Raw genomic sequence first — 57,029 nt, 5'->3', positions numbered from 1 at the left:
CGGACATGCCCCCGGTGGCGGGCGGCAAGCTCTGACGGGTGGCGGAAGCCGTCGAATGCGGTGAAATGACTCCTCGACCGAACCGCCGGTGATCCGGTTGGCCGTTGTCAGCTCACTTCCCGCGTATTAAGCTGACTCCCCGCTGCAAATGTTATCGCTAACAACAGCAGCGAAAGTTTCGCGGGTTCGACGATTTTCGGAACCGATGGCGAAAGTTTCGGCCGCCACCGGTCCGCTTCCGCCTGCCCCAAGGAGGTTCCGTGAAATTCCGGTCCCTGCTGGTTCTCGCGTCGGTGCTGCTGGCCGCGCTGGTGACCACGCCCGCCGCGGGTGCCGCACTGCCGGGCAGTTTCCGGTGGAGTTCCAGCGGGGTGCTGATCAGCCCGAAGTCCGATGCCACGCACGCCATCGCGGGCATCAAGGACCCGACGGTCGTCTACTCGGGCGGCCGGTACCACGTGTTCGCCAGCACCGCGAACGCCGCCGGCTACAACCTCGTCCACCTCAGTTTCACCGAGTGGTCGCAGGCTGGTTCGGCCACCCAGCACTACCTGGACAAAACCGCGATCGGCACCGGTTACCGGGCGGCGCCGCAGGTCTTCTACTTCGCGCCGCAGGGAAAGTGGTACCTCGTCTACCAGAACGGCAACGCCGCCTACTCCACGAACAGCGACATCTCGAACCCGAACGGCTGGAGCGCGCCGAAGAACTTCTACGGCGCCATGCCGGACATCATCAAGCAGAACATCGGCACCGGCTACTGGGTCGACATGTGGGTCATCTGCGACGCCGCCAACTGCTACCTGTTCTCCTCGGACGACAACGGCCACCTCTACCGGTCGCAGACCACCGTGGCGAACTTCCCCAACGGCTTCGGCAACACCGTGATCGCGATGCGGGACTCGAACAAGAACAACCTGTTCGAGGCCAGCAACGTCTACAAGATCGCCGGCCAGAACCAGTACCTGCTGCTGGTGGAGGCGATCGGCACCGGCGGGCGCCGCTACTTCCGCTCCTGGACGTCGTCGAGCATCGCCGGCACCTGGACTCCGCTGGCCGCCAATGAAAGCAGTCCGTTCGCCGGGGCGGCCAACGTGACCTTCCCCGCCGGACAGTGGTCGAAGGACATCAGCCACGGCGAGATGATCCGCGCCGGCAACGACCAGACGCTGCCGGTGAACCCGTGCCGGCTGCAGTACCTCTACCAGGGCAAGGACCCGAACGCCGGCGGCGACTACAACAGCCTGCCCTGGCGGCTCGGCCTGCTCACCCAGACCAACTCGAACTGCTGAGGAGAACGCGATGAAAACCCGGCTCCTGGCCGTCGCGGCGGCCCTGGCCCTGGCGTTCACCGGCCTGCCCGGTGCCGCCCACGCGGAGTCGAACGGCGGCGTGCGGATCATGCCGCTGGGCGACTCGATCACCTACGGCACCGGCGTGCCCGGCGGGTACCGGATCGGCCTGTGGCAGCGCCTGGCCGCCGGCCGCTACACCAACGACTTCGTCGGCTCGCAGTTCAACGGGCCGGCCAGTCTCTGGGACCACGACCACGAAGGCCACCCCGGCTGGCGCATCGACCAGATCGACGCGAACATCACCGGCTGGCTGCGCACCTACAACCCGCGCTCGGTGCTGCTGCACATCGGCACCAACGACATCCTGCAGAACTACAACGTCGCCGGCGCGCCCGGCCGGCTGTCGGCGCTGCTCGACCACATCACCGCCACCGCACCCAACGCCGACGTGTTCGTCGCGCAGCTCATCCCGATCGGCTGGGCGAGCGGGGACGCCGCCGTGCGGACGTTCAACAACGCGCTGCCGGGGATCGTGCAGGGCAAGGTGAACGCGGGCAAGCACGTGCACCTGGTGAACCTGCACAGCGCGGTGTCCACCGCCGAGCTGCCCGACGGCGTCCACCCGAACGCCACCGGCTACGACAAGATGGCCGCCGTCTGGTACACCGCCCTGCGGTCGGTCCCGGGCAGCATCGGCAACCCGCGGGCCGCCGTGACGCTCGCCGCGGCACCGGGAGAACCGTCGTGAAACGGCTGCTCACCGCGGTCCTGGCGGTGCTGATCACGCTCACCGGCCTGGCCGCGCCCGCCCACGCGGCCGCGCTCACCCGGGTGACCGGCTTCGGCACCAACCCGACCAACCTCGACATGTACGTCTACGTCCCGGACCGGGTGGCGGCCAACCCCGCGCTGCTGGTGCTGGTGCACTACTGCGGTGGCTCGGCGAGCTCGGTCTTCGGCTGGAACGGCAAGGACTACGTCACCGCGGCCGACCGGTACGGCTTCGTCATGGTGCTGCCGGAAGCGACCCGCAGCGGGAAGTGCTTCGACGTCTCGACGCCGAACGCGTTGCGGCGCAACGGCGGTGGCGACTCGACCGGCATCATGTCGATGGTCGCCTACGCCAAGTCGCGCTACCACGTCGATCCGGCGCGGGTCGTCGTCAGCGGGTTCTCGTCCGGGGCGATGATGACGAACGTGCTGGCCGCCCAGTACCCCGACGTGTTCGCCGCCGGCTCGGCGTTCTCCGGCGTGCCCGCCGGGTGTTTCGCGACCACGAACGGTTCGCTGTGGAACAGCACCTGCTCGGGCGGGCAGTCGATCAGGACCGCGCAGCAGTGGGGCGACCTGGCCCGGGCGATGTACCCGGGCTACACCGGCCGCTACCCGCGGATGCAGCTGTGGCACGGCACCACGGACACGACGCTGGCGTACCCGAACTTCGGGGAAGAGCTCAAGCAGTGGACCAACCTGAACCGGCTGGGCCAGACGCCGGGGTTCACCGACCACCCGCAGCCGTCGTGGACGCGGACCCGGTACGGCAGCACCGGTACCCAGGCCACGGTGGAGGGCGTCAGCGTCGCCGGTGTCGGGCACCAGCTGCCGATGACCGGCCAGCTGGCGTACGCGATCGCGTTCCTCGGCCTCGACCACTGACCCTGCCGCGGCCGTCGTGAGTGGTAAGGCGCGTTCTAACGCGCCTTACCACTCACGACCAGCCGCGGCAGCGCACCCCTCAGTGGCAGAACGTGAGTTCCGGGTAGGCCGGCTGATCGAGCACCGGCCGCGCCTCGCCCCGCAGGTGCCGGTCGAAGAACGCGTTCACATAGGTTCGCGTGATCTCCTGGGTCCGCAGCGCGGACGTCGTGGCGCCGTAGTCGACGCCGAACTCGTCACCCACCAGGCCCACGTCGGTGAACGACGCGTGCTGGGCGCCGTGCACGTCGGCCCAGCGCCGCCAGCCGGTGAGCTGCGGCCAGTCCCGCTCCCACGTCGGGTCGCCCGGCACGCAGGCGGTGGCCCCGAGCTGGTGGCCCAGGAACATGAACGGCCGGGACAGCCCGGGCGGGGCCAGCGGGACGTGGGTCGTGCCGTCGATGTCCATCCCGGCCTTCAGCCTGCGGTCGGCGAGCATCGCCGGGATGGTGCTCGCGCCGCCGATGGAGTGCCCGGCCATGCCGATCCGGGAACTGTCGATCAGCGGCGCCCACTTCGAGTGCGCCAGCGAGTCCAGGACGAACGAGACGTCGGCGGCCCGGCCCTGTTCCAGCTTCTCCCAGAACGCGTCGTCGTGCGGGACTTCGCAGGACGCGCACCCGGCGAAGTGCCCGTCCGGGAAGCTCTGGCCGGCGTTTTCGTAGGTGTGGCCGACCACCGCGACGACGTACCCGTGGCTCGCCAGGTCCTCGGCCAGCGCGCTGAGCGTGGCGCGGGGCTTGGTGTACCCGGGCGACAGCACGACCAGCGGCAGTCCGTGCCCGGCGGGCCGGGCGTCGGCGACGGAGTTCGTCACCAGCTCGGCGAGCGTGTCCGGAGGCACGTCCAGGCCGCTGCCGGCCAGCAGCGCCGCCGACTCCGCCGGGGTCAGGTAGTGCGTCTTCGGGCCGTTCGCCGAGGCGGCCGGGTAGAAGAGCGAGACCATCAGCTCCCGGTAGGGCACCGACGGCACCCACGGGTCGGGCCGCGAAGTGTCCTTCAGGTACACCGCCGTGCTGCCCACCGGCCGGTCCCCGGCCGGGGCGGGCAGGTACGGCGTCGACGTCCGGGCGAAGGCCACCTCCGGGTACCGCGCCGACGGCTGGTCCAGCAGCGGCTGCGGCCGGCCGCGCAGGTGCTGGTCGAAGAACGCCCGGACGTACGCCGCGGTGATCGCCTGGCCGCGCACGGCCGGGGTGGTCGCCCCGAAGGCGAGGCCGAGCTGCTCGCCCACCAGGCCGAGGTCGGTGAAGGACGGGTGCACCACGCCCGCCACGGTGAGCCAGCGCTTCCAGCCCTTTAGCTGCTTCCACTCGTCGTCCCAGGTGCGGGATTCGACGCCGGTGCCCGGGGCGTAGAGGCTCTGGCGGCCGAGGAACAGGAACGGCCGGTCGAGGCCGGGGGCGAGCAGCGGGTCGTTCTGCGTGCCGTCGATGTCGATCCCGGCCCTGATCCGCGGGTCGGTCACCATCGCGTTCACCGTGCTGGTGCCGCCGACGGAGTGCCCGGCCATGCCGATCCGGGAACCGTCCAGCAGCGGCGCCCACTTCGAGCGCGCCAGCGAGTCCAGCACGAACGAGACGTCCTTCGCCCGGCCGCGCTGCAGCTTCTGCCAGAACTCGGGGGTGTGGGTCCCGCAGGCCGCGCAGCCGGTGACCCGGCCGTCCGGGAAGGTGGTGGCCACGTTCTCGTAGGTGTGGTCGACCAGCACGACCAGGTAGCCGTGACTGGCCAGGTCTTCCGACAGCGACGTCAGCTCGGCGCGGGGCCGTTTGAACCCGGGGGACAGGACGACCGCCGGCAGCTCGCGCCCGGCCGGGCGGGCGTCGGCGACGGCGTCGGTGTGCACCTTCGTCAGCACCGACGGCGGGATGCCGGTGATGCCGGCTTCGGCGAAAACGGCCGCCGCCTCGGCTTCCGACATGAACTGCTTCTTCGGCCCGTCCGGCGAGGCCGCCGGGTAGAAGAGGGACACCATCAGCTCCCGGTAGGGGACCGAGGGCACCCACGGGTCGGGGCGCGAGGTGTCCTTGAGGTACAGGGCGGTCGTGCCCACCGGCCGGTCGCCGGTCGGTTTCGCCAGCGTCGGTGCCGGGGCCGCCGACGCGGCGGGGGCGGACAGCGTGAGCGCGAGTGCGGTCATGACCACGAGTGTCCCGGTTTTCATCCGACGAAGGTCACTTCCGGGTAGGCGGGCGACGGGGCGGCCAGCAGCGGCTGCGGGCGGCAGCGCAGGTGCTGGTCGAAGAAAGCGCTTACGTAGGTCCGCGTGACGGCGAGCGCCCGGTAGGGGTCGATGACGTCGCCGATGTCGACGCCCAGCTGCGCGGCGAGCACGCCGAGGTCGGTGAACGACGAATGCACCGTGCCCGACACCATGATCCAGCGCTTCCAGCCGGTCAGGTGCGTCCAGTCGGTCTCCCAGTCGTCGTAGGGCCCCGGCGCGCCCGGCGTGTAGTCCTCGGTGCGGCCCACGAACATGAACGGCCGGGACAGCCCGGACGCCGGGATCGGGACGTGCACGCTGCCGTCGAGGTCGGCCCCCGCGCGGATGCGCCGGTCGGCCAGCATCGCCTGGGTGGTGACCGCGCCGCCCGCGGAGTGGCCGGTCATCCCGATGCGCTGCGGGTCGATCAGCGCGCCCCACTTCGAAGCCAGCACGGAATCGAGCACGAACGACGTGTCGCGCGTGTGGACCTGCGCGTACTTCTCCCAGAAGCCGGGCTGGTCGTCGACTTCGCAGGCGGCGCAGCCGGTGACGTGGCCGTCCGGGAAGGTCGTGGCGCGGTTTTCGTAGGTGTGGTCGATCGCCGCCACCGCGTACCCGCGGCTGGCGAGGTCCTCGGCCAGCGCGGTGAGCGTGGCCCGCGGCTGCGTCCAGCCCGGGGACAGCACGACCAGCGGCAGGCTGTGCCACCGCCCGGCCGGTTTCGCGTCGACGACGGCGTTCGTCCGGACCGTGCTGAAGACCTCCGGGGGCAGGCCCGGGATGTTCTGCCGTTCGAGGTTGAGCTTCGACTCGAGCGGGGTCATGTACTGCTTCGTGGGCCCGTTCGCCGAGGTCGCCGGGTAGAAGACGGAAACCATCAGCTCCCGGTAGGGCACCGACGGCACCCACGGATCAGAGCGTGAAGTGTCCTTAAGGGACAGTGAGGTGACACCGACGGGCGAGTGGCCGGTCGGGGCGGGCAGGTACGGCGTCGTGGCCGCGGAAACGGGCGATGCGGACAAGGTCAGGGTGAGTGCGGTGGCCACCGCGAGAGTGCGCATGATTCCCCCAGTCGGAATTCGTCAGGACAGGTGGCGGAGACGGCGGAAGCAGAAACCGGTGAGCAGTGCGGAAAGCACGAGGTAGAGGCCGAGTTCGAGCCACTGCAGCGGCCAGAACCGGGAGCCGGGCTGGAAGGTCACGCGCTGGTGGTAGCCGTGGGCGCCCAGCTGGGCCACGCAGGCCTGGATGTCGCCGCGCGGGGGCGGCGCCGTCGCCCCCGCCCTCGGCCCGCAGGCCTGGACGAAGTCCGGCAGCGCGGCGGCGACGTTCCCGTCCGGGTCGAGGGTTTCGTTCGCCAGCTCCCACGCCCCGGCCGGCTTCCGCACGCCGATCTCGGTGATCCCCTGCTTGTCGTTGCCGGTGATGTTCGTGATGGTCTCGGGCGTGATCGCGACCGTCTCGGTCTGCGGCGGCAGCAGGTACGGGCGCACGAACACCGGGACCAGCACCAGCACGGCGGCGAGCGCGACGAGCGTGACGGCCATCGCGGCCACCGTCCGCCGCAGCAGCATCCCGGCCGCGATGCCGAGGACGAAGGCGAAAGCCGCGTAGCCGACCGGGACGATCCCCCGCGCGCCGAACACCACCGGCGCGATGCGCGAGAGCATCCCGCGGTCGGTCTGGACCGCGGAGAGCGCGTCGATCGGGCTCGCCCACCACGTCACCGCCAGGCTCAGCACGCCGGCGGCGAGCATCGCCGCGAGGAGGCCGAACCCGAGCTTGGTGGTGAGCCACCGCTTCCGCGTGACGGTCTGGTTCCACACGAGACTGTGCGTCCCGCTCTCCAGCTCGCGCGTGATCATCGGGACGCCCCAGAAGACGCCGAGCACCGCGGGCAGCAGGTACAGCACCAGGATGGTCCCGCCGAAGAGGGCGTCCTGGTCGGAGTAGTCGGTGCGGCCCACCAGTTCCGGCCCGGTGATCGCGAGCACGACGGCGATCGCGGCCAGGGCGGCGAGCACCGAGAACGCGGGCGTGCGGAACTGGCGCCAGGTCAGCCAGGTCATCGGAGGACCTCCAGGGCGGGGCGGGCGGCGGCGGGGTTGCTCATGTACTCGAGGACGAGGTCTTCGAGGCCGAGCTGCCCGACCGTCCACGCGGGATCGAGGATCGGCGCTTCGGTGCGGACGAGGACGGTCGTCTGGCGGTCGGTGTGCTTGGCCGAGACGACGTGCTGGTCCGCCGGCAGCGTGTCGAGGTCGCGGCGCGCCCCGGTCAGCCGGTGGTGCGTGGCGAGCAGCGTCTCCACCTCGCCGATCACCCGGACCTGCGAGGCCACCAGCACGACGAGGTGGTCGCAGACCCGCTCGAGGTCGTTGACCAGGTGTGAGGACATCACGACCGACAGCCCGTGCTCGGCGACGGCCTCCATCAGGTCCTGCAGGAACTCCCGGCGCGCCAACGGGTCCAGCGCGGCGACCGGCTCGTCGAGCAGCAGCAGCTCGGGGCGTTTGGCGATGCCGAGCGTGAGCGCCAGCTGGGCGCGCTGGCCGCCGGAGAGCTTGCCGGCGTGCTGCTTCGGGTCCAGCCCGAGCCGTTTGATGCGCTTCTCGGCCAGCGAGGCGTCCCAGCCCGGGTTGAGGTGGGCGCCGAGCCGCAGGTGCTCCTCGATGGACAGTCCACTGTAGACCGGCGTGTTCTGGGCGACGTAACCCACCTTGGCCAGCTGTTCCGGGCCGCTGCCGGGCACCCCGCCGCACACCTCGATGGTGCCGGTCGTCGGCTCGAGCATGCCGGCCGCGATGTTCAGCAGCGTCGACTTGCCGGCGCCGTTGGGGCCGACGAGCCCGGTGACGTGCCCGGCTTCGATCTCCAGCGTGCAGCCGGTAAGCGCTTCCTTGCGCTTGTACCTCTTGCCCAGTCCTCGGGCGTTCAGGACGGTCACGCTATGTCCTCTCTGGCGGAGTCGCGAAACGTGGACATCAACAGGGCCTCGATGCTCTCCTCGTCGAGGCCGGCCTTGCGCGCCCGGTCCAGCCAGCGGCGCAGGTCCTGCCGCAACGGCCCGAGCACGGCGAACGACGCGCCGTTCAGGGTCGCCGTCACGAAGGTGCCGACGCCGGGGCGGGCCGAGACCAGGCCGTCGTGCTCCAGCGCGCGGTAGGCCTTCAGCACGGTGTTCGGGTTGATCGCGAGGCTCGCGACCACGTCCTTGACCTTGGGGAGCTGGTCCCCCTCGGAGAGCAGGCCGAGGCGCAGCGCGTGCCGCACCTGCTGGACCAGCTGCTGGTACGGCGACAGGCCGGACCTCGTGTCCAGGTGGAACTCGATCATCGGCAACTCCATTTATCTAGTTACCTAGTACTATAGCTATGCGGGAGTGTTCGGCGCCAGTGACATCCGGGGCTTCGCCCCGGGCCGGGGGCTTCGCCACCCGGAACCCCCGAAAAGCCGCTGTGATCTTTTTTCGAGCAGGAGATCAACCTCGCCGCCCCCTCGTCCGTCTGGAGGGGTGATCGTTTCCCTTCTCGAGAGGATTTTCCGTGCGTCGTTTCCCTGGGGGAGGCATCGTGCGCGGCGTGGTCGTCGCGCTCGGTGTCTCGATGGCCGTCACGGCGGGGCCGGCGGTCGCGTCCGCGGCACCGGTGTCCGTCGACAAAGTGCCGACGCCACAACTGAGCTGGACCGGCTGTGAAGACGGGTTCCAGTGCGCCACCGCCTCGGTGCCGCTGGACTACGACCGGCCCTCCGGCGCGAAGGTCGACCTCGCGCTGATCAAGCTGCCCGCCACCGATCCCGCGCACCGGATCGGCTCGCTGTTCGTCAACTTCGGCGGCCCCGGCGCGTCCGGCCTGCAGCGCCTGCGGGAGCGCGGGAAGTGGCCGTGGCTGTTCTCCGACGAACTGCGCGCGCGGTTCGACCTGGTCTCGTGGGACCCGCGCGGGATCGGCCACAGCACCGCGGTCCGGTGCTTCGACTCCCTGGCCGAGCAGGAGTCCTTCTTCGGCTCGTTCCCGGAGATGCCGGGCGACCCGAGCGGCAACGCCGCCTTCTACGCCAAGTCGAAGGAGCTGGCCGACCGCTGTTCGGCCAAGGCCGGCCCGATCCTGGAGCACGTCTCGACGGCCGACACGGCCCGCGACCTCGAGCTGCTGCGCCGCGCGGTCGGCGACCCGAAGCTGAACTACCACGGCATTTCCTACGGCACCCAGCTCGGGGCGACGTACGCGAACCTGTTCCCGAACCGGATCCGCGCGATGGTCTTCGACGGCACCATGGACTTCGCCGGCAACGCCACCGGTCAGCACGGCAACGGCAAGAGCGTCCCGCTGGACACCCGCCAGGACGTCGCGACCGGCATCGCGCAGACCTTCGAGCAGTTCCTGCGGCTGTGCACGGAAGCCGGGCCGAAGTGCGCGTTCTCTTCGGGGGACCCGAAGGCCAAGTGGACGGCGCTGACGGCCCGTGCGAAGCAGGCCCCGATCGTCAGCAACGGCGAGACGTGGACCTACTCCGGCATCATCAACGCGGCCGCCGACCTGTCCGACTCGCGGGGCTGGCCGGACATCGCCGCGCTGCTGCAACGCCTTTACGACGCCCCGGCCGCGCCGGCCTTGCGTACGGCCGCGGTCAAGGGCGAGCAGTACACCTCGAACCGCACCGAGGCGTTCAACGCCATCCAGTGCTCCGACAGCGATGTGCCGACCGACCCGGCCGTCTACAGCCGGTACGCCGAGTCGGAAGACCAGCGCGTGCCGTACTTCGGGCGGATCGCGGTGCTGGACATGATGAGCTGCGCGTACTGGCAGGCGAAGGACACCGACCGCTACACCGGCCCGTGGAACCGCCCGACGTCGGCGGAGATCCTGGTGCTGAACAACCACTACGACCCGTCCACCCCGCTGCCCGGCGCCCGTGACGGTGCGGCGGAACTGGCGCGGGCCCGGGTGTTCGTCACCGAGGGCTACGGCCACTCGTCGATGTACGTCCCGAGCACGTGCACCGAGAAGGTCAAGCGGGACTACCTGATCTCGGGCACCTTCCCGGCGGCGGGGCAGACCTGCGGGATCGACGCCAGTCCGTTCGCGTGACCGGGGCGGGCCGCACCGGCGACGGTGCGGCCCGCCGCGACGAAGGCGTCGCGTGGGTGCTGGACGGAGGCGAGGCTGAGGATGTCGCGGCCGAACAGCGCCTGCGTCAGCCACACCGCGAGGACGCGGACCTTGCGTTCCCAGGTCGGCACGGCCAGCACGTGGTAGCCGCGGTGCAGGAGCCACGCCGGGAGGCCGGTGACGACGAGTCTCCGGTACTGGAAGATGCCGCGCCCCAGGCCGAGTGTCGCGATCGCACCCAGGCTGTGGTGGACGTACGGCTTCGGCTCGCGGCCGCGCAGCGTCGCGATGATGTTGCGGGCCAGCAGTTTCCCCTGCCGGTAGGCGTGCTGGGCGTTGGGCACGGTCCGCGCGCCCGGTACCGGCGAGGCGAGGTCGGGCACCGCGGCGGCGTCGCCGGCGGCCCAGGCGCCGGGCACGCCCTCGACCCGCAGATCCGGGCGCACGACGACGTAACCGCGGTCGTCGACCGGGAGGTCGGTGTGCCGGCCGATGACCGGGTTGGCGCCGTTGCCCGCGGTCCAGACGATCAGCCCGGCGTCGAACGCCTCGCCGGTCGAAAGCGTCACGTGGCCGTCCACCGCCGACGTCACCGAGGTGTTCAGGTGGACGTGGGCGCCTCGCCGTTCCAGCTCCCGCACCACCCACCGACCGGGCCGCTCGGTGACCTCGGGCAGGATGCGGCCCGACGCCTCGACGAGGTGGAACCGCAGTTCGTCGCGGCGCAGCTCCGGGTAGCGCCCGAGCAGCGCGGTCGCCAGCGACAGCAGCTCGCCGAAGCCCTCGACGCCCGAGAAGCCACCGCCGACGAAGGCGACGGTGAGCAGCTTCCGCCGCTGCGGTCCGCCGGGCAGCGCGGCGGCGCGGTCGAAGGCGGTGAGCAGCCGGTCCCGGATCGCGACGGCCTCTTCGACGTGCTTGAGGCCGATGGCCTGCTCGGCGACGCCGGGCACGGGCAGCGTCCGGGTGACCGCCCCGGCGGTGACGGCGATCAGGTCGTAGCGCTGCTCGAAGGCGGCCCCGTCGGCCGGCCGCACGGTGACGACGCGGTGGGCGTGGTCGATGGCGGTCACCTTCCCGGCGACGATCCGGGTGCGGCGCAGGTGCCGCCGCAGCGACACGGCGGCGTGCCGCGCCTCGACCGAACCGGCCACGACCTCGGGCAGGAACGGCTGGTAGGTCAGGTACGGGCGGGGATCGACGAGGGTGACCTCGGCCTCGCCGCGCCGCAGGTGCTTTTCGAGCTTCCAGGCGGTGTAGAAACCGGCGTAGCCCCCGCCGACGATCAGGATCCGGCGCATTGCGTCCTCTTTTCTCGCTTCACCCCCTGGACGAGGCCGCGGACGAGGGTGTGACCGCGACCCGCGTCACAGCGAGGACGCGTTCGCGGTGGTGCTCCTCGTGGAGGTCGCGGCGCCGGGCGTGCAGCAGCTGGGCGACGCTGATCACCCCGCGCACCCGGTGCGGGCCGGCGCGGTCGACGACCACGGCCTGGGTGACGTGGCCGGCCGCGAGCTTGTTGGCGATCTCGCGCAGCGTGTCGTCGGGGTGGCACGTCGCGAGGGCGGGATTCGTGGCGTCGGCGACGATCCGGCCCTCCGTCGTGAGCAGGGCCTGCCGGGTCGTGACGCCGGTCAGGCGCTCCTCGCCGTCCACCACGGGGTAGAGCGTGGCGTGGCGGGTGCGCGGGAGGGTCCCGGCCACCGGCTCGTCGTGGCGGAGCACGACCGGGTCGGCCGTCATCACCTCGTGCGCGAAGAACGTCTCGAGCGGATCGGTCGTGTACTCGCGGGTCAGGTGCAGCCGGCGGCGGGCGATCTTCTCGGTGAGCACCGACCGCTTGAGCAGCAGCACGGACACCGCGTAGGCCGACACCGACGCCACCACGAGCGCGAGCAGGTCGTTCCAGGCGTGGGTGAGCTCGAGGGTGAACACGATGCCGGTCAGCGGCGACCGCATCACGCCGCCGACCACCGCGGCCAGGCCGCACACCGCCCAGAACCCGGCGGTGACGTGGGGGAGCAGGCCGCCCTCCGCGGCGCCGAGGGCCGCGCCGATCATGAACACCGGCGCCAGCACGCCGCCCGAGGTGCCGGAGCCGAGCGACAGCGCCCAGATGAGCGTCTTCACCACGAGGATCCCGATGATCAGCGACGTCGTCGCGCGCCCGGTGAGCAGCTGGTCGATGACGTCGTAGCCGACGCCGAGCGCGCGCGGCTCGACCAGGCCACCGGCGCCGATGACGAGCCCGCCGATGGCCGGCCACCACATCCAGTGGATCGGCAGCCGCGAGAAGCCGTCCTCGGCGAGGTAGACCAGCGCGGTCGCGGCGATGGCGAGCAGCCCGCCGGTGACGCCGGGCACGAGGGCGAGCACGTCGGCGGCCGGGCCGGGCGCGGGGGCGGCGGGCAGCCCGAACACCGGGTCGGTGCCGAGGAGGAAGCCGCGGCAGAGGGTGCTGGTGAGGACGGCGGCGGCGACCGGGACGAAGCTGCGCGGCCGCCATTCGAACAGCAGCAGCTCCACGGCCAGCAGAATGGACGCCAGCGGCGCGTTGAACGTCGCCGCCATGCCGCCCGCGGCGCCCGCCACCAGCAGCGTCTTGCGTTCGTCGGCGGACAGGTGCAGCAGCTGGGCGAGGATCGACCCGACGGCCCCGCCGGTCATGATGATCGGGCCTTCGGCGCCGAACGGCCCGCCGGTGCCGATGCTGACCGCCGCGGACACCGGCTTCAGGACGGCCACGCGCGGCGCGACCTTGCTCTCGCCGATCAGGATCGCCTCGATGGCCTCGGGCATGCCGTGGCCGCGGATCTTCTCCGAGCCGAAGCGCGCCAGCACGCCGATGACCAGCGCCCCGGCGACCGGCGCGGTCAGCACCAGCCACCACGGGTGCGTGCCGCCGCCGGGCGCCACGAGCGCGGTGTCGAAGCGCTGGTAGAAGACCAGGTTGGTGATCAGCCCGATGAGCTTGAGCAGCGCGAACGCGGCCAGCGCCGAGGCGGCGCCGACCGGCACGGCGAGCAGGGCGATCACCAGCATGCGCGGCCGGACGTGGAAGTCGCCCAGGTGGGTGGCGCGGTGCGGGTACGCGCTCATCGGGTTCCTTTCGATGTGACGAAGCTTTGCGTAGTGCAATACTTGTAACAGTGAACGATCGAGGTCAAGCCGAGGTCCGCTGGAGTGGCCCGGTTCACCCCCGGATGCGGCAGAATCCCGGGGGTGGTGCACACCGTCCGAGCCCTCGACGCCGCGACGTGGGCGGCGTTCGCGGAACTCGTGGAGCGCAACAACGGCATCTTCGGCGGCTGCTGGTGCCTCGGGTTCCACCCGGAACGCGCTCAGCGCGGTCCGGTCCGCCGCACGACCAAGGAGGACCGCGTCCGCACCGGTGGCGCGCACGCGGCGCTGGTGCTGGACGACGACGGCGTCGCGCAGGGCTGGTGCCAGTACGGCAGCCCCGCCGAACTGCCCGGGATCAAGCACCGGCGTGCGTACGACAAGGCCGCCCCGCCCCGGCCGGACTGGCGGATCACGTGCGTCTTCGTCGACCGGAAGCACCGCGGCCGCGGCATCGCCCGTGCGGCGCTGGGTGGCGCGCTGGCGCAGATCGCGCGGGCGGGCGGCGGGCTCGTCGAGGCGGTCTCCGAGGTGACGGCGGGCCGGGCCGCGCCGGCCCGGTTCCTGTTCAGCGGGACGGTGGAGCTGTTCGAGGAGCACGGGTTCACGCGCGGGCGGCAGCTGGGTGAGCACGCGTGGATCGTGAGCCGGATGATCTCGCCCGGGTGAGGTCCGCCCGTCCGGCTTGACAGCGGGGGCGGTCGTCTCGCACTATGCGAACAAGTGTTCGATAAGTGTTCTGGGTTCGCCTGCGGCTTCCCCGCGCGGGTGTCTCCGGTGCGAGTACGTGGTGCTGGAGGTGGGCGGTCGTGGCGGTGCCGGAGGCGCTGGCCGGGCTCACGGCGATTCCCGGCGTCGGCACGGCCGCGCAGCTGCGCGAGCCGTCCGCGGACGCTGGCCTGCTGGCGGTGCTGCCGCCGCTCGCGACCCTCCTCCCCGGCGGCGGCCTGCGCCGGGGCAGCACGATTTCGGTGCGCGGAGCGACGTCCCTGGTGCTGGCCCTGCTGGCGGCGGCCACCCGCGACGGTTCCTGGGCGGCGGTGACGGGCCTCCCGGAGCTGGGCCTGGCGGCCGCGGCCGAGCTGGGCGTGGACCTGGAGCGGATCGCCCTGGTCCCGGACCCCGGGGCGGAGCTGGTGCCGGTGGTCTCGGCCCTGGTGGACGGGTTCGACGTGGTGGTCCTCGGCCCGGCCCGCGGGGTGTCCGCGGAGACGGCCCGCCGGCTGGCCGGCCGGGTCCGCAACCGGGGCACGGTCCTGGTGGCGGTGGGCCCGTGGCCGGGCGCGGACGTGGAGCTGAGGGTGACGGGCCGCCGCTGGCACGGCCTCACCCAGGACGGCCACGGCCACCTGAGAAGCCGCGACGTGGTCGCGACCACCCACGGCCGCGGCGCGGCGGCCCGCCCCCGCACGGTCCGGCTGCAGCTCCCCGGCCCGGAAGGCGCCGTGGCCCCCGCCGCCCAGCCGAGCCGCCACCTCACCGAGGTAGCCGGATGACCCACCCCACCACCCGGTCCCGCCCCGCCACGAGTGATGCCCCCTCAATCACGCGAGATGCCTGCCCGATCACGCGAGTTGCCCTTCCAGGCACGCGAGTTGCCGTTCTGGATACGCGAGATGTCCTTCCAGGCACGCGAGATGCCGTTCTGGACACGCGAGATGCCCTTCCAGGTACGCGAGTTGCCGTTCTGGATACGCGAGATGCCCTCCCAGACACGCGAGATGCCTCTAGCTCTGATCGCCCTGGCCGCCGCGCGCGGTACGAGTGCCCCGCTGCAGGCGCCCGCGATCGTTTCGCTCGGCCGGTCCAGCCGGTGAGCGCGGCACCCGGGAATGACTGACGCGCCACGGCTGCTCGTCCTGTGGTGTCCCGACTGGCCGGTCGTCGCCGCCGGGGCTGCGGCCGGTTCCTCGCCCACCTCGGCCGCCGCCGTTTTCTCCGGTAGTCGCGTTGTTGCCTGCTCCGCCTCCGCTCGGCGCAGCGGTGTCCGGCGGGGGATGCGGCGGCGGGACGCCCAGTCGCGGTGTCCGGAACTCGTGGTGCACCAGCATGATCCCGATCGCGATGCCCGGCTCTTCGAACCCGTCGCCGCCGCGGTCGAGGCGCAGGCCGTCGGGGTCGAGGTCGTGCGGCCCGGTGTGGTCGCCGTGCCCGTCGACGGGGCCGCCGGGTACTTCGGCGGCGAGGCCGCCCTCGCCGAGCTGCTCATCGACGAGGTCGCCGCCCGGGGCGGGGTCGAATGCCAGGTCGGAATCGCCGACGGGCTGTTCGCCGCGACCCTCGCCGCTCGCCGGTCCGCCATCGTCGCGCGGGGGCGCAGCGCCGACTTCCTCGCGCCGCTGTCGATCGCCGAACTGAACCAGCCCGGGGACGACCGCGGTGAGCTCGTCGACCTGCTCAAGCGGCTCGGCCTGCGCACCCTCGGCGCGTTCGCCGCGCTGGTCGAACGCGACGTCGCCGGCCGCTTCCCGAAGGACGCCGTCGCCGCCCACCGCCTCGCCCGCGGCCTCTCCGAACGCCCGCCGCTGCGCCGCGCCCTGCCGCCGGACCTGTCGGTCACCGAGACCTTCGAGACGCCGCTGGCCAGGGTCGACGAAGCCGCCTTCGTCGCGAAGACGCTCGGCGAGCGCTTCTTCGCCGGGCTGGCGAACCACGGCCTCGCGTGTACGCGCCTGGCCGTCGTCGCCATCACCGAAGCCGGCGAAGAACGCGTACGCGTCTGGCGCTGTGCCGAGCCCCTCACCGCCCGCTCGACGGCGGACCGCGTGCGGTGGCAGTGCGAAGGCTGGCTCACCGTCCGCGACCGGCCGACGGCGGGGATCGTCCGGCTGCGCCTCGACCCCGAAGAGGTGGTCGGCGGGCAGGCGCTGCAGCTGCAGCTGGGCTCCGTGGGCCGCGACGCCGACGCGGCCGAGCGCGCCGCCCGCGCGCTGGTGCGGATCCAGGGCCTGCTGGGCCCGGACGCGGTGGTCACGCCGCTGCTGGACGGCGGCCGCGGCCCGGCCGAGCGCGTCCGGCTGATCCCGTGGGGCGAGCCGCGCCGCCCGCTGGCCGCCGACCGCCCGTGGCCGGGCCGGCTGCCTGCCCCCTCGCCGACGGTCGTGCCCCGCCGCCCGGTCCCGGCGGAGGTGCTCGACGCGGTCGGCGACGTGGTCCGCTGCACCGCCCGCGGCGAGCTCGGCTACCCGCCCTCGACGGTCGCGGTCGACGGCGGCCCGGCCCGCCGCGTCCTCGGCTCGGCGGGCCCGTGGGTGGTCCACCCGGCCCTGCCCACCCGCCGCGGCGAGCGGCCGCTGGCCCGGGTGCAGGTGGTCCTGGAGGGCGACGCCGACGGCGACATCGCCCTGCTGCTCACCGCGGCCCTCGGCGACAATCCACAGTGGACGGTCGAGGGCAGTTACGACTAGGACGCTGTGACGGAGGTGACTCCACACCGTCCACAGTTGACACCGGCCGCCTCCCGGCGCAGGATCGGGACACGGTATTCGCCCGTGTGTTCGAACAGTAGTCGCTGGCTTCCCCACAGCGAAACCGGTGGGAGCTGGCCTTGGCGTTCAACAATCCGCGTGTCCCGTGGTCCGAAGTGGAGCGGATCGCTTCCGGGCGGCCGCCCGTTCCCGGGGACGGCAACGACGCCCCCGCGTGGTCGCGCAAACGCGAAGGGTATCCCGGCGCGCCCGCCGATCTCGCCGGGCGGCGGAGGCGCGACGACGGCGGGGACCGGATCCGGGCGCCCTACGCCGAACTGCACGTCCACTCCAACTTCAGCTTCCTCGACGGCGCCAGCCACCCCGAGACGCTCGTCGAGGAGGCCGCGCGGCTGGAGCTGGACGCGCTCGTCCTCACCGACCACGACGGCGTGTACGGCGCCGTGCGGTTCAACGACGCCGCGCGGGCGCTCGGGGTCCGGGTCGGGTTCGGGGCCGAGCTCTCGCTCGGGCTGCCCGGCCCGCAGGCCGGCGTGCCCGACCCGGCCGGTTCGCACCTGCTCGTGATCGCGCGGCAGCAGACCGGTTACCACCGGCTGTGCCGGGTCATCTCCCGCGCCCAGCTCGCCGGCGGGGAGAAGGGGCGGCCCGTGTACGACTTCGACGAGCTCGCCGACGAACTCGCCGGGCACGTCGTCGTGCTCACCGGCTGCCGCAAGGGCGCCGTCCGGCAGGCGCTCGCGCACCGAGGCCCGGCCGCCGCGCACGCCGAACTCGCGCGGCTGGTCGACCGCTTCGGGCGGTCGCACGTCGCCGTCGAGCTGATCGACCACCGGCAGCCCCGGGACCACGCCGCCAACGACCTGCTCGACGCGCTGGCCGAGGACCTCCGGCTACCGACCGTCGTGTCCAACAACGTGCACTACGCACGCCCGGACGACGCCGTCGTGGCCGCCGCGGTCGCCGCCGTCCGGGCCCGGCGGCCGGCCGAGGAGCTCGACGGGTGGCGGCCGCCGTCGGGGCAGGCGTTCCTGCGGTCCGGGATGGAACAGCGGCGGCTCTTCGAACGCCGGTACCCCGGTGCCGTCGGCCGGGCCGCCGTGCTGGGCGTCGAAGTCGCGTTCGACCTGCAGCTCGTCGCGCCGGACCTGCCGCCGTTCCCCGTCCCGACCGGGCACGACGAGATGTCCTTCCTGACCGAGCTGACCTGGCGAGGCGCGGCGAAGCGCTACGGGTCGCGCGAAGAGAACCCGAAGGCCTACGCCCAGCTCGACCACGAGCTCGCCGTCATCGGCGAGCTCGGCTTCCCGGGCTACTTCCTGGTCGTCTGGGACATCGTCCGGTTCTGCCGGGAGGCGGACATCCTGTGCCAGGGCCGCGGCTCGGCGGCGAACTCCGCGGTCTGCTACGCGCTGGAGATCTGCCACGCCGACCCGGTGAAGTGGAACCTGCTGTTCGAGCGGTTCCTCGCGCCGGAGCGGGACGGGCCGCCGGACATCGACGTCGACATCGAGTCCGGCCGCCGCGAGGAAGCCATCCAGTACGTCTACGAGAAGCACGGCCGGTTCCACGCCGCGCAGGTCGCCAACGTCATCACCTACCGGGCGCCCTCGGCCATCCGCGACGCCGCGAAGGCGCTCGGGCACAGCCCCGGGCAGCAGGACGCCTTCGGCAAGCTCGTGGACCGCTGGGGCGGGGTCGCCGCCACGAAACAGCAGGCGGCGGGGTCGATCCCGGACGACGTCCTCGACCTGGCCGCGCGGATCGAGGACTTCCCGCGCCACCTCGGCATCCACTCCGGCGGCATGGTGATCTCGAAGCAGCCGGTGTCCGAGGTGGTCCCGGTCGAGTGGGCGACCATGGCCGACCGCAGCGTGCTGCAGTGGGACAAGGACGACTGCGCCACCGTCGGGTTGGTCAAGTTCGACCTGCTCGGCCTGGGCATGCTTTCGGCGTTGCACTACATGCTCGACCTCGTCGCCGAACACCACGGCACCGCCGTCGACATCGGGAAGCTCGACCTGGCCGACCCGGCGGTCTACGACATGCTCTGCGAAGCCGACGCCGTCGGGGTGTTCCAGGTCGAGTCCCGCGCCCAGCTCGCCACGCTGCCGCGGCTGCGGCCGCGCGAGTTCTACGACCTCGTCGTCGAGGTGGCGCTGATCCGGCCCGGCCCGATCCAGGGCGGCTCGGTGCACCCCTACATCCGGCGCCGCCGCGGCGACGAGGAGTGGGCGCACGCGCACCCGCTGCTGGCCGCGTCCCTGGACCGCACCCTCGGCGTGCCGCTGTTCCAGGAACAGGTGATGCAGATGGCGGTCGACGTCGCGAGCTTCACTCCGGCCGAAGCCGACCAGCTCCGCCGGGCCATGGGCGCCAAGCGGTCCAGCGCGAAGATGAAGGCCCTGATGGCGCGGTTCTTCGCCGGCTGCGCCGCCAACGGCCTCGACCGCGAGCTCGCCACCCGGATCTTCGAGCAGATCCACGCCTTCTCCGGCTACGGCTTCCCCGAAGCGCACTCGATGTCCTTCGCGCTGCTCGTCTACGCGTCCGCGTGGTTCAAGCACTACTACCCGGCCGCGTTCTGCGCCGGGTTGCTGCGCGCCCAGCCGATGGGTTTCTACAGCCCGCAGTCGCTGGTCGCCGACGCCCGCCGCCACGGCGTCCACGTCCGCGAGCCGGACATCAACACCAGCCTCGTCCACGCCACCCTCGAACCGGACGGAGGCAGCACCGGCGGGGTCGCGCTCCGGCTCGGCCTCGCCGGGGTCCGCCACCTCGGCGAGGACACCGCCGAGGAGATCGTCGCCGAACGCGACACCCACGGCCGGTACACGAGCATCGGCGACCTGACCCGCCGCGTGCCGCTGAAGAAGAACGTGGCCGAGGCGCTGGCCACGGCCGGGGCGTTCAGCGGGTTCGGCGGCGACCGGCGGCAGGACCTCTGGGCCGCCGGCGCGGCCGCGGCCACCCGGCCCGGCCACCTGCCCGGCCTCGCCCCGGGCCTCGACGCGCCCGCGCTGCCCGGGATGACGCGGCTGGAGGTGACGGCCGCGGACCTGTGGGCCACCGGCGTGTCCCCGGACAGCCACCCGGTCGAACACCTGCGCGGGATCCTGGCCGGGCGCGGCGCGCTCACCGTCGCCGAGCTCAGGCGGGCCGAGGACGGGGCGCGCGTGTGGGTCGGCGGCGCGGTCACCCACCGGCAGCGGCCCGCGACGGCCGGCGGGATCACGTTCCTGAACCTCGAGGACGAGACCGGGATGGCCAACGTCGTCGTCTCGCCGGGACTGTGGCAGCGGCAGCGGCTCGTCGCCCGCACCAGCGCCGCGCTGCTCGTGCGCGGGCGGGTGCAAGCCGCCGAAGGGGTCGTCACGCTCGTCGCCGACCGCCTCGAAAACCTCGAACTGCCCATGCGGAACGGGCCTTCCCGCGACTTCCGTTGACTTTCGGGCCCCCGCGGTGGTTCTCTCGCTGAGAGCGCTCCCAGTCATCCGTTCGTGCCCGACGAGTGAGGATGGACCTTCATGACAGCTCGACGTCTGCGCTGGGCAGCGTGGCCGGTGATCGCCGTGCTCGCCGCGGCGGTGCCGGCAGCCGGCACCGCCGCGGCGGCGGACCCGCCCGCGGCAACGGTCACCGTCAACGCCAAAGCCGGGCTGGCCACCGTGCCGGACACCGGGATCGGCATCAACCACGCGGTGTGGGACAGCCAGCTGGGGACCGACGTGGTGGCCGACCTGTACGGCGCGGCCGGTGTCCGCACGATGCGCTACCCCGGCGGTTCCTACGGCGACATCTACCACTGGAAGGACAACACCGCGCCGGGTGGTTACGTGGCGCCGAACACCGATTTCGACACGTTCATGGGCGGTGTCCGCCGAGCCGGCGCCCAGCCGATCATCATCGCCAACTACGGCACCGGCACACCCGAAGAGGCCGCGGACTGGGTGCGGTACGCCAACGTGACCAAGGGCTACGGCGTCAAGTACTGGGAAATCGGCAACGAGCTCTACGGCAACGGCCACTACGGCGCGAACTGGGAAGCCGACAACCACGCGGACAAGAGCCCGACGGCCTACGCCAACGGCGTCGTCGCCTACGCCGACGCGATGAAGGCGGCCGATCCGGGCGTCAAGATCGGCGCCGTGCTGACCACCCCGGCGAACTGGCCGGACGGCATCGTCGGGTCCGGCGACACCGCCACCTGGAACCAGACCGTGCTGTCGATCGCGGGCCCGCACATCGACTTCGTCATCCTGCACTGGTACCCAACCGGCTCGACGGCGGCGGAAGCGCTCGCCAAGCCCGAGCAGATCACCGACATGATCTACGCGGCCCGCGAGCAGATCACCCGGTACGCGGGCGCGAACGCCGGCCGCATCGGCATCTCGATGACCGAAACGAACACCCCGGTGGGCATGGACACCCAGCCCGGCGCGCTGTTCGCCGCCGACACCTACAGCTCGCTGCTGGAGAACGGCGTGTTCACCGTGGACTGGTGGGACACGCACAACGGCGGGACGAAACTGTCCACAGTGGCCGGTTACCCGGACTACGGCGACTCCGGCCTGCTCTCCAGCGCGACCTGCCTGGACGGCGGCGCCTGCGAGCCCGCGCTCAACACGCCGTTCGCGCCCTACTACGGCCTGAAGATGCTGAGCACCTTCGCGCACCCGGGCGACCAGTACGTCCGGGCGGCCGCGGACGACCCGCTCGTCGGCGCGCACGCCGCCCGGCGGCCGAACGGCGACCTCGCCGTGCTGCTGCTCAACAAGGACCCGGACCAGGCCAGGACGGTGACCCTGGACTACGCGGGCTACACGCCGGCCGCGGGCGCGCCCCAGGTGTACACCTTCACCAACGGGGCCACGGCGGTTTCGAGTTCGGCGGCCGGGACGAGCACGTCCCAGACGCTCCCGCCGTACTCGCTGACCACGGTGGTGCTGCACCCGGCGGCGGCCGCCGCCGGACCCGGCGCGCCCGGCCGTCCGACCGGCACGGCGACCGACCGGACGGCGACGATCAGCTGGCCCGCGGCGGTGCCCGGCGCCCACCCGATCGCGAAGTACGAGGTGTACCGCCAGGTCGGCGCGGTCAGCGAGCAGTGGGGTGAGACGACCGGAACGTCCCTCGACGTCGGCAACCTGGTGCCGGGCAGCCGGTACACGGTCAACGTCCTGGCGCGTGACACGGCGGGCAACGTGTCCGCGGCCTCCCTGCCGTTGACGTTCACCACCGGCGCACCGGCGGCGAGCACCTGCACGGTCCGGATGACCGACGTCACCGACTGGGCGAGCGGCTTCGTCGGCGGCATCCACGTCACCGGCAGCGGTGTGGTGGGGGACTGGACGCTGACGTTCAGCTGGCCGACCGCCCGCCAGCGCCTCACCGGCGGCTGGAGCGGAACGTGGGCGCAGAACGGGACGACGGTGACGGTGTCGTCGTCGGCCCCGCCGGCGTCGGGGGTGGACGTCGGGTTCACCGCCGACTACAGCGGGCCGAACATCCTGCCGTCGGCGTTCACCCTGAACGGCGTCGTCTGCGCCCTGGGTTAGGGCGCCGATTCGACGCGTTCGCGCACGGCCCGCAGTTCTTCCCCGACGACCGCCAGCTGGGCGTCGACCGCCGAGGGATCGGTGTCCTCGGGGAAGAACAGGCTGAAGACGAGTTCGGTCCCGGCCTGGTTGGGGACCGCGCGGGTGAACAGGCCCACGGTGGGGGCGTCGGCGCTGACCACGTCGACCACACCGTGGGCCGCCGCGACCCGCACGGCCACGCGCCGCGGGCCGCCTTCGGTGTGGACGCGCCAGACGTCGTCGTGGTCGTGGTCGACCGCGGTGGCGAAGCCGGGCGCCCATTCGGGCAGGTGCCGCGGATCGGCGAGGTATTCGACCACCCGCGCCGGCGGGGCGGCGATGGAGATGGTGCGGGTTTCGGCCCGGGAGAGTGTCATGCCGAAACGATACGCACCTGCTTATCATTTGTCCAAGCGTAAAATCCGCCGGGTGAACGAGGACGACGATCTCGGCGCCCTCTGCGCCGGCGCGGGGCGCGCCCTGGCCGAAGCCGAACGCCCGGTGCTGGAGCGGCACGGGCTCACGATGTGGCAGTACGTGGTGCTGTCGGCACTGGCTGCCGGAGCGGCGCCCAGCCAGCTGGTGCTGGCCCAGCAGATCCGCTACGACAAGACCCGGTTGATCACCCTGCTGGACGCCCTGGAGGCGGCGGGCTTGGTAGCCCGCGAGCCCGACCCGGCCGACCGCCGCGCGCGGGTGGTGCGGTTGACCACCGAGGGCGGCCGGCGGCATGCGGCGGTGCGGGCGGAGATCCGCGAGGTGGAGGACGGCAAGCTCGCCGGGCTTTCGGTGGAGGCGCGGCGGGTGTTGCGGTCGGCGTTGGCGCACCTGGCGAACACGGAGTGAGCGGGGCGGCCGGGCTGAGCAGCCCCCGATTTCCACGCTACCGGAGGGCACCGACGAAAACGGCGGCCGACAGCGGCCGGGTGCGGCGTTGTCCCCAACCAGCGGAAGGCGGCGTGCCCCCCGCAACCGGTGGCCGACAGCGGTCGGGTGCCGCGTTGTTCCCAACCGCCGGCCGGCAGCGGAAGGTGACCAACGACGTCACCAGACCTCCCCCGCCCCTCATCCCAGCTGTCCCTTCAGGCGGCGGTCGGGTTTGTCAAGGCATCTTTCCCGCCTTGACAAACCCGGGCGGCGGCTGAAAATCCCACCGGAGGGGCGGGGGAGGTCGGACCCGCTACTTAGCCACGGCAGAGCTAAACCGCCGCAGAGCTGAGCCACGGGCAAAAGACAAAAGAATGTCCTCGCCGGACAGGCAGGCTCCGGGATGACCCTCCGACCCGCTGTCATCTCACCTTGGAGAGGTGGGCCGCTGGGTGGTCATCCCGTCGCCTGAACGAGGCCTATCACTTTGAGCCGGGCCCGCAACCTCGCGCTGCCACCCCTGACTCGGTCTGCATGTTGCGGGCCCGGCTCAAAGTGATTTGACGGCCTCAGGCGACGGGATGACCACCCCGCTCCTTTGGTGTCAAGCGCGGCGGCGGATCACCTCGTCCGCCACCCACTCCGCCACCCCTTCCGGATACGGATTGCTCAGCCCCAGCACAAAATGCCCGAACCCGGCCTCTGCCGCCTCGGCGATCTTTCCCCGTGTTGCCTCTGGCCGTTCGTAATCCACCGGTAGGAAGATCGATCGTACGATCTCCGCCGGGTTCCTTCCGATCTCCTCGCAATACCTGTCCAGCAACCGGCTTCGCGCGGCCAAATCCTCGATGTCACCGCCGCCCGGGATGTTCCACAGGTTTGCGTGCTCTGCCACCACTCGCAGCGTTGCGTTTGCGCGGCCGCCGATCATGATCGGGGGGTGTGGCTTCTGTACCGGCTGGGGGTTTCCGAACGCTCCGGTCAACGATACGTGGGAACCCGGGAAATCGAAGGGTGATGACGATGTCCACAAGCGACGGATCACCGTGCACGCCTCGGCCAGTGCCGCCACCGCGTCGGCCTGATCGACGTATGGCAGGCCGTGGCCGTCGTACTCGCGGCGGGCCAGGGGGTGGCTCGGGCGGGATCCTGCGCCGATGCCGAAGTCGAGGCGGCCGCCCGAGATGATGTCGACCGTTGTGGCGATCTTTGCCAGCATGGCCGGTGGGCGGAAGCGGTTGCTGGTCACCAACAGGCCGATGCGCATCCGGGATGTCTGCGCCGCCAGGGCCGAAAGCAGCGTCCAGCCCTCGAGAATCGGGCCGGAAGGGTCGCCGGCGATCGGCATCAGGTGGTCGAACAGCCAGGCGTGCTCGATCTCCGGCACCTTGTCCGCTTCCTGCCACACGCGCAGGATCTCGTCGTAACCGACCTGCTGGGGTGCGGTCAGGATGCCGAAGCTCATCGGCGCCGTCGCAGGGACGGGTCGAGCAGGGCGGGCGGGGTGTCGAACTTCTCGTCCGGGGCCAGGTCGGTGCCCGGTGCGACGACGGCGTCGATCTCGTCGAGGACGTCGGCGGGCAGGACCGTGTCGGCCGCCGCGAGTTGCGCGGTCAGGTGGTCCGGTGTGCGCGGGCCGATCAGCGCGCTCGTCACGCCGGGGTGGGCGGTGACGAAGCCGAGCGCCAGCTGGATCAGCGTCAGGCCGGCGGCGTCGGCGATCTTGGCCAGCTGCTCGACGGCGTCGAGGCGGGCGCGGTTGGCCGGGACGTCGAGGTCGAAGCGCTGGGGCACCACCTTCGCGCGGTTGCCGCTGAACTCCCGGCCCGCGCGGACCGCGCCCGACAGCCAGCCCGAAGCCAGCGGGCTCCACGCCAGCACGCCCATGCCGTACTCCTCGGTCACCGGCAGCACGTGCGCTTCGATGCCGCGCTGCAGGATCGAATAACTCGGCTGCTCGGTGACGTACCGGCCGAGGTGGAGCGAACGCGCGGCCCACTGCGCCTGCACGATCCGGTACGCCGGGAACGTCGACGAGCCGAAGTACCGGATCTTGCCCGCGCGCTGCAGGTCGGTCAGTGCGGAAAGCGCTTCCTCGTCGCTCGTGGCGGGGTCCCAGCGGTGGATCTGGTACAGGTCGACGTGGTCGACGTCGAGGCGGCGCAGGCTGTCCTCGAGCGCGCGGACCAGCCAGCGGCGCGAGTTGCCGCGGTGGTTGCGCTCTTCGCCCATCGGCATGGTCGCCTTCGTGGCCAGCACCAGGTCGTCGCGGCGGCCGGCGATCGCCCGGCCGACGATCGCCTCCGACTCGCCCTGGCCGTACATGTCGGCCGTGTCGATGAGGTTGATCCCGCCGTCCAGGGCGGCGTCGACGATGGCGGTGGCCTCGTCCTGGGTGACGCGCCCGATCGCGCCGAAGTTCATCGCGCCGAGCGCGAGGGTGCTGACCTGGACGCCGGTGCGGCCCAAGGTGCGGTACTGCATGGGAGGTGCCTCCGTGGCAGGATGAGCAAACGGAACGTTGCTCCGCTAACGATACGGAACACTGTTCCGCTTAGCAACCCGGGAGGATCGGTGGGCGAACGCAAGCCCAAGCGGGCGGACGCCCGGCGCAACGAGAAGGCGCTGCTGGACGCCGCGGCCGCGGTCTTCGTCGCGTCCGGGGTCGACGCGCCGGTGCGCGACATCGCGGCGAAGGCCGGCGTCGGGATGGGCACCATCTACCGCCACTTCCCGACCCGCGCCGACCTCGTCATCGCCGTCTTCCGGCACCAGGTGGACGCCTGCACCGAGGCCGGGCCGGCCCTGCTGGCCGCGAACGCGTCGCCGTACGCCGCGCTGGCGCAGTGGATCGACCTGTTCGTGGACTTCCTGGTGACGAAGCACGGCCTCGCCGGGGCGCTCCAGTCGGACAACGCCGGCTTCGAGTCCCTGCACGCGTACTTCCTCGACCGGCTGGTGCCGGTGTGCGGCGAGCTGCTCGACGCCGCCGCCGCGGCCGGCGAGGTCCGGGCCGGGGTGCCGCCGCTGGACCTCATGCGCGGGGTCGGCAACCTCTGCATCGGCGCGGACGACCCGCGGTACGACGCGCGCCGGATGGTGAAGATCCTCGTCGCCGGGCTGCGGTGCGCCACGATGGGCGCATGACGGCGTGGCGGGAGTTCGAGGCGGCGGAACCGGAATTCGCCCGGCGGGTGCGGGCCCGGTTCGACGCGCACAAGCACAAGACGATCGCGACCCTGCGGGCTGACGGCTCGCCGCGGATTTCCGGCATCGAGACGGCCTTCGAGGACGGCGAGCTCGTCTTCGGCTCGATGCCGCAGGCGCGCAAGGGCGCGGACCTGCTCCGCGACCCGCGGTTCGCGCTGCACAGCGCGACGGTCGACCCCGTCGAGGGCGCCGAGGCGCAGTGGCCGGGGGAGGCGAAGATCGCCGGGCGTGTGCGCCCCGGCGACGGCGAGCGGTTCGTGGCCGACGTCGCCGAGGTCGTGCACACCCACCTGAACGAGGCGGCGACGCTGCTGGTCGTCGAGTGGTGGACACCCGCGGACGGGCTGCGCAAGGTCGAGCGCGAGTGAAGCCGGAGCGCCCATCGCGCGCCGTCGTCTCCATCGATTAAATCAACTGCTTGACTTAATCGTCGATCGTGGCCATCCTCGGGACAGGGGACATTCACCAACGAGAGGCCCGTCATGACGCCAAGCCACACCGAACCGCTGCCGCGCTTCCCGTTCGAGTCCGGCGCGGCGCTCGAGCCGCCATCCGAATGGGCCGAGTTCCGGGAGAAGTGCCCGGTGGCGCGGGTCGCCCTGGCCAGCGGGGACGAAGCCGCGCTGATCACCCGGTACGACGACGTCAAGACCGTGCTGTCCGATCCGCGGTTCACCCGGCCGACGCCGGCGGACAACGCGGCGCGGGTCGCCGACACCGAGTCGGGCGGGGTGTTCAACAGCGAAATGGCCACCGTGCTCCCGCAGCACGGCGAGGCCCACCTCAGGTGGCGGCGGCTGCTCGGGAAGTGGTTCACGGCCAAGCGGATGAACGCGCTGCGGCCCGGCATGGCGGCGATGGCCGAGCAGCTCATCGACGAACTGGTCGCGAAGGGCGCGCCCGGCGACCTCAAGGCGGGCCTCGCCTTCCCGCTGCCGGTCTGGGTCATCTGCGACATGCTCGGCGTGCCGGACACCGACCGTGACCGGTTCGCCCACTGGTCCGACGTCATGCTCAGCATGACCCGCTACACCCAGGCCGAGTTCGACGCGGCGCAGGCGGAGTTCGGCCGGTACATGGGCGGGCACATCGCGGGCAAGCGCGCCGAACCGGGCGAGGACATCCTCAGCGCGCTGATCGCCGAGGGTGTCGGCTGGTCCGACGCGATGCTCACCGCCACCGGCATCGGTCTGCTCATCGCCGGGCACGAGACGACGGCGAACATGATCGCCAAGATGGTGGCGATGCTGCTGGCCGACCGGAGCCGGTGGGAGCAGCTGCTCGCCGACCCGTCGCTGGTGCGCACCGCGGTCGAGGAATCGCTGCGGGTGGACGCCAACGCCGGTGTCGGCATGCAGCGCTACCTCACCGAGGACTTCGAGGTCGGCGGCACCGTGCTGCCGGGTGGCACCACCGCGATGTGCAGCATGGCCGCGGCCAACCGCGACGAACGCGCCTTCGAGAACGCCGGCGCGATGGACCTGACCCGCAGCCCGAACCCGCACCTGGCCTTCGGCGCGGGCGCGCACGCGTGCCTCGGGCAGCCGCTGGCGCGCACCGAACTGCAGGTCGTCCTCGAGGTGCTGCTGCGCAAGCTGCCGTCGCTCGAACTCGCCGTGCCCGCGGACGCACTGCGCCGGGTCGAGGGGCTCGCGGTCGGCGGGCTGCGGGAACTGCCCGTCCGCTGGTGACCGACCGCGCCCACGCGACGCGCGAGCGGATCCTCGTGGCGGCGGAACGGCTCTACGCCGAGCACGGCGTCCTCGCGGTGTCCAACCGGCAGATCGGCGAAGCCGCCGGGCAGGGCAACAACACCGTCGTCGGCTACCACTTCGGCACCCGGGCCGACGTGGTGCGGGCCATCGTCCGGCGGCACGCCGGGCCCGTCGAGCAGCTCCGCCACCGCCGGCTGGCCGGGGTCGGACCGGGCGCGCCGCTGCGGGACTGGGCCGCGTGCCTGGTGTTCCCGACGACCGAGCACCTCGCCGCGCTGGGCACGCCGACCTGGTTCGCCCGGTTCGCCGCCCAGGTGATGACCGAACCGTCGCTGCGCGCGCTCATCACCGACGAGACGCTGACGTCCCCGTCGGTGGCGCGGACCGTCGAGGGGCTCTACCGGTGCGTGCCCGGACTGCCCGCCGACGTCCGCGCCGAACGCAACGACATCACCCGGCTCGTCCTGCTGCACGCGATGGCCACCCGGGAACGCGCCCTCGCCGAAGGCGCGGGCACCCCGGGACCCGGCTGGCGCGACACCGCCACCGGCCTCACCGACGCACTGGTGGGGCTGTGGCTCGCACCGGTCACGAAGTAACCCACCGAAAGGAACCGCCATGAAGATCACCGTGGACGAAGCCAAGTGCTGCGGCGCCGGGACCTGCGTGATGCTCGCGCCGGACGTGTTCGACCAGCGCGACGACGACGGCATCGTCATCCTCCTCGACGAGCACCCCGCCGAGGCCCTGCACGCGACCGTCCGCGAAGCGGCGAGCGTGTGCCCGGGTGTCGCCATCTCGGTCAGCGAGCAGGGATGACCGACGCCGTCCTGGTGGTCGGTGCCTCGGCCGCCGGCCTCGCGACCGTGGAGGCCCTGCGCCGCAAGGGGTACGCGGGAAAGGTGACCGTGCTGGGTGCCGAAGCGCACCTGCCGTACGACCGGCCGCCACTGTCCAAACAGGTCCTCGGCGGAACGTGGACGCCGGAACAGGCGCAGCTGCGGACCCCGGCCGAACTGTCCGCATTGGACACCGAGTTCGTGCTCGGCGACCCGGCCGTGCGGCTCGACGCCGCCGCGCGGACCGTCCACACGGCAGCCGGGCGGGCGCTGACCGCGGACGCGGTCGTGCTCGCCACCGGGCTGCGGCCCCGCGTCCTGCCCGGCCAGGACGGCCTCGCCGGGGTGCACGTGCTGCGGACCCTGGACGACGCGCTGGGCCTGCGGGCGGAGCTCGCACCGGGGCGCCGGGTGGTCGTCGTCGGTGACGGCGTGCTCGGCGCGGAGATCGCCGCGACGGTGTGCGGCGCGGGTGTGCCGGTCACCCTGACCGGGCCGCAGCCCGCGCCGCTGGCCTACCAGTTCGGCCCGCTCGCCGCCGGTCTGCTCGCCGACCTGCACCGCAGCCGCGGGGTAGCGTTGCGGCTCGGCTCCGCGGTGACCGGCCTGACCGCGGAAGACGGGCGTGTCGCCGGGGTGGTGCTGGCGTCCGGCGAAGTGCTGCCCGCCGACGTCGTCGTGGTCGCCTTCGGGGCCGCGCCGGCGACGGACTGGCTGGCCGGCAGCGGGGTGCTGTGCGACAACGGCGTGGTGTGCGACTCCCGGTGCCGGGCGGCCGAAGGCGTCTACGCGGCGGGTGACGTCGCCCGCTGGCACCACGAAGGGCTCGACGCGCTGCTGCGGCTGGAAAACCGGACGAACGCCACCGAACAGGCGATCGCCGTCGCGGGGACCATCCTCGGCGAAGACCGGCCGTACACGCCGGTGCCGTACTTCTGGACCAACCAGTTCGACGCCCGGATCCACGTGCACGGCACGCTGTCCGCGGACGCCGAGGTGTCCATTGTGGAAGGTGATCCGCGCGAGGGCCGGTTCGTCGCGCAGTACCGCCGCGGCGGCGACGTCGTCGGAGTGCTCGGCTGGAACATGCCGAAGCAGGCCCGGCAGCGGCGGCCGGAGATCGCCGGCGCGGTCCTCGCCGGGAGGGCGTGAACCCGCCATCCGTCGGTTGACGAAAGCGCGGGGGCGGCCGATCCTTGTTCGCGTTAACAGCGTGGGAAGGGTGGGTCATGGCCGCGAAGAGAGCGCTTTCCCGGATGCTGGGCGTGCTGGTGGCGGCGGCGCTGCCGCTGCTGCCCGCGACGCCCGCCGAAGCGGCCGTGTCCGTGGTGAAGGTCGGTGACACCCAGCTCGACGCGACGGCGTTGTACTTCGTCTCCTACGACGGGCTGGTGAACAACGACTCCTTCCAGCAGAGCGGCATCTTCGGCTACGCGGGCTACCAGTACGCGGCCTGGTACACCGCCGACCGCAGCGCCGTGCTCGCCCGCCGGGCCGCGGGCGCCGGGACGTGGCAGACCGTCGTGCTGCCGCACAAGCTGACCGTGGACGACTCGCACAACGTCATCTCGATGGGCGTTTCGCCGGAGGACGGCCGGCTGCACGTGGCCATGGACACCCACGGCAACCAGGTCTTCTACGTCGAATCGGTGGCCGGGCTGCTGTCCGCGCCGGCGTCGCACGCCTGGACGTCGTCGGCGTTCGGCGCGGTGCAGCGCACGCTGAACGGCGTCGACCTCGGCGCGATCACCTACCCGCAGTTCGTCGTCACGCCGGAGCGGAAACTGCAGCTGAGCTACCGGACCGGCGCGTCGGGCAACGGCACGAACGAGCTCGCCGAGTACAGCGGCGGCAGCTGGCGCAAGCTCGGGAAGTGGTCGTCGGCGACCGGCTCGTGGACCGCCGGCAACGGCGTCACCAGCACCACGCGCAACATGTACCTGCACGGTCTCACCTACGGCCCCGGCGGCCGGCTGCACGCCGCGTTCACCTGGCGTGAGGGCAGTTCCGGTGTCCTGTGCAACGCCGGCGGCCTGGCCAACCACGACACCGGTTACGTCTACAGCGACGACCGCGGCCGCACCTGGCGCACCAACACCGGCGCGGTCGCCGGGACGACCGGGGGCACGCCGGTGGCCGTGGGCTCGCCCGGCACGGTCGTCGACCCGCTCGGCGTCGACCACGCCCTGATGAACCAGGAGAGCCAGGCCGTCGACTCCGCCGGGCAGCCGCACGTCGTGATCAGCTACGTGCCCGGCCGGTTCACCCAGTGCGTCACGGACTACTCCGCGCAGCGCAAGCAGTACGGCCGGACCTTCTTCCTCAGCCGGGCCGCCGACGGCAGCTGGACCAAACGCGAGGTGCCTGTCCCGCCCGAGTCGACCCAGCGCACGAAGCTGGTCTTCGACCGCGGCGACAACGCCTACCTCGTGATGCCCTACGGCCGGATCGTCGCGGCGACGAAGGCGAGCAGCTGGACCGACTGGAAGACGGTGTACAGCCCGGACCTCCGCGCGTTCGGCGAGGTCGACGTCGACGACTCCCGGCTGGCTGCCGACGGCGTGATTTCCGTGCTGTACCAGCAGGCTTCGAGCGGGACGACGCCGTCGCCGATCCGGGTGGCCGACTTCCGCCTCGGCTGAGGGCTACTCGACGGTCACCGACTTGGCCAGGTTGCGCGGCTTGTCGATGTCGTAGCCCAGCGTGAGCGCGGCGTGGTAGGCCAGCAGCTGCAACGGGATCGTCAGCAGGACCGGGTCGAGCTCCGGCTCGGTCTTGGGCACCACGATCCGCGGGACGTCGAGCTCGCCGAAGTCGACGTTCTCGTGCGTCACCGCCAGTACCGCGCCGCCGCGGGCCCGGATCTGCTGCACGGCGGCCAGGTTGCGCTCGGTCAGCTCGTCCGACGGGACGACGGCGACCGTCGGCAGGGCCTCGTCGATCAGCGCCAGCGGGCCGTGCTTGAGCTCGGAGGTCTGGTACGCCTCGGCGTGGCGGTAGGAGATCTCCTTGAACTTCTGCGCGCCTTCCCGGGCCACCGGGTAGCCGCGGACGCGGCCGACGAAGAACAGGCTGTTCGCGGCGGCCACCGCCTTCGCGTGCTCGGCGATCTCCGGCTCGCTGTCCAAAACGGACTTGATCTGGCCGGGCAGCGCGCGGATGGCGGTGATGATCCGCTGACCGTCCGCGTTGGACAGGTCGCGGACCCGGCCCAGCGCCAGCGCGATCAGGGCGAAGCCGACGGCCATGTTGGTCAGCGCCTTGGTCGAGGCGACCGCGATCTCCGGGCCGGCGTGCAGGTAGACGCCGCCGTCGCAGGCACGGGCGATCGTCGAGCCGACGACGTTGACCAGGCCGGCCACCCGCCCGCCCTTGCGCTTGATCTCCTCGACGGCGAAGGCCGTGTCGATCGTCTCGCCGGACTGGCTGACCGCGATGTAGAGCGTGTCGGCCTCGATGATCGGGTTGCGGTAGCGGAATTCCGACGCCGCCTCGGCGTCGGCCGGGATCCGCGCCAGCTCCTCGATCATCGTCGCGCCGATCTGGCCGACGTAGTAGGCCGAGCCGCAGCCGAGGATCTTGACGCGGCTGAACCCGCGCAGCTCCCGCGGGGTCAGGTTGAGCCCGTCCAGGCGGGCGACGCCGAACCGGTCGTCCAGCCGCCCGCGGATCATCCGCGCCACGGAGTCGGGCTGCTCCTGGATCTCCTTGGCCATGTAGTGCGGGTAACCGCCCAGGTCGAGGTCTTCGGCGGCGATGTCGATCTCGGTGGCCGGCTTGGTCGTGTCGCTCTCGTCGACGGTGAAGGTGCGGTAGCCGGTGGCGAAGACCGTGGCGAACTCGCCGTCGTCGAGGTGCGCGACCTGCGAGGTGTGCCGGACCAGCGCGGCGAGGTCGCTGGCGACGAACATCTCCCGCTCGCCGACGCCGATGATCAGCGGCGAGCCGTTGCGCGCGATGACCAGCCGGTCCGGGTGCGCGGAGTCGGTGACGGCGATCGCGTACGTGCCGGTGATCCGCGAGACCGCCTCGACGACGGCGTCTTCGAGGGTCTCGGCCGCCGAGCGGGCGATCAGGTGGGCGAGGACCTCGGTGTCGGTCTCGGACGTGAGCTCGACCCCGGCGTCGGCGAGCTGGGCGCGCAGGGTGTCGGCGTTGTCGATGATGCCGTTGTGGACGACGCAGACGCGGCCGTCCGCGGACGTGTGCGGGTGGGCGTTGGCCTCCGACGCGGGCCCGTGCGTCGCCCAGCGCGTGTGGCCGATGCCGACCTTGCCGGTGAGCCGCTTGGGCAGCGCCGCGGTGAGGTTGCGCACCCGCCCGACGACCCGGTGGACCTGGGCGGTGTTCTTGGCGCCGAGCACGGCGATGCCGGCCGAGTCGTAGCCGCGGTACTCCAGCCGGGTCAGGCCTTCGAGCAGGATGGGGGCGGCGTTCTGGCCGCCGATGTAGCCGACGATTCCGCACATGGCGAACCCTTTCTAGCCGTAGACGATGCGGCGCAGCTGCCGCTGCGACAGGTCGGGCGCGGCCACCAGCCGGCCGCGGAGCTCGGCGGCGATCAGCGGGAAGATCTCGGGGTTCTTCCGGCCCTCGGCCTGCAGCTCGCTGTGCCGGCGGCGGACGTAGACCTCGGCCGGCGTCCGGTAGAACGCCAGGACGTCGTCGACGACCCGCGCGGCCACCCCCGCCGGCAGTCCGGTGGACGCGGCCACGCGCTCGACGATGTCGGTCTCCGCCACGCCGGACATCATGCCCTCCGGAGCCCGCGAAGCCCAAATCCTTGCCCGAAATCGGGCAAGATCTAAATGGTTGGACAGGTCAGCAGGCACCCGACGAGGGTGGAGGGCGTGCGTCAAGCAGACATCTGGGACACCGAAACGGCGGAGCGGTACGACACGCCGGGCCGGGGCATGTTCGCCCCCGAGGTCGTCGGACCGGCCGTGGACCGCCTCGCCGCGCTGGCCGAAGGCGGGCGGGCGCTGGAGTTCGCCGTCGGCACCGGGCGCATCGCCGTCCCGCTGGCCGGGCGCGGGGTGCCCGTCACCGGCATCGAGCTGTCCGAGCCGATGCTGGCCCGGCTGCGGGCGAAGGCCGAGCTGCCGGTCGTCGTCGGGGACATGGCGACGGCCACCGCGCCGGGCCGGTTTTCGCTGGTCTACCTCGTCTACAACACGATTTCGAACCTGCTCACCCAGGACGAGCAGGTCGAGTGCTTCCGCAACGCGGCCCGCCACCTCGACCCGGGCGGCCGGTTCGTGGTCGAGCTGGGCGTCCCCGGGCTGCGGCAGCTCCCGCCCGGGCAGGACGCGCTGGTCTTCCACGCCGGTTCCGGGTACGTCGGGGTGGACACCTACGACACCGTGCGCCAGCACCTGGTCTCGCACCACTTCACCTTCGGCGAGGGGCGGCAGGCGCGGCTGGGCCGGTCCCCGCACCGGTACGTCTGGCCGGCGGAGCTCGACCTGATGGGCCGGCTGGCCGGGTTCGGGCTGGAGTCCCGGCACGCGGACTGGGCCGGTGCGGAGTTCACGGCGGAGTCGGCGTCGCACGTGTCGGTGTATCGGCTGCCACCAGCGGGAGCCGGACCGTCGCGTGCGGGATGACGCCCAGTTCCACCAGCGCGGCCTTGGTGTTCGCCGCGCCCGTGCCGGAGCCCGTCAGGCGGTCGGTGACCGGGATGAGCTCGTCGTTGATCGCGCGGGCCTTGACCAGGTCGCCGTCGCGGACGGCGCGGATGAGGTCCGCGGTGCGCCCGGCCGCCACGTTGGCCACGACGCTGACCAGGCCCGCCGCACCGCAGGCGAGGTACGGCAGGTTGAGCTCGTCGATGCCGCAGTAGTAGGCCAGTGACGTGCGGGAGAGCACCGTCATCGCCTCGGCCAGGTCGCCCTTGGCGTCCTTGACCGCCCGGATCCGCGGGTGGCCGGCCAGCTCGGCCAGCGTCGACGGCGCCATCGCGACGCCGGTGCGCGCGGGGACGTCGTAGAGCATCACCGGCAGCTCGGTGGCGTCCGCCACGGCCAGGCAGTGGGCGAGGACGCCCTCCTGCGTCGGGCGGGAGTAGTAGGGGCAGACGAGCAGCAGCGCGTCCGCGCCGGCCGCCTCGGCTTCGCGGGCCCGGCGGACGCTGGCGGCCGTGTCGTGGGTGCCGACCCCGGCGATCACCCGCGCGCGGTTCGCCGTCCGGGCCACCACGGCCCGGACGAGGCCGGCGGACTCGGCGCCGGAAAGCGTGGGGGACTCGCCGGTGGTCCCGCCGACGACGAGGCCGTCGCACCCGGTGGCCAGCAGGTGGTCCACGAGCCGGGCGAGGCCGGGTTCGCTGAGCCCGCCGCCGGGCTGCATCGGGGTGACCATCGCGGCGAGGTTGGTGCCGAATTCCGTCATGGCCCGACCTTGCCCGGGGCGGATAGCTGCGGTCCAGCGATGCTTTTTTGCCGGTATTGCGTAGCCTGGCTGCATGATCGAGGTGGGCGCCCTGCGCGCGCTGCGCTCGGTGGCCGCGCTCGGGACGCTGGCGCGCGCGGCCGAGGAGCTCGGGTTCACCGCGTCCGCGGTGTCGCAGCAGATCAAACGGCTCGAACGGCAACTCGGGGTACCGGTGCTCGCGCCGGCGGGCCGCGGGGTCGTGCTGACCCCGGCCGGCCGGGCGATCGCCGACTCGGCCCCCGAGGTGTTCCAGGCGCTGGAGCGCTGTGCGGAAGCCGCCAAGTCGGTCTCGGCGGGCGCCCCGCGCGGCACGCTCCGGGTGGCGGCCTTTTCGACGGCCATCCGCGGCCTCCTCGCGCCCGTCCTGGCGCGGCTGCCGCACCCGGAACTCCGGGTGGAGGTCACCGAGCAGGACCCCGGCGAGGCCCTGCACGGCGTCGGCGCGGGCGCGGCGGACCTGGCGCTCGTCCACGACGCGGACGGGCTGCCGCCCTCGCCGCTGCCGCCGTCGCTGGCCCAGCGGTGGGTGCACACCGACGTCGGCGACGTGGTGCTGAGCCGCACCCATCCGCTGGCCCGGCTCGAGGCGCCGCTCGAGGAGGCCGCGCTGGCGGGACACGCGTGGGTGACCAGCCCGCCGGGAACGGTGTGCCACCAGTGGTTCCGCCGGCTGTTCGCGAACGCGCCGGTGGAGCCGGACGTGCGGCACCTGGTCGACGACTTCGCGACGCAGCTGTCGCTGGTGGCCTCGGGACAGGTGGTCGCGCTGATCCCGCGCCTGGCCCGGCCGCCGCTCGGGGAGGCCCTGATCGCCCGGCCGGTGCGCCGCCCGCCGAAACGCGAGATCCACGCGGTGTGGCGGCGCAGCGCCGAGGCCAGCCCGGCGATCCGGGCGGTGCTGACCGCGCTGGCCCCGGCCGAGGCGGGCCGTCGGGACCGTCAGTCTTCGAGGGCGTCTTCGGCGCTCGCGTAGGTCGGGAAGAAGTCCGCCAGGCCGATCAGCGCGAACGTCCGGGAGAGCCGGGCCGGGACGGCGGCCAGTGCGACACCCGCGCCGGCTTCCTCGGCGACGTTGCGGGACGCGATCAGCGCGGAAATGCCGCTGGAGTCGCAGAACGTCACGCCGCCCAGGTCCACCACCAGCTGCTGCCCGGGCGTCAGCGTGAGGGCGTCGGCCGCGGCGCGCAGGTGCGGGGCCGTGGCCACGTCGAGTTCGCCCTCGACGGCGACGACCGCCCCGGCCGCGGTGGTGCGGGTCGTCACGGAGAACGGGATGCCGGTCACGCTCGATCGCCTCCGGGGATGCCCAGCGCCAGCAGGGCGGTGTCGTCTTCGACGCCGTCGCCGAAGCCGGCGAGCAGGTCGGTGACCGCCGCGATCACCGCGGGCGCGGTGGCCGTGGCCAGGCCGGCCAGGTCGGTCCGCAGCCGCTCTTCGCTGTAGCGGACGCGGCCGTGCGTGCGGGCTTCGGTCAGCCCGTCGGTGTAGAGCAGCACCGTGTCACCCGGTGCCAGCAGGACGTCGACGGCGGTGAACCGCGCGTGGGCGAACGCGCCGACCAGCTGGCCGCCCGGCGCGGACAGGAACCGGGCGGAGCCGTCGGCGCGCAGCAGCAACGCCGGCGGGTGCCCGCCGGTGGCGAGGGTGACCGCGACGCCGTCGTCCCGGCGCTCGAGGTGCCCGTGGACGACGGTGCAGTAGCGCGGGTCCGAGCCGCGGTATTCGGCGTGGAGCACGGTGTTGAGGCGGTCCAGCACGGTGACCGGGTCCGGATCGGACACCGCGGCCGCGCGCAGCGTGTAGCGCGCCAGCGACGTCACCACGGCCGCGGCGGCGCCCTTCCCGGAGACGTCGCCGAGGAAGAACCCCCAGCGGCCGCCGGTCAGCGGGAACAGGTCGTAGAAGTCGCCGCCGACCTCGTCGGCGGACGCGGGGTGGTAGTACGCCGCGACCTGAAGGCCGGGCACCGCCGGCAGGGCCGGCGGCAGCAGGGTCTGCTGCAGCGTCCGCGCCAGCCGCTGCACCCGGTCGCGTTCGCGCTCGGCCTCTTCGCGCGCCCGCAGCAGTTCCTGCTCGTAGGCCCGCCGGTCGCGTGCGTCGAAGATGGTGGTCCGGATCAGCTGCGCCTGGCCATCGGTGCCGGTCTTGACGGTCGAGGTCACCAGCACCGGCAGCCGGGTCCCGGCCGCCGCCTTCAGTTCGAACGCGACGCCGCCGAGCTCGCCCTGCATGCGCAGCAGCGGCGCGAAGTGCGTCTCGTGGTAGATCCGGCCGCCGACGGTCAGCAGGTCGGTGAACCGGAGCCGGCCGACCACCTCGTCGCGTTCGTAGCCGAGCCAGCCGAGCAGGGTCCCGTTGATCTTCGCGATCGTGCCGTCCAGCAACGTCGACAGGTATCCGCAGGGTGCGTGCTCGTAGAGGTCCTCAGCGCTGTCTTCCAGCAGGGCGGAGAACGCCGGGCCGGCGCTCTCGCGGTTACCGGGGCCCGCCTGGTCCCTGGCCTCGCACATCATGGCCCGCTCACGAACGTCGTGATCGCGGCGGCCGTCGCCTCCGGCGCGCTGAGCTGCGGGCAGTGCCCGGTCGCGGCCAGCGTCACGAGGGTGCTGCCGGCGATCCGCTCGTGCGTGAAGCGGCCCACTTCCGGCGGTGCGATGGCGTCGTTCTCGCATTCGAGCACGAGCGTCGGCACCGTCACCTCGGCCAGATCGGCCCGGTTGTCGGACAGGAAGGTCACCCGGGCGAACACCCGCGCGATCGCGGGATCGGTGCGGCAGAAGCTGTTCGTCAGCTCGGTACCGAGCTCCGGCCGGTCGGGGTTGCCCATGATCACCGGCGCCATCGTCGCCGACCAGCCCAGGTAGTTCGACTCGAGCGCGGCGAGCAGCTCGTCGATGTCGGCACGGCTGAACCCGCCGCGGTAGCCGTCGTCGTCGACGTACCGGGGCGACGGCGTGAGCAGCACCAGCTTCGCGAACCGGTCCGGCTCGCGGTTGGCGGCCAGCACGGCGATCATCGCGCTGACCGAGTGCCCGACCAGCACGACGTCACGCAGGTCCAGTTCGCGGCAGATCGCCAGGACGTCGTCGGCGTAACCGTCGAGGCTGCCGTAGCGCTCGGGGGTCCAGGCCGTCAGGTCCGAGCGCCCGGCGCCGGTGTGGTCGAACAGCACGACCCGGTAGCGCGCGGCGAGGTCCGGGACGACGAGGCGCCACAGGTTCTGGTCACAGCCGAAGCCGTGCGCGAGCAGCACGGCCGGACCGTCTTCCCGGCCGGTGACGGTCACGTTGTTCCTGCTGCGCATGCTCACGGGGACATCCTGCCCCCTGGTCAGCCGGCGAGCGCGGCGGCCCGGGTGGTGGCGACGGCCAGTGCGTCGTGCAGGCCGGTCAGCCCGAGGGTGCGGTGGACCACGCCGCCTTCGGGTGCGACGACCCGGACCCGGGTGCCGGGGCCGGCGTTGCGGCGTGCTTCGACCAGCGTCGTGATGCCGATGGAGGCGAGGAAGGACGCTTCGGACAGATCGATCACCAGCAGGGCCGGCGCACCGGCGAGAGCGGTGGCTATCGCGTCGTCGAGCACGGACGCGCTGAGCAGGTCGAGTTCGCCGGCCGCCGCCAGCACGACCGCGTCGCCGCTGGGGTGCGCCGTCACGCTCAGGAGGTCCTGGGGCCGGATCCGGGGCCGGTCAGCCGTCACGATGTTCCTTTCGGTCCACTCCGGATCGGTGGTACCCCGGTCCTCCGGCGGCCAAACACCGCTTCATGACCCGAACGGGCGCAGGCGGCCGGCCGCGGATCAGTTCAGCGGCCGCGACCGGTACCGCGCGATCCGGTCCGGCAACGCGCCGATCACCGGGTCCCCGCGGTGCTCGGCCAGCAGCCGTTCGAGCGGGGCCAGCCGGTCCTTGGGGCGGACCGACGCGACCGTGCCGGCCAGGTCGAGCGCCACCGTGCCGACCCGGGCCGCCTCGTCAAGGTCGCCGCGGCTCGCGTGGTTCTGCGCCAGCATGATCAACGTCAGCGAGCGGCTGCGGGCCATGTCCGCGCCGTACCCGCTCGCGGCGGCCGTCAGCTCGGTGATCGCTTCGCCCCGGTGACGGCCCGCCAGTTCCGTCAGCACCGTGCCGCGCATCGCGGCCAGGTCCGTCTCCGCGAAGAACGCCTCCCACGGGTCCGAACCCGTCACCTCCACGAACGCGGCCTCGGCTTCTGCGAACCGAGTCAGGGCCGCGTGCTCCTCGCCGCCCATGGCGAACGCCCAGGCCTCGTTGGCCGCCAGGATGGCCGTCGCGCGGTGGGAGGCCGAACGCCGTGCCGCCGCGCGGCCGAGGGCGAACTCGGCCAGCGCGGCCGGGGCGTCGTGGTGGTGCAGGTGCACGCGGCCGAGCCGGTAGCGGATGTTCGCCACCAGGCTGTCGTTGCCCGCCTCGGCCGCGAACCCGAGCGCGCGCTCGAAGCGGTGGCGGGCCGGGACCGGGTGCCCGATGTCGAATTCGGTCCAGCCCAGCAGGTTGTGCACGTCGGCCAGCACCGTGTTCAGCCGCGCCCGCAGCCGGTCCGGCACCGCGCCCCAGTGCAGCAGGAGGCTCGCCGTCTTGACCACCCGGACGGCGTCGCGGCAGAACCCGCCGCCCTGCCGGTAGTCCAGCGCACGCAGGACGCCGACCGCCGCTTCCAGGTCCGCGACGTCGGCGGATTCGATGCTGATCGGAAGCGGACCGCTCTCACCCGTCATCGTCACCATGACCTCACCTCGCGCGGAGCGCACGTACGCATGGTCGATTGCCGCACACGGGGAGTACCCAAGGCCGGCCCGGCGGAAACGGTCAGTCACCCGTCAGGGACGGAGCACCCTCGCGAACGGCCGCCGGGCCACGTTCAGGGCCCTTCCTCGGGGGCGATGGCGAGCAGCGCGATGACGGCCAGGTTCCGCTGGGCGAAGTCGTTGGTGGCGAACGTGGCGAAGTCGCCCGCGGGGTTCGTCGTGGTCCGGGTGGGGATCTCCGTCACCGGGCTCGCCACGGCGGGGCCGGTGACGCGTTCCGCGGGCGGCCACGGCTTGCCCGCGGGGTCGCTCGTGAACTGGTCCCACCCGCGGCGGCGCAGGCTCGCGTCGCCGAGCTGTTCGCCCGCCCAGGCCGTGACGCGGGAGTAGATCGTCTTGAACAGCCCCGGGTTGAAGTCGCGGCCGTACCGGGCGATCTTCTCGGCCGACGGTGCTTGCGCGTACCGGGCGAAGTCCAGGTAGGTCCGGCGGAACTCCGGGACGTCGACCAGGTCGAGGCTCTCCCACAGGATCTGCTCGCCGAGGAAGGCCATCGAAAGGTTGTAGCCGCCGTCGAAGTCGCCCTTCTCCAGGTTCACCAGGTGGCCGGTCGCCGGGTCGAAGCCGGCCGCGCCACCCGCCTCGCCGGTGAACAGCCCGGCGGGGAACGTGGCGATGTCCCGCATGCCGGTGACGATCCGGTCGCGCCAGCGGACGTCGCCGGTGCGTTCCCACTCCGTCAGCCAGTTGCTGACCAGCGCGTACCAGTCCGGTCCGAGCCGCACGCGGGCCGGCGCCTTCGTCTGCGGTGGCAGGACTTCGCGCAGCGGGTCCACCGTGCGCAGCGTTTCGTCGGCCTGCAGCGACGACCGGATCAGCTCGCCCAGCAGCTCGTCGGCGGTGAGGTAGTAGGAGAACCGCTTGGTGAACGACTCGCCGACCCGCGCCTCCTTGGCGCCGTCACCCCAGTGCACCACCGCGTGGCGCGAGCCGAGGCCGGCGAACCGGCCGCTGTGGTGGGTGTCCACTTCGGACACGTGCTGGGTCATCGCGTGCGCCAGCCGGAACGTCCGGGGATCGCCCGAGCGCAGGAAGGCGTACCAGAGCAGGGCGTCCGTGCCGAGCTCGGCGTTGTCCCAGGCGTACCCGCCGACGTCGTAGCGCCATTCGTGGCGGTCTGCGTCGTAGGTGTGCATGACGTCGCCGTAGTGCCAGAACCCGTACCACTCGCGTTCGTCGACCTGGTCGGCGTAGAAGCCGATTTCGCGCGCGACGGCGTCTTCGAGGGCCGCGCGGGCGGGCGTGCTGCGGTCGGGCAGGCTCCAGCGGCCGAACACCCCGGCCGCGTGGTAGGTCGCGGGGTCCGTGACCAGCTGCGGCGGTGCGGCCGAGAGCGCGGCGACCGTGGCCCGCGAGGGCGTGGCCGCCATCGCCCACAGCCGCAGCTCGGTCGAGCGCACCATGCCCTGCGGCGTCGCGAAGCCGGCTTGGACGTCCTCGTAGGACAGGTCGAGCCCGTGGGCGACGGTGTCGTAGGTGCGCAGGTCCATCGCGGGCGCCAGCGGGGAGTACGACCAGAGCGTCACCGACGCGGTGTCCGTGGCGGCGCCCCGGACGTCCAGCGAACGCGGGGCGCGCTGCCAGAAGTCACGCAGGCCGAAACCCAGCCCGCCACCGGTGCCGCCGACGTAGCCGAAGCCGGACGCGCGGTCGCCGCGGCCGGCGTGCTTAAGCCAGCTGCCCGCGGCGCTCGTGCGCTTCCACACGGCGAAGTGCCGGGCGGACTCCTGGAACAGCGTGAAGTCGTTCCACAGCGCCAGGTTCTGGTACCCGTCCCGCACCTGCTGGCCCCACTCCGCGACCGGCGGAGTGGCGGTGCCGTCGGTCTGGGCCTTGCGGACCGCCGCGCCGGGGTCGCGGCGCAGGCCGGTGAGTACCCGGACGGGTTCACCCCAGACGCCGCCGGCGGCCGTGCCGAAGCGGACGTGCCGGTTGTGCGGCTCGTCGGTCAGCGGAACCGCGAACCGCAGGCCGAGGCCGCGGACGAAGTCGTGGTTTTCGTCGGCGTCCCAGCGGAAACTGTGCACGATCCGCACGGAGTCGTCGCCCGCGCCGAGGTAGACCCGCAGGGTCCAGGGGAGGATCGCGCGGGTGCCGCGGCCGCGGTCGCGCCGGTACCGGCCGGTCAGCTTCACCACCGCGCGCACCGGCCCCGGCTGCTCGACCTCGGCGCGTTCGACGATGCCCGACCAGTCTTCCCGCCGGGGGGACCGGGTTTCGTCGTCCGGCTGGTCCTGCAGCTGCAGCACGAGCTCGCCGTCGCGGGCGACGACCCGGCCGCCCCGCGACAGCGACCGCAAGGCGACGGCGCCGGTCGTGGCCAGCTTCAGCTCGACGGTTCCGTTGGCCAGCACGATTTCGCGCGGGGACCGCCGCACGGTGACCGGAACCGGGGGCGGCGCGGGTGTGCCGGGCGCCAGCGTGAAGGCGCTGTCGGTGGCGGACGACGGCACGGCGTGCCCGGTCCACTTGACCGAGCCGTCCGGCCAGTACGCCAGCGGCCACGACTGCACCGGTACGCCGGTGCCGTCACCGGCGCGCAGGGCGAGCGGGACGTTCCTGGCCAGCGTGCCCCTGGGCCAGGGAACGCCGAAGGCGCAGCCGGTCGCGGCGGCGGGCTTGCCGTCCAGCCAGTGCAACCGCACTTCGCCGCCGCCGGACGCCGGGGGCGTGGCCGGCGTGGCGGTCGTGGCGGCTGCCGCGGGTGTGGCGGCGGTGGCGGCCAAGGCCGACACACCGCCGAGGAAGACTCTGCGGGAAAGGGGGAACTGCGGGGACATCGTCGGCCTCCGGATCAGCTCGTCGCTGCCGCGATGAACCGATTCAAACCAGAGCGTTCCGGGCTTGTCAACCCGGTCGACCCGATCAGTCCAGTCCGTGAGTAAGCGCTTTCTCGATGATCGTATGAACGGTTGCCGCCGTTCGACCGATTCGAAAGGACCGGCCCTTTCGCCGGGATCATTGCTGGTTGACGGCGCTCCCGCGCGGACTTACCGTGCTTGAACCGATTCAAGACCGAAATTCCGGTGAACTCGCCCGGTGCTGGTCTCCAGAAGGGAAATCCGATGAACGGACGGTTCGGGGTGCGCGCCGGCCTGGCGGCGGTCGTGGCGGTCACGCTCGCGGGGCTGGTCACGGGGTGCGGTGGCGGCGGTGACGCGCCGGGCGCCACCACGATCCGCTTCGTGTGGTGGGGCAACGAAGACCGCGCCAAGGTCACGAAGGCCGCGGTGGACCTGTTCATGAAGGACAACCCGGGCATCACGGTCCAGACGGAGTACGCCGCCTACGACGCGTACTTCCAGAAACTGTCCACCCAGGTGGCCGGCGGCGCGTCGCCGGACCTGGTCCAGCTCGACCGCGCCACGCTCGGCGAGTACCAGCACCGGCACGTGCTCGAGGACCTGAGCGCGTACGTGGGCAAGACGATCGACGTCACCGGCATCGCCCCCGCGCTGCTGGCCGGCGGGCAGGTCGAGGGCAGGCAGTACGCCGTGCCCGGTGGCCAGACCACGCAGATGCTGGCCTACGACCCCGCGGTGTTCGCCAAGGCGGGCGTCGCACCGCCGTCCGGGCCCGGCCGGACCTGGACCTGGGCGCAGTTCGGCGACGGCCTGCGCAAGGTGGCCGCGACCGGGGTGGCCGGCACGACCGACTTCGGCTGGGCCGTGGACTGGTTCGAGGTCTGGCTGCACCAGCACGGCGAGCAGCTCTACACCGGCGACGGCAAGCTCGGCTTCACCGCCGCCGAGCTGACGCGGTTCTGGACGCTGACCGGCGACCTGCGGGCGGCCAAGGCCGTCACCGCGCCCGAGGTCACCACGAAGATGGACGGCTCGATGCCGAACTCGGGCCTGGTCACCAAGCACGCCGGCTCGGAGGTCAACTACGACTCCAGCCTGAGCGCGTACCTCTCCAGCTACGGCCCGGGCATCAAGGCGGCGCCCCTGCCCACCGACGGCACGACGTCCGGGATGGCCGCCATGCCGCCGGTCACCTTCGCCGTCGCGCAGCGCTCGGCGCACAAGGAAGCCGCGGCCAAGCTGCTGAGCTTCCTGGTCAACAACCCCGAGGCGGGCAAGCTGCTGGGCGTGGCGCGCGGGCTGCCGCCGAACACCGCGATCCGCGAGCAGGTCTGCGGCGCCGCCCAGGCCGCCACGAAGGCCGTGTGCGACTACGAGAAGTCGGTCGCCGACCGGATCGGCCCGGCCACCGGCCTGTGGCCCACCGGGTCCGCGGCGGTCAAACGCGACTTCCAGCGGACCTACGACGACGTGATCTTCGGCCGGGTGAGCGTCGCCGACGGCGCGGCCCGTGTCGTCCAGGCCGCGCAGCAGTCCCTCGGATCCTGACGGAGGCCCCGATGACGCAAGCCGTGCTGGAACGGCCGGTGGCACCGGGGCGGGCCGTGCCCCGCCGCCGAAGGCCCGGCCAGGGGACGGGGTACCTGTTCCTGTCGCCGTGGCTGCTGGGCGTGCTCGTGCTGACGATCGGCCCGATGCTCGCGTCGCTGTACCTGTCGTTCACCGACTACGACCTGTTCGACGCGCCGCACTGGGTCGGCCTGGACAACTACGTCACGATGTTCACCCGCGACGACCGGTTCTGGCACGCCGCCGGCGTCACCGCCCGGTACGTCGGGCTGTCGGTGCCGCTCAAGCTCGGGCTGGCGCTGGCCGTCGCGATGCTGCTGAACCGCGCCCGCCGCGGCGCCGGGCTGTACCGCTCGGCGTTCTACGCGCCCTCCCTGCTCGGCGCGAGCGTGAGCCTCGCCCTCGTGTGGCGGGCGGTGTTCGCCACCGGCGGCACGGCGGACCGGGTGCTGGCGGCGGTCGGCCTGGACACCGGGGGCTGGGTCGACCAGCCGCGGTTCGCGCTGCTCGCGGTGATCGCGCTGGCGGTGTGGCAGTTCGGCGCGCCGATGGTCATCTTCCTGGCCGGGCTCAAGCAGATCCCGAAGGAGCTGTACGAGGCGGCGGAGCTCGACGGCGCGGGCGCGGTCCGCCGCTTCCGGTCGGTGACGCTGCCGATGCTGTCCCCGGTCCTGCTGTTCACCCTGGTGCTGGAGACGATCCACAGTTTCCAGTCGTTCACCGGCGCGTTCGTGGTCAGCAGCGGGCGCGGCGGGCCGGGCGACTCGACCCTGCTCTACACGCTCTACCTGTACCAGCGCGGCTTCACCGACTTCCGGATGGGCTTCGCCTCGGCGATGGCCTGGGTGCTGCTGGTGGTGATCGGCGTGCTCACCGCGCTGCTGTTCCGCGGCTCGCGCCGGTGGGTGTTCTACGCGGGGGAGGCCCGGTGACCCGCCGGTCGTGGGGGTGGCACCTGCTGCTGGTGCTGATCCTGGTGGTGCTGCTCTACCCGGTCGGCTGGCTCGTCTCGGCGTCCTTCAAACCCGCGGAGGAAGTGCTGGCCGGGCTGTCGCTGCTGCCCGCGCACCCCACGGGCGGCAACTACACGCAGGTGTTCGCGGGCGTGGCCGGGTACGGCGTCTGGCACTACTTCGCGAATTCCCTGATCATCTCCGTCGGCGCAGTGCTCGGCAACGTCCTGTCGTGCTCGCTGGCGGCCTACGCGTTCGCCCGGCTGCACTTCCGCGGCCGGGGCCCGATGTTCGGGTTCCTGCTCTCCACCATCATGCTGCCGCAGCACGTCGTGCTCGTCCCGCAGTACGTGATCTTCCAGAAGCTCGGCCTCGTCAACACGTTCTGGCCGCTCGTGCTGCCGAAGTTCCTGGCCACCGACGCCTTCTTCGTGTTCCTGATGGTGCAGTTCATCCGCACCCTGCCCGGGGAACTGGACGAGGCCGCGACGATCGACGGCTGCGGGCCGGTGCGGACGTTCCGGTACGTGATCGCGCCGCTGCTGCGCCCGGCCCTGATCACCACCGCCATCTTCACCTTCATCTGGACCTGGAACGACTTCTTCTCGCAGCTGATCTACCTCAACGACCCGGAGAAGTTCACGCTGCCGCTGGCCCTGCAGATCTTCGTCGACCAGACGAGCCAGTCGGCGTTCGGCCCGATGTTCGCCATGTCGGTGCTCGCGCTGCTGCCGATCGGGCTGTTCTTCTTCGCCTTCCAGCGCTACCTGGTCGAGGGCGTGGCGACCTCGGGGCTGAAAGGATGAGGACCCGGTACCCCGCCCTGGCGTTGCTGGCCGAGGTCCTGTTCGCGGGCGTGCTGGTCTGCGTGGCCTCGGTGTTCGTCGTGACGGCGCTCGCCGCGGCGGCGGCCGGTGCCGTCCTGCTGACCGAGGTGGCCGTCGACGGCCGGACGCCGTCCGTGCGCCGGTTCGCCCGGCTGTTCCGGACGGCCCTCGCCCACCCGGTGGCCGTCCTGGCCCCGGCGGGCCTGGTGGCCGTCGGGGGCGTCGACGTCGTCGCGGTGCTGGGCGGGCTGCCCGGCGGCCGCGCGTTCGGGGCCGTCCTGGGGCTGGTGCTCGCCGCGCTCCTGGCCACCGGACTGCGGGGCGCGGCGGCCTGGCGGCCGGGACGGCGCTGGCCGGAGGCGCTGGCGGCGGCCGGGCGGGAAACGGTCCTGGACTGGCGCGGCAGCGCCGGGCTGGTCACCGCGATCGTGGTCGTGGTCGTCGTCGTCACGCAGGCGCCGGCCTTCGTGGTCGTCGCACCGGGGCTGCTGGTGCTGGCCGCCGTCGCGGTCCGGGAGCGCCGGTGAAACCGCCGATCGGCATCCGGGACGTCGCCCTGCGGGCCGACGTGTCGGTCGGCACGGTGTCGAACGTGCTCAACCGGCCCGACGTGGTCGCCGCCGCCACCCGCGAGCGGGTGCTGGCCGCCATCGCCGCACTGGGGTACGTCCGCAACGAGCCGGCGCGCCAGCTGCGGTCCGGCACCGCCCGCACGCTCGGCCTGGTCGTGCTGGACGTCGGCAACCCGTTCTTCACCGACGTCGCCCGCGGCGTCGAAGAAGCGGCGAGCGAAGCCGGGCACGCGGTGATCCTCTGCAACAGCGGCGAGTCGGCGGACCGGGAACGCGGGCACGTCGAGCTGCTGGCCGCCCAGCGGGTGCACGGGGTGCTGATCACGCCGGTGCGGTCCGGGCAAGCGTCGCCGCGGTGGCTGCGCGAGCGGGGGATCTCCGTGGTCCTGCTGGACCACCCGACGGCCGAGCCGGACCTGTGCTCGGTCGCGGTGGACGACCGCCACGGCGGCGAGCTCGCGGTCACCCACCTGCTGGCCGAGGGCTGCGAGCGCATCGTGATGGTCACCGGCCCGGCGGGCGTCCACCAGGCGGCCGAACGCCACCGCGGCGCCCGCGACGCGGTCCGGCTGGCCGGGCGGCCCCCGGACGTCCTCGAGGTGCTGCCCGCGCCGGCCCTCAACGTGGCGTGCGGCCTGCGGGCCGGCGAGCAGCTGCTGGCCAGGGCGGTGCGGCCGGACGCCGTCTTCTGCGCGAACGACCTGCTGGCGCTGGGCCTGCTGCAGGCCACGGTCCGGGCGGGCGTGCGGGTTCCGGAGGACCTGGCCATCGTCGGCTACGACGACATCGACTTCGCGGCGGCGGCCGCGGTGCCGCTGACGTCGGTCCGCCAGCCGCGCCACGAACTCGGCCGGACGGCCGCGGCGCTGGTCATCGCCGAATCGCAGGCGCCGGCCGAGCACGAGCACCGGCAGCTGGTGTTCATGCCCGAACTGGTCGTCCGCGAGTCGAGCCGCCGCCCGCGGCGGGCGGGGTGGCCGTGAGCACCGGTCTACTGAGGACGAGCCGGCGCACCGGAAAACGCTTTCTCCGGATTCGCCCGCGGCCGCTTAACGTTAAGCAGATCGGCCGTTTCCGGTCCCGTCACCGGTGTTCCCGGCGTGGCTTCCGTGTTACCGTGGGAGCGCTCCCAGCCTGAAACTTTCCTGTCGAGTGGTTCTCCAGGAGGTCGGTAATGAACTGGCGATTCCTCCGTGCGCTCGTGGCCGGCGTGCTGCTGGCCGCCTGCGCCGTCGTGGCGCCGGCCGGGCCCGCCGCGGCCCGCGCGGCCACGCCCACGCGGGTGATGGCGCTCGGCGACTCCATCACCGGGTCACCGGGCTGCTGGCGCGCGCTGCTGTGGAAGCACCTGCAGGACACCGGCCACACCGACGTGGACTTCGTCGGCACCCTCCCGGCGCAGGGCTGCGGCTTCCCCTACGACGGCGACAACGAGGGCCACGGCGGGTTCCTGGCCACCGGGATCGTGCGCGACAACCAGCTGCCCGGCTGGCTCTCGGCGACGCACCCGGACATCGTGCTGATGCACCTGGGCACCAACGACGTGTGGAACAACATCCCGGCGAGCACGATCCTGGACGCCTACACCACGCTGCTCGGCCAGATGCGGGCGGCGAACCCGGCGACCAAGCTGATCGTCGCCAAGATCATCCCGATGAACCCGGCCAACTGCGCGGCCTGCGGCCAGCGGGTGGTCGACCTGGACAACGCCGTTCCCGGCTGGGCGCAGGCGCATTCGACGGCCGCGTCCCCGATCACCGTCGTCGACCAGTGGACCGGCTTCGACACCGCGGCGGACACCGGCGACGGCGTGCACCCGAACAGCACCACCGGCATCCAGAAGATGGAGAGCCGCTGGTACCCCGCGCTGGTGGCGGCGCTGGGCCCGGCCACGCCGGCCGCGACCGGCCTGCACGTCGACGGCACCCGGATCGTCGAGGCCAACGGCACCCCGTTCGTGATGCGCGGCGTGAACCACGCCTACGTCTGGTACCCGACCCAGAACCGCGCCTTCGCCGACATCAAGTCCTTCGGCACCAACACGGTCCGGGTCGTGCTCGGCAGCGGGCAGCGGTGGGGGCCGACGCCGGCCGCCGAAGTCACGAGTGTCATCGGGCAGTGCAGGCAGAACCGGCTGATCTGCGTCCTCGAAGTCCACGACACCACCGGGTACGGCGAGCAGAGCGGCGCGGCGACCCTGGACCAGGCGGCGAGCTACTGGATCAGCGTGGCGAGCGCGCTGCAGGGCCAGGAGAACTACGTCGCGATCAACCTGGGCAACGAGCCGTTCGGCAACGACCAGCAGGTGAGCGCGACCTGGGCGACCGCGACGGGCAACGCGATCAAGCGGCTGCGGGCCGCCGGGCTGCAGCACCTGCTGCTGGCCGACGCGCCGATGTGGGGCCAGGACTGGCAGAACATCATGCGGGACAACGCGGCGACCGTGTTCACCGCCGATCCGCAGCACAACACCGTCTTCTCCATCCACATGTACGGCGTCTACGACACCGCCGCCGAGATCAACGCGTACTTCGACGCGTTCCGCACCGCCGGGCTGCCGCTGGTGGTCGGCGAGTTCGGCGGCATGCACACCGACGGCAACCCGGACGAGGACACGATCATGGCCCAGGCGCAGGCCCGCGGGCTGGGCTACCTCGGCTGGTCGTGGAGCGGCAACAGCAGCGACGTCGCCTACCTCGACATGACGAACAACTTCGACCCGGCCAGCCTGACGCCGTGGGGTGAGCGGTTCCTCAACGGCGCCAACGGGATCCGCCAGACGTCGAAGGAGGCCACGATCTACGGCGGCGGCCCGGCCGACACGCAGGCGCCGTCCGTTCCGGGGACACCGGCCGTGTCCGGCGTGACGGCGAGCAGCGTCACGCTGAGCTGGGCCGCGTCGACCGACAACGTCGGCGTCACCGGCTACGACGTCCTGCGCGCACCGGGGGCGAGCGGGGGCACGTTCGCCGTCGTCGGTTCGAGCGCGACGACGTCGTACACCGACAGCGGGCTGGCCGCGGCCGGCACCTACCGGTACCAGGTCCGGGCCAGGGACGCCGCCGGGAACACCTCGGCCGGCTCCGGCGTCGCGACGGCGACGACGAGCGCGGGCGGCGGGTCCGGTGCGTGCAAGGTGGCCTACTCGGCGTCGAACTGGGGCGGCGGCAACGGGTTCACCGCCAACGTCACCATCACCAACACCGGTACAAGCGCGGTCACCGGCTGGACGCTGGCGTTCACCTTCGCCGGCGGCCAGCAGGTGACGCTGCCCGGCTGGGGCGCCACCTTCGCCCAGTCCGGCGCCGCCGTCACCGCCAAGAACCTGAGCTGGAACGGCACGCTGGCGCCGAACGCCTCGACCGGCATCGGGTTCAACGGCACGTTCAGCGGCACCAACCCGGCGCCGAACGCGTTCACGCTCAACGGAAGCACCTGCACGGCCGGCTAGGAAACATCCACTCAGGACAAAGGAGTCCCCATGTCCATCGGACGGCGAGCGGTCATCCTGGCCGGCTTGGCCGCGGCCACCCTGGTTCCCGCACCGGTGGTGGCCGCGGCCGCCCAGAAAGCGCTTCCCGCGCCGTGCTCGGGCACCGCGCCGATCAAGTGCCACTTCGCCGTGGCGCCGGGAAACTACGACGTCACCGTGGGCATCGGCAGCACCACGAAGGCGGCGAACACGTCGATGTCGGTGGAGGCGCGCCGGCAGGTCCTGAACGCCGTCACGACGAACGCGGGCCAGGTCGTCCCCACGACCGTCACGGTCAACGTGCGCACCCCCGAGGGGCAGCCCACCGGCCAGGGCGGCACCGGTACCGCGGGCCTGGACATCACCTTCGGCGGCAGCGCGCCGGCGATCGGCTCGCTGACCGTGACGGCGGCCGCGGCTCCGCTGGTGACGTATCTGGCCGGCGACTCGACCGTCTGCGACCAGCCGGTGGCGCCCTACACCGGCTGGGGCCAGGTCCTGCCGGCCGCCGTCCGCGCCGGGGCCGTGGTCGCCAACTACGCCGACTCCGGGGAGAGCTCGGGCAGCTTCCTGGCCACCAAGGCGCTCTTCCCGACGCTCAAGCCGCTGATCAGGAGCAAGGACCTGGTGTTCATCCAGTTCGGGCACAACGACAAGCAGACGTCGGCGACGGCGTTCCGCGACAACCTCACCAAGCTGGTCAACGGCGTCCGGGAGCGCGGCGGCGTCCCGGTGCTGGTGACGCCGCCGGTGCGCCGGCTGTTCAGCGGCACCAAGCTGACGCCGACCGCGCTGCACGTCAACGGCGTGGGCGCCGACCTGCCCGCGGTGATCCGGGCGCTCGGCAAGAGCGCGAACGTGCCGGTGCTCGACCTGACGGCCAAGAGCAAGGCCCTGGTCGAATCCCTCGGCCCGGCCGCGTCGCAGAAGGTCTACCTCACCCAGGCCACCGACGGCGTCACCGACAACACGCACTTCTCGGTGTACGGCGCGACGCAGATGGCGGACCTCGTGGTGCAGGGCGTCCGCGAGCTCAACCTCTCCCTCGCCGCCTACCTGCGCTGAAACCCCGGAACGGAGGAACCATGCGTGACTTCGGCAAGCGGCTGGTCCTCGCCGCCACCGGCGTGGTGCTGGCCGGGCTGCTGCCCGCCCCGGCCGCCGGCGCGGCCGCCGCGCCGCAGATCGACAAACTGAACCGCGGGGTGGTCAGCGTCCACACCGCGCAGGGCAACACCGTCGGCTGGCGCCTGCTCGCCGACGACCCGGCCGGCGTGGCGTTCAACGTCTACCGCGACGGCACGCGGGTGACCACGACCCCGGTCGGCGGGCCGACGGACTTCCTGGACGCGGGTGCCCCCGCGGGCGCCCGGTACACCGTGCGCGCGGTCGTCGGCGGCGTCGAACGGATGTCGGCCTTCGCCGCGGAGGACTCGCTGACGCTGGCCGCCACGGCCGCGGCGAGCACCCGGGACATCCCGATCCAGCCGCCCGCCGGCGGGACGACGCCGTCGGGGGAGAGCTACACCTACACCGCCAACGATGCCAGCGCCGGTGACCTCGACGGTGACGGCCAGTACGAGATCGTGCTGAAGTGGGACCCGACCAACTCCAAGGACAACTCGCAGTCCGGCTACACCGGTGACGTCTTCGTCGACGCCTACCGGCTCGACGGCACGCGCCTGTGGCGGATCGACCTCGGCCGCAACATCCGGGCCGGCGCGCACTACACGCAGTTCCAGGTCTTCGACTACGACGGCGACGGCCGGGCCGAGGTCGCGATGAAGACCGCGGACGGCACCCGGTCGGGCACCGGCCAGGTGATCGGCAGCGCGAGTGCCGACTACCGCAACTCGAGCGGGTACGTCCTGTCCGGGCCGGAGTTCCTGACGATGTTCAACGGGCAGACCGGCGCCGCGATGTCCACGGTGAACTACGACCCGCCGCGCGGCACGGTGTCGTCGTGGGGTGACAGCTACGGCAACCGCGTCGACCGGTTCCTGGCCGGGACGGCCTACCTGGACGGGTCCCACCCGAGCCTGGTCATGAGCCGCGGCTACTACACGCGCACGGTCATCGCGGCCTGGGACTTCCGGGGCGGCGCCCTGACCGAGCGGTGGAAGTTCGACTCGAACTCGGCCGGCTCGCAGTACACCGGCCAGGGTGACCACCAGCTGGCCATCGCGGACACCGACGGCGACGGCCGCGACGAGATCGTCTTCGGCGCGATGGCGATCGACGACAACGGCAGTCCACTGTGGAACACCCGGCTCGGGCACGGGGACGCCATGCACGTCGGCGACCTGATCCCGTCGCGGCCCGGCCTGGAAGAGTTCAAAGTGGACGAAGACAAGTCCAAGCCGGCCGCCTGGATGGCCGACGCGAAGACCGGCCAGATCATCTGGCAGAACGCGTCCTGCACCTGCGACAACGGCCGCGGTGTCTCCGACGACGTCTACGCCGGCAGCCCCGGCGCCGAGTCGTGGTCGTCGGCGGTGTCCGGGCTGCTGAACACCAGCGGCCAGAACATCGGGCGCAAACCGTCGTCGACGAACTTCGTCATCTACTGGGACGGCGACGCCCAGCGGGAGCTGCTCGACGGCACCCACATCGACAAGTACGGCACCGGCGGGGACACCCGGCTGCTGACCGCTTCGGGTGTGCACTCGAACAACGGCACCAAGAGCACGCCGTCGCTGCAGGCCGACCTGTTCGGCGACTGGCGCGAAGAGGTCATCTGGCCGACGTCGGACAACCGGGCGCTGCGGATCTACTCGACGACGGATCCGACGAGCATTTCGCACGTCTCGCTGATGCAGGACCGGCAGTACCGCGAGGCCGTCGCGTGGCAGAACACAGCCTACAACCAGCCGCCGCACGCCAGCTTCGCGTTGGCCCGGTGACGGCCGTGCCGAATTTCCGGAAAGCCGCCGCCGTCCTGCTGGCGCTCGTGCTCGTCCCCTTGACCGCGGTGTCCGGCACCGCCGTCGCGGCCAACCGGTACCGGACGGTCGCCGACTTCGACGCCGGCTGGCTGTTCAACTACGGCGACGCCAGTGGGGCCGGTGGTGCGTCCTACGACGACGGTGGCTGGCGCAGGATCGGCGTGCCGCACGACTGGAGCATCGAGGGCCGCACGCCGCCTTCGAGCCCGTTCTCGCAGTCGGCGCCGAGCATCGGCCGCGGCGCGTACCTGCCGTCGGGGATCGGCTGGTACCGCAAGCACTTCTCGCTGGCCGGGGTGCCCGCGGGCCGCCGGGTGTCGCTCGAGTTCGACGGCGTGATGGCGAACGCGAGCGTGTACGTCAACGGCACCCTGATCGGCACCCACCCGTACGGGTACACGAGTTTCCGCTACGACATCACGGCGGCGGCGAAGGCCGGCGGCGACAACGTGGTCGCCGTCAAGACCGACACGACGTCCCAGCCGGCGTCCCGCTACTACACCGGCGCCGGGATCTACCGGGACGTCCGGCTCGTCACCACCGATCCGGTGCACATCGGACAGTGGGCCACCCGCGTCACGACGCCGGGCAACACCACCGTGCACGCGGAGACGACGGTGGTCAACGAAAGCGCCGTAGCGGCGAGCGTCAGCGTGCAGGGCGTGCTCAGTGATCCGGGCGGGGCCACGCTGCCCGCGGTGACGACGGCGGCCAAGACCGTCGCCGCCGGGGCGTCGGCCACCTTCGCCTACGACGTGCCGGTGAGCAACCCGAAACTGTGGGACCTGGCGAACCCGAACCTGTACTCACTGGCCACCAACGTCCTGGTAAGTGGTTCCACTGTGGACGACGACGTCACGTCCGTCGGCATCCGCACCCTGACGTTCAGCGCCTCGGCGGGGATGAGCCTCAACGGCAGGAGCGTCAAGTTCCAGGGCGTCGCGCTGCACCAGGACTTCCACGGGCTCGGGACGGCGGCGCCGCAGCGGGCCGTGCAACGGCGGCTCGCGCAGCTGAAGGCCCTCGGCGTGAACGCCATCCGCACCGCGCACGACCCGCCGAGCCCGGCGTTCCTCGAGCTCACCGACCGGATGGGGTTCCTGGTCCTCGACGAGTTCTTCGACGTCTGGACCCAGCACAAGTACACCGACGTCGGCGACTACGCGACCTACTTCGGCAAGGCCGCGGGGGCGCCGACCGGCACGCCCGCGGTGCCCGGCGCGAGCGGTTCGGTGCCGTGGTACCAGGTGGACGCGACCAGCGTCGTCCTGCGCGACCGCAACCACCCCAGCGTGGCGATGTGGAGCACCGGCAACGAGATCCGCGACCCGATCGCGACCCGGACGCCCCTGCTGACCCGGATGGTCTCGATCGCGCACGCGCTGGACCCGGCCCGCCCGGTCACCCAGGCCCTCTTCCGGCCGGGCGACAGCGGAGACATCACCGGCGCCACCCGGACGATCGTCGACGTCTTCGGCGGCAACTACCGGCCGGACGAGGTGATCCAGGCCGCGAAGGCGTCGCCGGCCCGGGCCGGGCTCTTCACCGAGATGGGCACCGACACGTCCGCGTGGACCACGGTCCGGAACAACGCCCTGGTCACCGGCCTGTTCCTGTGGACCGGCGCGGCGTACCTCGGTGAGGCCGACGGGCTCTGGCCCCGCGGCGAAGGGGACTTCGGCCTGATGGACGGGGTGGGCACGGTCCGGCCGATCGGGTACTCGTGGCAGCGCACCTGGGGTGCGCCCACCACGTCACCGCCGCCCACCGGCACCTCGGCGAGCCGGGTGCTGCTCACCCCCGACCACAGCACGGTGTCGACGGACGTCGACGACGTCTCCTACGTGAAGGCCACCGTGGCCGACTCCGCCGGCCGGGTCGTGACCGGCTCCTCGGCCCCGATCACGTTCGGCATCAGCGGGCCCGGGGTGCTGGTGGCGGTCGACAGCGGCAGCCCGGTGCAGGAGACCTTCCGCGGTCCGGTCCGGAAGGCCTACCAGGGCGTCGCGTACGGCCTGGTGCGGGCGACCGGCGCGGGCACCATCACGGTGACCGCGAGCTCCGGCGGGCTGACCCTCGGTACGACCACGCTGTCCGGCACGACGGCGCCGTTCGTGCCGTGTGCCGGCAGCTGCGACTGAAAACTGGAGTGTGCGCATGAAACTCGCTGTCTCCCTCGCGTTCTCGGCGGCCGTGGTGTTCGCCGCCGCGCCCCCGGCCGCCGGCAGCCCGGCGGCCGGGAACACCTACTACGTCGCTCCGTCCGGAAGCGACAGCGCGGCCGGGACGCAAGCCGCGCCCTGGGCGTCCGTCGCGCACGCCCAAGCCGTCGCGCAGGCCGGTGACACGGTGTACCTGCGCGGCGGCACCTACAGCTACTCCCGCGCGAACAAGAGCTGCGCGAGCCAGACCGACCGGGTCGACGCGATCACCCTGAACAAGAGCGGCAGTGCGGGCAACCCGATCCGCTACTGGGCCTACCCGGGCGAAACGCCGGTCTTCGACTTCTCCCGGGTGAGCGACGACTGCCGGATCAAGGGCTTCGACGTCACCGGGAACTACGTCCACCTCAAGGGCCTGGAGGTCAAGGGCGTACCGCAGAACAACAACCTGAACCACGAGTCGTGGGGCATCTGGATTTCCGGCAGCAACAACACCTTCGAGCTGCTCAACCTGCACAACAACATGGGGCCGGGCCTGTTCGTCCAGGACGGCGGCGGCAACGTCGTCGTCAACTCCGACTCCCACGACAACTACGACCCGCGCACCTCCAACGGCGCCGGGGAAAGCGCCGACGGGTTCGGCGCGCACATCTCCGCCGGCCACCCCGGCACCGTCTTCCGCGGCTGCCGCGCCTGGTGGAACTCCGACGACGGCTTCGACCTGATCAACGCGTTCTCCTCGGTGACGATCGAGAACTCGTGGGCCTGGCGCAACGGCTACCTGCCGGAGACGACGACGGCTTCGGGCAACGGCAACGGTTTCAAGGCGGGCGGCTACGGCGGCAAGTACGTCGCCAACGGCGTCAAGCACACCGTCCGGACCTCGGTGGCGTTCAACAACCGGGCCGCGGGGTTCTACGCCAACCACCACACGCTGGCCAACGACTACTTCGGCAACACCGGCTACGCCAACAACCCCGATTTCAACATGCTCGGCATCACCTCGGGCGGCGCGGCCACCGGACTGGGGAACCTGCGCAACAACGTCGCCTACAAGGGCACCCTGACGTCGAACATGTCCGGCACGAACGCCTCGTACAACTCGTGGAACCTGGGCGTGACGTTGTCGGACGCGCAGTTCCAGAGCGTCTCGACGGCAGGCTGGGACGCGCGGCGCCAATCCGACGGCAGCCTGCCCGTGCTGCCGCAGCTGCGGCCGGCGGCGGGCAGCAGCCTGATCGACAGAGGCACCGACGTCGGCCTGCCCTACCACGGGAAAGCCCCGGACCTGGGTGCGTTCGAGTCCTGAATGGACAGCGGCGCCGGGCCGGACGGCCGTCCGGCCCGGCACGCCGGGACCCCCGCCGGCGGGGCGGGGGGGGTGGGGGGGTGCGG

At 72.3% G+C, this 57,029-nt stretch carries 50 protein-coding genes (1 of these 50 running past the window's edge); 31 read left to right on the top strand and 19 right to left on the bottom strand.

The window, feature by feature from the left end; translation table 11 throughout:
* The 4 genes from ABZW17_RS37910 to ABZW17_RS37895 form a co-directional block, all read left to right on the top strand.
* Positions 1 to 35, top strand: the end of a protein-coding gene (locus ABZW17_RS37910; protein ID WP_354825002.1) for a ferritin. It extends 502 nt beyond the left edge of the window; only the last 35 of its 537 coding nucleotides appear in the window; the start codon falls outside the window, past its left edge; the stop codon is at positions 33 to 35.
* A gap of 225 nt (positions 36 to 260) precedes the next feature.
* Positions 261 to 1,292, top strand: a complete 1,032-nt coding sequence (locus ABZW17_RS37905; protein ID WP_354824999.1) for a non-reducing end alpha-L-arabinofuranosidase family hydrolase — start codon at positions 261 to 263, stop codon at positions 1,290 to 1,292.
* Between the two features lie 10 nt (positions 1,293 to 1,302).
* Positions 1,303 to 2,043 (top strand): SGNH/GDSL hydrolase family protein, encoded by a 741-nt coding sequence (locus ABZW17_RS37900; protein WP_354824996.1) that lies wholly within the window; start codon positions 1,303 to 1,305, stop codon positions 2,041 to 2,043.
* Positions 2,040 to 2,951 carry a PHB depolymerase family esterase gene (locus ABZW17_RS37895; protein ID WP_354824993.1) on the top strand — a complete coding sequence of 304 codons (912 nt, stop codon included), beginning with the start codon at positions 2,040 to 2,042 and terminating at the stop codon, positions 2,949 to 2,951. The genes ABZW17_RS37900 and ABZW17_RS37895 overlap by 4 nt, the downstream gene beginning before the upstream one ends.
* A 79-nt stretch (positions 2,952 to 3,030) precedes the next feature.
* Here ABZW17_RS37895 and ABZW17_RS37890 read toward each other — a convergent pair whose 3' ends face one another.
* From ABZW17_RS37890 to ABZW17_RS37870, 5 genes are read right to left on the bottom strand one after another with little or no spacing between them, the layout of a single operon-like run.
* Positions 3,031 to 5,133, bottom strand: coding sequence for an esterase (locus tag ABZW17_RS37890; RefSeq protein ID WP_354824990.1), 2,103 nt, complete (start codon positions 5,131 to 5,133; stop codon positions 3,031 to 3,033).
* Between the two features lie 20 nt (positions 5,134 to 5,153).
* Complete coding sequence (locus ABZW17_RS37885) at positions 5,154 to 6,260, bottom strand: alpha/beta hydrolase (RefSeq protein ID WP_354824986.1); 1,107 nt, start codon at positions 6,258 to 6,260, stop codon at positions 5,154 to 5,156.
* A gap of 21 nt (positions 6,261 to 6,281) precedes the next feature.
* On the bottom strand, positions 6,282 to 7,268 hold the full coding sequence (locus ABZW17_RS37880) for a transporter (RefSeq protein WP_354824983.1): 987 nt from the start codon (positions 7,266 to 7,268) through the stop codon (positions 6,282 to 6,284).
* Positions 7,265 to 8,146 carry an ABC transporter ATP-binding protein gene (locus tag ABZW17_RS37875; protein ID WP_354824980.1) on the bottom strand — a complete coding sequence of 294 codons (882 nt, stop codon included), beginning with the start codon at positions 8,144 to 8,146 and terminating at the stop codon, positions 7,265 to 7,267. Before ABZW17_RS37875 ends, ABZW17_RS37880 begins: the two co-directional genes overlap by 4 nt.
* Positions 8,143 to 8,535, bottom strand: coding sequence for a GntR family transcriptional regulator (locus ABZW17_RS37870; RefSeq protein WP_354824977.1), 393 nt, complete (start codon positions 8,533 to 8,535; stop codon positions 8,143 to 8,145). Before ABZW17_RS37870 ends, ABZW17_RS37875 begins: the two co-directional genes overlap by 4 nt.
* A 236-nt stretch (positions 8,536 to 8,771) precedes the next feature.
* Between ABZW17_RS37870 and ABZW17_RS37865 the strand changes: the two genes are divergently transcribed.
* The gene (locus tag ABZW17_RS37865) at positions 8,772 to 10,292 is read left to right on the top strand and encodes an alpha/beta fold hydrolase (protein ID WP_354825047.1); all 1,521 of its coding nucleotides are present in this window, start codon (positions 8,772 to 8,774) and stop codon (positions 10,290 to 10,292) included.
* Here the strand turns inward: ABZW17_RS37865 and ABZW17_RS37860 are convergent.
* On the bottom strand, positions 10,223 to 11,614 hold the full coding sequence (locus ABZW17_RS37860) for an NAD(P)/FAD-dependent oxidoreductase (protein WP_354824974.1): 1,392 nt from the start codon (positions 11,612 to 11,614) through the stop codon (positions 10,223 to 10,225). The two genes, ABZW17_RS37865 and ABZW17_RS37860, sit on opposite strands and share 70 nt — an antisense overlap.
* A gap of 19 nt (positions 11,615 to 11,633) precedes the next feature.
* Positions 11,634 to 13,412, bottom strand: a complete 1,779-nt coding sequence (locus ABZW17_RS37855; RefSeq protein ID WP_354824971.1) for a chloride channel protein — start codon at positions 13,410 to 13,412, stop codon at positions 11,634 to 11,636.
* A gap of 123 nt (positions 13,413 to 13,535) precedes the next feature.
* Between ABZW17_RS37855 and ABZW17_RS37850 the strand changes: the two genes are divergently transcribed.
* From ABZW17_RS37850 to ABZW17_RS37825, 6 genes are all read left to right on the top strand, one after another.
* Positions 13,536 to 14,102: a GNAT family N-acetyltransferase gene (locus ABZW17_RS37850; RefSeq protein WP_354824967.1), complete on the top strand. Its 567-nt coding sequence runs from the start codon at positions 13,536 to 13,538 to the stop codon at positions 14,100 to 14,102.
* A gap of 140 nt (positions 14,103 to 14,242) precedes the next feature.
* The gene (locus tag ABZW17_RS37845) at positions 14,243 to 14,929 is read left to right on the top strand and encodes a hypothetical protein (RefSeq protein ID WP_354824964.1); all 687 of its coding nucleotides are present in this window, start codon (positions 14,243 to 14,245) and stop codon (positions 14,927 to 14,929) included.
* A 120-nt stretch (positions 14,930 to 15,049) separates the two neighbouring features.
* Entirely contained in the window at positions 15,050 to 15,250 is a 201-nt protein-coding gene (locus ABZW17_RS37840) for a hypothetical protein (RefSeq protein WP_354824961.1), read from the top strand.
* 15 nt (positions 15,251 to 15,265) lie between these two features.
* On the top strand, positions 15,266 to 16,840 hold the full coding sequence (locus ABZW17_RS37835; RefSeq protein WP_354824958.1) for a DNA polymerase Y family protein: 1,575 nt from the start codon (positions 15,266 to 15,268) through the stop codon (positions 16,838 to 16,840).
* Between the two features lie 140 nt (positions 16,841 to 16,980).
* Entirely contained in the window at positions 16,981 to 20,307 is a 3,327-nt protein-coding gene (locus ABZW17_RS37830; protein ID WP_354824955.1) for an error-prone DNA polymerase, read from the top strand.
* Positions 20,308 to 20,388: 81 nt separating this feature from the next.
* Positions 20,389 to 22,419, top strand: coding sequence for a cellulose binding domain-containing protein (locus ABZW17_RS37825; RefSeq protein WP_354824952.1), 2,031 nt, complete (start codon positions 20,389 to 20,391; stop codon positions 22,417 to 22,419).
* Here the strand turns inward: ABZW17_RS37825 and ABZW17_RS37820 are convergent.
* Positions 22,416 to 22,817 (bottom strand): SRPBCC family protein, encoded by a 402-nt coding sequence (locus ABZW17_RS37820; RefSeq protein WP_354824949.1) that lies wholly within the window; start codon positions 22,815 to 22,817, stop codon positions 22,416 to 22,418. The two genes, ABZW17_RS37825 and ABZW17_RS37820, sit on opposite strands and share 4 nt — an antisense overlap.
* 52 nt (positions 22,818 to 22,869) lie before the next feature.
* On the opposite strand from ABZW17_RS37820, the gene ABZW17_RS37815 reads away from it, so the two are divergent.
* Positions 22,870 to 23,286, top strand: a complete 417-nt coding sequence (locus ABZW17_RS37815) for a MarR family transcriptional regulator (protein WP_354824946.1) — start codon at positions 22,870 to 22,872, stop codon at positions 23,284 to 23,286.
* A gap of 625 nt (positions 23,287 to 23,911) precedes the next feature.
* Here the strand turns inward: ABZW17_RS37815 and ABZW17_RS37810 are convergent.
* The gene (locus ABZW17_RS37810) at positions 23,912 to 24,772 is read right to left on the bottom strand and encodes an LLM class flavin-dependent oxidoreductase (protein ID WP_354824943.1); all 861 of its coding nucleotides are present in this window, start codon (positions 24,770 to 24,772) and stop codon (positions 23,912 to 23,914) included.
* Positions 24,769 to 25,791 carry an aldo/keto reductase gene (locus ABZW17_RS37805; RefSeq protein ID WP_354824940.1) on the bottom strand — a complete coding sequence of 341 codons (1,023 nt, stop codon included), beginning with the start codon at positions 25,789 to 25,791 and terminating at the stop codon, positions 24,769 to 24,771. The genes ABZW17_RS37810 and ABZW17_RS37805 overlap by 4 nt, the downstream gene beginning before the upstream one ends.
* A gap of 90 nt (positions 25,792 to 25,881) precedes the next feature.
* Between ABZW17_RS37805 and ABZW17_RS37800 the strand changes: the two genes are divergently transcribed.
* From ABZW17_RS37800 to ABZW17_RS37770, 7 genes are all read left to right on the top strand, one after another.
* Entirely contained in the window at positions 25,882 to 26,454 is a 573-nt protein-coding gene (locus ABZW17_RS37800) for a TetR/AcrR family transcriptional regulator (RefSeq protein ID WP_354824937.1), read from the top strand.
* Positions 26,451 to 26,885, top strand: coding sequence for a pyridoxamine 5'-phosphate oxidase family protein (locus ABZW17_RS37795; RefSeq protein WP_354824934.1), 435 nt, complete (start codon positions 26,451 to 26,453; stop codon positions 26,883 to 26,885). The genes ABZW17_RS37800 and ABZW17_RS37795 overlap by 4 nt, the downstream gene beginning before the upstream one ends.
* Before the next feature lie 114 nt (positions 26,886 to 26,999).
* Positions 27,000 to 28,208, top strand: a complete 1,209-nt coding sequence (locus tag ABZW17_RS37790) for a cytochrome P450 (protein WP_354824931.1) — start codon at positions 27,000 to 27,002, stop codon at positions 28,206 to 28,208.
* Positions 28,205 to 28,831, top strand: a complete 627-nt coding sequence (locus ABZW17_RS37785; protein WP_354824929.1) for a TetR/AcrR family transcriptional regulator — start codon at positions 28,205 to 28,207, stop codon at positions 28,829 to 28,831. Before ABZW17_RS37790 ends, ABZW17_RS37785 begins: the two co-directional genes overlap by 4 nt.
* A gap of 19 nt (positions 28,832 to 28,850) precedes the next feature.
* Positions 28,851 to 29,051 carry a ferredoxin gene (locus tag ABZW17_RS37780; RefSeq protein WP_354824926.1) on the top strand — a complete coding sequence of 67 codons (201 nt, stop codon included), beginning with the start codon at positions 28,851 to 28,853 and terminating at the stop codon, positions 29,049 to 29,051.
* Positions 29,048 to 30,223, top strand: coding sequence for an FAD-dependent oxidoreductase (locus ABZW17_RS37775; protein WP_354824923.1), 1,176 nt, complete (start codon positions 29,048 to 29,050; stop codon positions 30,221 to 30,223). Before ABZW17_RS37780 ends, ABZW17_RS37775 begins: the two co-directional genes overlap by 4 nt.
* A gap of 77 nt (positions 30,224 to 30,300) precedes the next feature.
* Positions 30,301 to 31,713 (top strand): BNR repeat-containing protein, encoded by a 1,413-nt coding sequence (locus ABZW17_RS37770; protein ID WP_354824920.1) that lies wholly within the window; start codon positions 30,301 to 30,303, stop codon positions 31,711 to 31,713.
* 3 nt (positions 31,714 to 31,716) lie between these two features.
* On the opposite strand, the gene glmS is transcribed toward ABZW17_RS37770, so the two are convergent.
* A complete protein-coding gene (glmS, locus tag ABZW17_RS37765; RefSeq protein ID WP_354824917.1) occupies positions 31,717 to 33,540 on the bottom strand; it encodes a glutamine--fructose-6-phosphate transaminase (isomerizing) in 1,824 nt (607 codons plus the stop codon).
* 12 nt (positions 33,541 to 33,552) lie between these two features.
* Entirely contained in the window at positions 33,553 to 33,825 is a 273-nt protein-coding gene (locus ABZW17_RS37760; protein WP_354824915.1) for a hypothetical protein, read from the bottom strand.
* 96 nt (positions 33,826 to 33,921) lie between these two features.
* On the opposite strand from ABZW17_RS37760, the gene ABZW17_RS37755 reads away from it, so the two are divergent.
* On the top strand, positions 33,922 to 34,677 hold the full coding sequence (locus tag ABZW17_RS37755) for a class I SAM-dependent methyltransferase (RefSeq protein WP_354824913.1): 756 nt from the start codon (positions 33,922 to 33,924) through the stop codon (positions 34,675 to 34,677).
* Here the strand turns inward: ABZW17_RS37755 and dapA are convergent.
* The gene (dapA, locus tag ABZW17_RS37750) at positions 34,601 to 35,461 is read right to left on the bottom strand and encodes a 4-hydroxy-tetrahydrodipicolinate synthase (RefSeq protein WP_354824911.1); all 861 of its coding nucleotides are present in this window, start codon (positions 35,459 to 35,461) and stop codon (positions 34,601 to 34,603) included. The genes ABZW17_RS37755 and dapA overlap by 77 nt on opposite strands.
* A 73-nt stretch (positions 35,462 to 35,534) precedes the next feature.
* Between dapA and ABZW17_RS37745 the strand changes: the two genes are divergently transcribed.
* A complete protein-coding gene (locus tag ABZW17_RS37745) occupies positions 35,535 to 36,476 on the top strand; it encodes a LysR family transcriptional regulator (protein ID WP_354824909.1) in 942 nt (313 codons plus the stop codon).
* Here ABZW17_RS37745 and ABZW17_RS37740 read toward each other — a convergent pair.
* From ABZW17_RS37740 to ABZW17_RS37715, 6 genes are all read right to left on the bottom strand, one after another.
* Positions 36,443 to 36,787 (bottom strand): STAS domain-containing protein, encoded by a 345-nt coding sequence (locus ABZW17_RS37740; RefSeq protein WP_354824906.1) that lies wholly within the window; start codon positions 36,785 to 36,787, stop codon positions 36,443 to 36,445. The genes ABZW17_RS37745 and ABZW17_RS37740 overlap by 34 nt on opposite strands.
* Positions 36,784 to 38,013: a SpoIIE family protein phosphatase gene (locus tag ABZW17_RS37735; RefSeq protein WP_354824903.1), complete on the bottom strand. Its 1,230-nt coding sequence runs from the start codon at positions 38,011 to 38,013 to the stop codon at positions 36,784 to 36,786. Before ABZW17_RS37735 ends, ABZW17_RS37740 begins: the two co-directional genes overlap by 4 nt.
* Positions 38,013 to 38,813, bottom strand: coding sequence for an alpha/beta hydrolase (locus ABZW17_RS37730; protein WP_354824900.1), 801 nt, complete (start codon positions 38,811 to 38,813; stop codon positions 38,013 to 38,015). The genes ABZW17_RS37735 and ABZW17_RS37730 overlap by 1 nt, the downstream gene beginning before the upstream one ends.
* Before the next feature lie 20 nt (positions 38,814 to 38,833).
* Positions 38,834 to 39,202, bottom strand: coding sequence for an STAS domain-containing protein (locus tag ABZW17_RS37725; RefSeq protein ID WP_354824897.1), 369 nt, complete (start codon positions 39,200 to 39,202; stop codon positions 38,834 to 38,836).
* A gap of 99 nt (positions 39,203 to 39,301) precedes the next feature.
* Positions 39,302 to 40,249 carry a hypothetical protein gene (locus ABZW17_RS37720; protein WP_354824895.1) on the bottom strand — a complete coding sequence of 316 codons (948 nt, stop codon included), beginning with the start codon at positions 40,247 to 40,249 and terminating at the stop codon, positions 39,302 to 39,304.
* A 134-nt stretch (positions 40,250 to 40,383) separates the two neighbouring features.
* Positions 40,384 to 43,110 carry a hypothetical protein gene (locus ABZW17_RS37715; RefSeq protein ID WP_354824893.1) on the bottom strand — a complete coding sequence of 909 codons (2,727 nt, stop codon included), beginning with the start codon at positions 43,108 to 43,110 and terminating at the stop codon, positions 40,384 to 40,386.
* Positions 43,111 to 43,395: 285 nt separating this feature from the next.
* Between ABZW17_RS37715 and ABZW17_RS37710 the strand changes: the two genes are divergently transcribed.
* The 10 genes from ABZW17_RS37710 (at position 43,396) to ABZW17_RS37665 (ending at position 56,943) form a co-directional block, all read left to right on the top strand.
* Positions 43,396 to 44,682 (top strand): extracellular solute-binding protein, encoded by a 1,287-nt coding sequence (locus tag ABZW17_RS37710; RefSeq protein ID WP_354824890.1) that lies wholly within the window; start codon positions 43,396 to 43,398, stop codon positions 44,680 to 44,682.
* A gap of 11 nt (positions 44,683 to 44,693) precedes the next feature.
* Entirely contained in the window at positions 44,694 to 45,635 is a 942-nt protein-coding gene (locus ABZW17_RS37705; RefSeq protein WP_354824888.1) for a sugar ABC transporter permease, read from the top strand.
* Positions 45,632 to 46,462 carry a carbohydrate ABC transporter permease gene (locus ABZW17_RS37700; protein ID WP_354824885.1) on the top strand — a complete coding sequence of 277 codons (831 nt, stop codon included), beginning with the start codon at positions 45,632 to 45,634 and terminating at the stop codon, positions 46,460 to 46,462. Before ABZW17_RS37705 ends, ABZW17_RS37700 begins: the two co-directional genes overlap by 4 nt.
* On the top strand, positions 46,459 to 47,010 hold the full coding sequence (locus ABZW17_RS37695; protein ID WP_354824882.1) for a hypothetical protein: 552 nt from the start codon (positions 46,459 to 46,461) through the stop codon (positions 47,008 to 47,010). The genes ABZW17_RS37700 and ABZW17_RS37695 overlap by 4 nt, the downstream gene beginning before the upstream one ends.
* A complete protein-coding gene (locus ABZW17_RS37690) occupies positions 47,007 to 48,038 on the top strand; it encodes a LacI family DNA-binding transcriptional regulator (RefSeq protein ID WP_354824879.1) in 1,032 nt (343 codons plus the stop codon). Before ABZW17_RS37695 ends, ABZW17_RS37690 begins: the two co-directional genes overlap by 4 nt.
* 191 nt (positions 48,039 to 48,229) lie before the next feature.
* Complete coding sequence (locus ABZW17_RS37685; protein ID WP_354824877.1) at positions 48,230 to 50,506, top strand: cellulase family glycosylhydrolase; 2,277 nt, start codon at positions 48,230 to 48,232, stop codon at positions 50,504 to 50,506.
* Positions 50,507 to 50,536: 30 nt separating this feature from the next.
* Positions 50,537 to 51,592, top strand: coding sequence for a rhamnogalacturonan acetylesterase (locus ABZW17_RS37680; protein ID WP_354824873.1), 1,056 nt, complete (start codon positions 50,537 to 50,539; stop codon positions 51,590 to 51,592).
* A 20-nt stretch (positions 51,593 to 51,612) separates the two neighbouring features.
* The gene (locus tag ABZW17_RS37675; RefSeq protein WP_354824870.1) at positions 51,613 to 53,430 is read left to right on the top strand and encodes a rhamnogalacturonan lyase; all 1,818 of its coding nucleotides are present in this window, start codon (positions 51,613 to 51,615) and stop codon (positions 53,428 to 53,430) included.
* Positions 53,431 to 53,435: 5 nt separating this feature from the next.
* Complete coding sequence (locus ABZW17_RS37670) at positions 53,436 to 55,613, top strand: glycoside hydrolase family 2 TIM barrel-domain containing protein (RefSeq protein WP_354824868.1); 2,178 nt, start codon at positions 53,436 to 53,438, stop codon at positions 55,611 to 55,613.
* Positions 55,614 to 55,629: 16 nt separating this feature from the next.
* Positions 55,630 to 56,943: a right-handed parallel beta-helix repeat-containing protein gene (locus tag ABZW17_RS37665; RefSeq protein WP_354824866.1), complete on the top strand. Its 1,314-nt coding sequence runs from the start codon at positions 55,630 to 55,632 to the stop codon at positions 56,941 to 56,943.
* The last annotated feature ends 86 nt before the right edge of the window (positions 56,944 to 57,029 follow it).

Source organism: Amycolatopsis sp. NPDC004625 (genome assembly GCF_040609695.1).
In the GTDB taxonomy this organism is placed as follows: domain Bacteria; phylum Actinomycetota; class Actinomycetes; order Mycobacteriales; family Pseudonocardiaceae; genus Amycolatopsis.
The sequence above is the reverse complement of the archived record's forward strand: the minus strand, read 5'-3'. Positions and strand labels throughout refer to the sequence as shown.

What these genes read in the sequence shown, in the direction of transcription:
- ABZW17_RS37770 (WP_354824920.1), top strand. Translation starts at nt 30,301, where the DNA reads ATGGCCGCGAAGAGAGCGCTTTCCCGGATGCTGGGCGTGCTGGTGGCG.
- ABZW17_RS37695 (WP_354824882.1), top strand. Translation starts at nt 46,459, where the DNA reads ATGAGGACCCGGTACCCCGCCCTGGCGTTGCTGGCCGAGGTCCTGTTC.
- ABZW17_RS37705 (WP_354824888.1), top strand. Translation starts at nt 44,694, where the DNA reads ATGACGCAAGCCGTGCTGGAACGGCCGGTGGCACCGGGGCGGGCCGTG.
- ABZW17_RS37840 (WP_354824961.1), top strand. Translation starts at nt 15,050, where the DNA reads ATGTCCTTCCAGGCACGCGAGATGCCGTTCTGGACACGCGAGATGCCC.
- ABZW17_RS37880 (WP_354824983.1), bottom strand. Translation starts at nt 7,268, where the DNA reads ATGACCTGGCTGACCTGGCGCCAGTTCCGCACGCCCGCGTTCTCGGTG.
- ABZW17_RS37680 (WP_354824873.1), top strand. Translation starts at nt 50,537, where the DNA reads ATGTCCATCGGACGGCGAGCGGTCATCCTGGCCGGCTTGGCCGCGGCC.
- ABZW17_RS37835 (WP_354824958.1), top strand. Translation starts at nt 15,266, where the DNA reads ATGACTGACGCGCCACGGCTGCTCGTCCTGTGGTGTCCCGACTGGCCG.
- ABZW17_RS37665 (WP_354824866.1), top strand. Translation starts at nt 55,630, where the DNA reads ATGAAACTCGCTGTCTCCCTCGCGTTCTCGGCGGCCGTGGTGTTCGCC.
- ABZW17_RS37855 (WP_354824971.1), bottom strand. Translation starts at nt 13,412, where the DNA reads ATGAGCGCGTACCCGCACCGCGCCACCCACCTGGGCGACTTCCACGTC.
- ABZW17_RS37790 (WP_354824931.1), top strand. Translation starts at nt 27,000, where the DNA reads ATGACGCCAAGCCACACCGAACCGCTGCCGCGCTTCCCGTTCGAGTCC.
- ABZW17_RS37735 (WP_354824903.1), bottom strand. Translation starts at nt 38,013, where the DNA reads ATGTGCGAGGCCAGGGACCAGGCGGGCCCCGGTAACCGCGAGAGCGCC.
- ABZW17_RS37780 (WP_354824926.1), top strand. Translation starts at nt 28,851, where the DNA reads ATGAAGATCACCGTGGACGAAGCCAAGTGCTGCGGCGCCGGGACCTGC.
- ABZW17_RS37885 (WP_354824986.1), bottom strand. Translation starts at nt 6,260, where the DNA reads ATGCGCACTCTCGCGGTGGCCACCGCACTCACCCTGACCTTGTCCGCA.
- ABZW17_RS37775 (WP_354824923.1), top strand. Translation starts at nt 29,048, where the DNA reads ATGACCGACGCCGTCCTGGTGGTCGGTGCCTCGGCCGCCGGCCTCGCG.
- ABZW17_RS37685 (WP_354824877.1), top strand. Translation starts at nt 48,230, where the DNA reads ATGAACTGGCGATTCCTCCGTGCGCTCGTGGCCGGCGTGCTGCTGGCC.
- ABZW17_RS37810 (WP_354824943.1), bottom strand. Translation starts at nt 24,772, where the DNA reads ATGAGCTTCGGCATCCTGACCGCACCCCAGCAGGTCGGTTACGACGAG.
- ABZW17_RS37760 (WP_354824915.1), bottom strand. Translation starts at nt 33,825, where the DNA reads ATGATGTCCGGCGTGGCGGAGACCGACATCGTCGAGCGCGTGGCCGCG.
- ABZW17_RS37720 (WP_354824895.1), bottom strand. Translation starts at nt 40,249, where the DNA reads ATGGTGACGATGACGGGTGAGAGCGGTCCGCTTCCGATCAGCATCGAA.
- ABZW17_RS37860 (WP_354824974.1), bottom strand. Translation starts at nt 11,614, where the DNA reads ATGCGCCGGATCCTGATCGTCGGCGGGGGCTACGCCGGTTTCTACACC.
- ABZW17_RS37825 (WP_354824952.1), top strand. Translation starts at nt 20,389, where the DNA reads ATGACAGCTCGACGTCTGCGCTGGGCAGCGTGGCCGGTGATCGCCGTG.
- dapA (WP_354824911.1), bottom strand. Translation starts at nt 35,461, where the DNA reads ATGACGGAATTCGGCACCAACCTCGCCGCGATGGTCACCCCGATGCAG.
- ABZW17_RS37715 (WP_354824893.1), bottom strand. Translation starts at nt 43,110, where the DNA reads ATGTCCCCGCAGTTCCCCCTTTCCCGCAGAGTCTTCCTCGGCGGTGTG.
- ABZW17_RS37805 (WP_354824940.1), bottom strand. Translation starts at nt 25,791, where the DNA reads ATGCAGTACCGCACCTTGGGCCGCACCGGCGTCCAGGTCAGCACCCTC.
- glmS (WP_354824917.1), bottom strand. Translation starts at nt 33,540, where the DNA reads ATGTGCGGAATCGTCGGCTACATCGGCGGCCAGAACGCCGCCCCCATC.
- ABZW17_RS37820 (WP_354824949.1), bottom strand. Translation starts at nt 22,817, where the DNA reads ATGACACTCTCCCGGGCCGAAACCCGCACCATCTCCATCGCCGCCCCG.
- ABZW17_RS37795 (WP_354824934.1), top strand. Translation starts at nt 26,451, where the DNA reads ATGACGGCGTGGCGGGAGTTCGAGGCGGCGGAACCGGAATTCGCCCGG.
- ABZW17_RS37890 (WP_354824990.1), bottom strand. Translation starts at nt 5,133, where the DNA reads ATGACCGCACTCGCGCTCACGCTGTCCGCCCCCGCCGCGTCGGCGGCC.
- ABZW17_RS37870 (WP_354824977.1), bottom strand. Translation starts at nt 8,535, where the DNA reads ATGATCGAGTTCCACCTGGACACGAGGTCCGGCCTGTCGCCGTACCAG.
- ABZW17_RS37675 (WP_354824870.1), top strand. Translation starts at nt 51,613, where the DNA reads ATGCGTGACTTCGGCAAGCGGCTGGTCCTCGCCGCCACCGGCGTGGTG.
- ABZW17_RS37745 (WP_354824909.1), top strand. Translation starts at nt 35,535, where the DNA reads ATGATCGAGGTGGGCGCCCTGCGCGCGCTGCGCTCGGTGGCCGCGCTC.
- ABZW17_RS37900 (WP_354824996.1), top strand. Translation starts at nt 1,303, where the DNA reads ATGAAAACCCGGCTCCTGGCCGTCGCGGCGGCCCTGGCCCTGGCGTTC.
- ABZW17_RS37710 (WP_354824890.1), top strand. Translation starts at nt 43,396, where the DNA reads ATGAACGGACGGTTCGGGGTGCGCGCCGGCCTGGCGGCGGTCGTGGCG.